The sequence below is a fragment of the Ruegeria sp. Ofav3-42 genome (assembly GCF_022347725.1).
Classification (GTDB): Bacteria; Pseudomonadota; Alphaproteobacteria; order Rhodobacterales; family Rhodobacteraceae; genus Ruegeria.
Window position 1 is genome coordinate 1 of the sequence record NZ_JAKRGB010000016.1, and the last position, 55,658, is coordinate 55,658.

The 55,658-nt window shown below is 55.5% G+C and carries 58 protein-coding genes and 5 pseudogenes (1 of these 63 running past the window's edge); 38 read left to right on the forward strand and 25 right to left on the reverse strand.

What is annotated here, in order from left to right:
- Positions 1-646: IS3 family transposase (locus tag MHN28_RS19575; RefSeq protein WP_239344263.1), on the forward strand; the 646-nt coding region annotated here is incomplete at its 5' end.
- A 407-nt stretch (positions 647-1,053) separates the two neighbouring features.
- The gene (locus MHN28_RS19580) at positions 1,054-2,709 is read left to right on the forward strand and encodes an alpha/beta-hydrolase family protein (protein WP_239344264.1); all 1,656 of its coding nucleotides are present in this window, start codon (positions 1,054-1,056) and stop codon (positions 2,707-2,709) included.
- 1,257 nt (positions 2,710-3,966) lie between these two features.
- On the opposite strand, the gene MHN28_RS19585 is transcribed toward MHN28_RS19580, so the two are convergent.
- Positions 3,967-4,881, reverse strand: coding sequence for a LysR substrate-binding domain-containing protein (locus MHN28_RS19585; protein WP_255733436.1), 915 nt, complete (start codon positions 4,879-4,881; stop codon positions 3,967-3,969).
- A 176-nt stretch (positions 4,882-5,057) separates the two neighbouring features.
- On the opposite strand from MHN28_RS19585, the gene ugpB reads away from it, so the two are divergent.
- From ugpB to MHN28_RS19615, 6 genes are all read left to right on the forward strand, one after another.
- The gene (gene ugpB / locus MHN28_RS19590; RefSeq protein ID WP_239344266.1) at positions 5,058-6,368 is read left to right on the forward strand and encodes a sn-glycerol-3-phosphate ABC transporter substrate-binding protein UgpB; all 1,311 of its coding nucleotides are present in this window, start codon (positions 5,058-5,060) and stop codon (positions 6,366-6,368) included.
- Between the two features lie 61 nt (positions 6,369-6,429).
- Positions 6,430-7,311 carry a sn-glycerol-3-phosphate ABC transporter permease UgpA gene (gene ugpA, locus MHN28_RS19595; protein WP_155150415.1) on the forward strand — a complete coding sequence of 294 codons (882 nt, stop codon included), beginning with the start codon at positions 6,430-6,432 and terminating at the stop codon, positions 7,309-7,311.
- 20 nt (positions 7,312-7,331) lie between these two features.
- A complete protein-coding gene (ugpE, locus tag MHN28_RS19600; RefSeq protein WP_170395270.1) occupies positions 7,332-8,168 on the forward strand; it encodes a sn-glycerol-3-phosphate ABC transporter permease UgpE in 837 nt (278 codons plus the stop codon).
- Positions 8,169-8,171: 3 nt separating this feature from the next.
- On the forward strand, positions 8,172-9,227 hold the full coding sequence (gene ugpC / locus MHN28_RS19605; protein WP_239344267.1) for a sn-glycerol-3-phosphate ABC transporter ATP-binding protein UgpC: 1,056 nt from the start codon (positions 8,172-8,174) through the stop codon (positions 9,225-9,227).
- Positions 9,227-10,174 carry a glycerophosphodiester phosphodiesterase family protein gene (locus MHN28_RS19610; protein ID WP_239344268.1) on the forward strand — a complete coding sequence of 316 codons (948 nt, stop codon included), beginning with the start codon at positions 9,227-9,229 and terminating at the stop codon, positions 10,172-10,174. Before ugpC ends, MHN28_RS19610 begins: the two co-directional genes overlap by 1 nt.
- A 101-nt stretch (positions 10,175-10,275) precedes the next feature.
- Positions 10,276-10,725, forward strand: coding sequence for an NUDIX hydrolase (locus tag MHN28_RS19615; protein WP_239344269.1), 450 nt, complete (start codon positions 10,276-10,278; stop codon positions 10,723-10,725).
- Positions 10,726-10,873: 148 nt separating this feature from the next.
- Here MHN28_RS19615 and MHN28_RS25100 read toward each other — a convergent pair whose 3' ends face one another.
- Positions 10,874-11,557, reverse strand: coding sequence for a histidine phosphatase family protein (locus MHN28_RS25100; protein ID WP_370645761.1), 684 nt, complete (start codon positions 11,555-11,557; stop codon positions 10,874-10,876).
- Between MHN28_RS25100 and MHN28_RS19620 the strand changes: the two genes are divergently transcribed.
- Positions 11,513-11,899 carry a hypothetical protein gene (locus tag MHN28_RS19620; protein ID WP_239344270.1) on the forward strand — a complete coding sequence of 129 codons (387 nt, stop codon included), beginning with the start codon at positions 11,513-11,515 and terminating at the stop codon, positions 11,897-11,899. The genes MHN28_RS25100 and MHN28_RS19620 overlap by 45 nt on opposite strands.
- A 357-nt stretch (positions 11,900-12,256) precedes the next feature.
- Here MHN28_RS19620 and MHN28_RS19625 read toward each other — a convergent pair whose 3' ends face one another.
- Positions 12,257-13,045: a class I SAM-dependent methyltransferase gene (locus tag MHN28_RS19625; RefSeq protein ID WP_239344271.1), complete on the reverse strand. Its 789-nt coding sequence runs from the start codon at positions 13,043-13,045 to the stop codon at positions 12,257-12,259.
- 110 nt (positions 13,046-13,155) lie between these two features.
- Here MHN28_RS19625 and MHN28_RS19630 point away from each other — a divergent pair, with 110 nt between their 5' ends.
- Together MHN28_RS19630 and MHN28_RS19635 are read left to right on the forward strand one after the other, a co-directional pair.
- Positions 13,156-14,715, forward strand: coding sequence for a class I adenylate-forming enzyme family protein (locus MHN28_RS19630; protein WP_239344272.1), 1,560 nt, complete (start codon positions 13,156-13,158; stop codon positions 14,713-14,715).
- Positions 14,716-14,842: 127 nt separating this feature from the next.
- The gene (locus MHN28_RS19635; RefSeq protein WP_239344273.1) at positions 14,843-15,733 is read left to right on the forward strand and encodes a DMT family transporter; all 891 of its coding nucleotides are present in this window, start codon (positions 14,843-14,845) and stop codon (positions 15,731-15,733) included.
- A gap of 28 nt (positions 15,734-15,761) precedes the next feature.
- Here MHN28_RS19635 and MHN28_RS19640 read toward each other — a convergent pair.
- The 3 genes and pseudogenes from MHN28_RS19640 to MHN28_RS19645 all read right to left on the reverse strand — a co-directional run.
- Positions 15,762-16,787: pseudogene (locus tag MHN28_RS19640) on the reverse strand (cupin domain-containing protein); the annotation flags it as partial.
- 33 nt (positions 16,788-16,820) lie between these two features.
- On the reverse strand, positions 16,821-16,931 hold the full coding sequence (locus MHN28_RS25105) for a twin-arginine translocation signal domain-containing protein (protein WP_370645762.1): 111 nt from the start codon (positions 16,929-16,931) through the stop codon (positions 16,821-16,823).
- Between the two features lie 554 nt (positions 16,932-17,485).
- Positions 17,486-18,562: pseudogene (locus MHN28_RS19645) on the reverse strand (IS110 family transposase).
- Positions 18,563-18,794: 232 nt separating this feature from the next.
- Here MHN28_RS19645 and MHN28_RS19650 point away from each other — a divergent pair.
- Positions 18,795-19,271 carry a DUF4279 domain-containing protein gene (locus tag MHN28_RS19650; protein WP_239344275.1) on the forward strand — a complete coding sequence of 159 codons (477 nt, stop codon included), beginning with the start codon at positions 18,795-18,797 and terminating at the stop codon, positions 19,269-19,271.
- Positions 19,272-19,763: 492 nt separating this feature from the next.
- Positions 19,764-20,081: a divalent-cation tolerance protein CutA gene (gene cutA, locus MHN28_RS19655; protein ID WP_239344276.1), complete on the forward strand. Its 318-nt coding sequence runs from the start codon at positions 19,764-19,766 to the stop codon at positions 20,079-20,081.
- A 298-nt stretch (positions 20,082-20,379) separates the two neighbouring features.
- On the opposite strand, the gene MHN28_RS19660 is transcribed toward cutA, so the two are convergent.
- The 3 genes from MHN28_RS19660 to MHN28_RS19670 all read right to left on the reverse strand — a co-directional run bounded on the left by MHN28_RS19660 (position 20,380) and on the right by MHN28_RS19670 (position 23,645).
- On the reverse strand, positions 20,380-20,970 hold the full coding sequence (locus MHN28_RS19660) for a hypothetical protein (protein WP_239344277.1): 591 nt from the start codon (positions 20,968-20,970) through the stop codon (positions 20,380-20,382).
- A gap of 172 nt (positions 20,971-21,142) precedes the next feature.
- Positions 21,143-21,622, reverse strand: coding sequence for a hypothetical protein (locus MHN28_RS19665; RefSeq protein ID WP_239344278.1), 480 nt, complete (start codon positions 21,620-21,622; stop codon positions 21,143-21,145).
- 796 nt (positions 21,623-22,418) lie between these two features.
- Positions 22,419-23,645, reverse strand: coding sequence for a hypothetical protein (locus tag MHN28_RS19670; RefSeq protein WP_239344279.1), 1,227 nt, complete (start codon positions 23,643-23,645; stop codon positions 22,419-22,421).
- A 366-nt stretch (positions 23,646-24,011) separates the two neighbouring features.
- Here MHN28_RS19670 and MHN28_RS19675 point away from each other — a divergent pair, with 366 nt between their 5' ends.
- On the forward strand, positions 24,012-24,164 hold the full coding sequence (locus tag MHN28_RS19675; RefSeq protein WP_239344280.1) for a hypothetical protein: 153 nt from the start codon (positions 24,012-24,014) through the stop codon (positions 24,162-24,164).
- A gap of 22 nt (positions 24,165-24,186) precedes the next feature.
- Positions 24,187-24,291, forward strand: a pseudogene (locus tag MHN28_RS19680) (IS6 family transposase); the annotation flags it as partial.
- Between the two features lie 54 nt (positions 24,292-24,345).
- Here the strand turns inward: MHN28_RS19680 and MHN28_RS19685 are convergent.
- On the reverse strand, positions 24,346-25,026 hold the full coding sequence (locus MHN28_RS19685; RefSeq protein WP_239344281.1) for an IS6 family transposase: 681 nt from the start codon (positions 25,024-25,026) through the stop codon (positions 24,346-24,348).
- A gap of 190 nt (positions 25,027-25,216) precedes the next feature.
- On the reverse strand, positions 25,217-25,831 hold the full coding sequence (locus MHN28_RS19690; RefSeq protein ID WP_239344282.1) for a TetR family transcriptional regulator: 615 nt from the start codon (positions 25,829-25,831) through the stop codon (positions 25,217-25,219).
- 143 nt (positions 25,832-25,974) lie between these two features.
- Here MHN28_RS19690 and MHN28_RS19695 point away from each other — a divergent pair, with 143 nt between their 5' ends.
- The 4 genes from MHN28_RS19695 to MHN28_RS19710 are packed head-to-tail and all read left to right on the forward strand — an operon-like array spanning position 25,975 to position 29,729.
- Positions 25,975-26,334, forward strand: a complete 360-nt coding sequence (locus MHN28_RS19695) for a cupin domain-containing protein (protein WP_239344283.1) — start codon at positions 25,975-25,977, stop codon at positions 26,332-26,334.
- A gap of 5 nt (positions 26,335-26,339) precedes the next feature.
- The gene (betA, locus tag MHN28_RS19700; RefSeq protein WP_239344284.1) at positions 26,340-28,076 is read left to right on the forward strand and encodes a choline dehydrogenase; all 1,737 of its coding nucleotides are present in this window, start codon (positions 26,340-26,342) and stop codon (positions 28,074-28,076) included.
- Positions 28,073-29,545 carry a sulfatase-like hydrolase/transferase gene (locus MHN28_RS19705; RefSeq protein ID WP_239344285.1) on the forward strand — a complete coding sequence of 491 codons (1,473 nt, stop codon included), beginning with the start codon at positions 28,073-28,075 and terminating at the stop codon, positions 29,543-29,545. The genes betA and MHN28_RS19705 overlap by 4 nt, the downstream gene beginning before the upstream one ends.
- A 58-nt stretch (positions 29,546-29,603) precedes the next feature.
- Positions 29,604-29,729: a transposase gene (locus MHN28_RS19710; protein WP_239344286.1), complete on the forward strand. Its 126-nt coding sequence runs from the start codon at positions 29,604-29,606 to the stop codon at positions 29,727-29,729.
- 325 nt (positions 29,730-30,054) lie between these two features.
- Here MHN28_RS19710 and MHN28_RS19715 read toward each other — a convergent pair whose 3' ends face one another.
- The 3 genes from MHN28_RS19715 to MHN28_RS19725 all read right to left on the reverse strand — a co-directional run bounded on the left by MHN28_RS19715 (position 30,055) and on the right by MHN28_RS19725 (position 32,293).
- Positions 30,055-31,089 carry an NADP-dependent oxidoreductase gene (locus tag MHN28_RS19715; protein ID WP_239344287.1) on the reverse strand — a complete coding sequence of 345 codons (1,035 nt, stop codon included), beginning with the start codon at positions 31,087-31,089 and terminating at the stop codon, positions 30,055-30,057.
- Between the two features lie 191 nt (positions 31,090-31,280).
- On the reverse strand, positions 31,281-31,559 hold the full coding sequence (locus MHN28_RS19720; RefSeq protein ID WP_239344288.1) for a DoxX family protein: 279 nt from the start codon (positions 31,557-31,559) through the stop codon (positions 31,281-31,283).
- Between the two features lie 53 nt (positions 31,560-31,612).
- Positions 31,613-32,293 carry a type 1 glutamine amidotransferase domain-containing protein gene (locus tag MHN28_RS19725; RefSeq protein WP_239344289.1) on the reverse strand — a complete coding sequence of 227 codons (681 nt, stop codon included), beginning with the start codon at positions 32,291-32,293 and terminating at the stop codon, positions 31,613-31,615.
- A gap of 247 nt (positions 32,294-32,540) precedes the next feature.
- Between MHN28_RS19725 and MHN28_RS19730 the strand changes: the two genes are divergently transcribed.
- The gene (locus tag MHN28_RS19730) at positions 32,541-33,176 is read left to right on the forward strand and encodes a TetR/AcrR family transcriptional regulator (RefSeq protein ID WP_239344290.1); all 636 of its coding nucleotides are present in this window, start codon (positions 32,541-32,543) and stop codon (positions 33,174-33,176) included.
- A gap of 169 nt (positions 33,177-33,345) precedes the next feature.
- Here the strand turns inward: MHN28_RS19730 and MHN28_RS19735 are convergent.
- The 4 genes and pseudogenes from MHN28_RS19735 to MHN28_RS19750 form a co-directional block, all read right to left on the reverse strand.
- Positions 33,346-33,966 (reverse strand): annotated as a pseudogene (locus MHN28_RS19735) (IS6 family transposase); the annotation flags it as partial.
- Positions 33,950-34,246, reverse strand: coding sequence for a helix-turn-helix domain-containing protein (locus MHN28_RS19740; RefSeq protein ID WP_370645763.1), 297 nt, complete (start codon positions 34,244-34,246; stop codon positions 33,950-33,952). The pseudogene MHN28_RS19735 and the gene MHN28_RS19740, both read right to left, overlap by 17 nt.
- Before the next feature lie 625 nt (positions 34,247-34,871).
- Entirely contained in the window at positions 34,872-35,171 is a 300-nt protein-coding gene (locus MHN28_RS19745) for a CcdB family protein (protein WP_239344292.1), read from the reverse strand.
- Positions 35,171-35,401, reverse strand: coding sequence for a type II toxin-antitoxin system CcdA family antitoxin (locus tag MHN28_RS19750; RefSeq protein ID WP_239344293.1), 231 nt, complete (start codon positions 35,399-35,401; stop codon positions 35,171-35,173). Before MHN28_RS19750 ends, MHN28_RS19745 begins: the two co-directional genes overlap by 1 nt.
- Positions 35,402-35,685: 284 nt before the next feature.
- Here MHN28_RS19750 and MHN28_RS19755 point away from each other — a divergent pair, with 284 nt between their 5' ends.
- Positions 35,686-35,880, forward strand: a complete 195-nt coding sequence (locus MHN28_RS19755) for a hypothetical protein (protein WP_239344294.1) — start codon at positions 35,686-35,688, stop codon at positions 35,878-35,880.
- Here the strand turns inward: MHN28_RS19755 and MHN28_RS19760 are convergent.
- Positions 35,874-36,452, reverse strand: coding sequence for a hypothetical protein (locus tag MHN28_RS19760; protein WP_239344295.1), 579 nt, complete (start codon positions 36,450-36,452; stop codon positions 35,874-35,876). The genes MHN28_RS19755 and MHN28_RS19760 overlap by 7 nt on opposite strands.
- A 131-nt stretch (positions 36,453-36,583) precedes the next feature.
- Here MHN28_RS19760 and MHN28_RS19765 point away from each other — a divergent pair, with 131 nt between their 5' ends.
- From MHN28_RS19765 to MHN28_RS19825, 13 genes are all read left to right on the forward strand, one after another.
- Positions 36,584-36,940: a hypothetical protein gene (locus tag MHN28_RS19765; RefSeq protein ID WP_239344296.1), complete on the forward strand. Its 357-nt coding sequence runs from the start codon at positions 36,584-36,586 to the stop codon at positions 36,938-36,940.
- An 82-nt stretch (positions 36,941-37,022) separates the two neighbouring features.
- The gene (locus MHN28_RS19770; RefSeq protein WP_239344297.1) at positions 37,023-37,583 is read left to right on the forward strand and encodes a lytic transglycosylase domain-containing protein; all 561 of its coding nucleotides are present in this window, start codon (positions 37,023-37,025) and stop codon (positions 37,581-37,583) included.
- A gap of 48 nt (positions 37,584-37,631) precedes the next feature.
- Entirely contained in the window at positions 37,632-37,913 is a 282-nt protein-coding gene (locus tag MHN28_RS19775) for a TrbC/VirB2 family protein (protein ID WP_239344298.1), read from the forward strand.
- A 17-nt stretch (positions 37,914-37,930) separates the two neighbouring features.
- Entirely contained in the window at positions 37,931-38,206 is a 276-nt protein-coding gene (locus MHN28_RS19780; RefSeq protein WP_239344299.1) for a type IV secretion system protein VirB3, read from the forward strand.
- Positions 38,196-40,577 carry a type IV secretion system protein B4 gene (locus MHN28_RS19785; RefSeq protein ID WP_370645764.1) on the forward strand — a complete coding sequence of 794 codons (2,382 nt, stop codon included), beginning with the start codon at positions 38,196-38,198 and terminating at the stop codon, positions 40,575-40,577. Before MHN28_RS19780 ends, MHN28_RS19785 begins: the two co-directional genes overlap by 11 nt.
- Complete coding sequence (locus tag MHN28_RS19790; protein WP_239344301.1) at positions 40,568-40,753, forward strand: hypothetical protein; 186 nt, start codon at positions 40,568-40,570, stop codon at positions 40,751-40,753. Before MHN28_RS19785 ends, MHN28_RS19790 begins: the two co-directional genes overlap by 10 nt.
- Positions 40,750-41,856 carry a lytic transglycosylase domain-containing protein gene (locus MHN28_RS19795; RefSeq protein ID WP_239344302.1) on the forward strand — a complete coding sequence of 369 codons (1,107 nt, stop codon included), beginning with the start codon at positions 40,750-40,752 and terminating at the stop codon, positions 41,854-41,856. Before MHN28_RS19790 ends, MHN28_RS19795 begins: the two co-directional genes overlap by 4 nt.
- Positions 41,853-42,626, forward strand: coding sequence for a type IV secretion system protein (locus tag MHN28_RS19800; protein WP_239344303.1), 774 nt, complete (start codon positions 41,853-41,855; stop codon positions 42,624-42,626). The genes MHN28_RS19795 and MHN28_RS19800 overlap by 4 nt, the downstream gene beginning before the upstream one ends.
- Positions 42,623-43,018 carry a hypothetical protein gene (locus MHN28_RS19805; RefSeq protein WP_239344304.1) on the forward strand — a complete coding sequence of 132 codons (396 nt, stop codon included), beginning with the start codon at positions 42,623-42,625 and terminating at the stop codon, positions 43,016-43,018. Before MHN28_RS19800 ends, MHN28_RS19805 begins: the two co-directional genes overlap by 4 nt.
- A complete protein-coding gene (locus MHN28_RS19810; protein ID WP_239344305.1) occupies positions 43,018-44,049 on the forward strand; it encodes a type IV secretion system protein in 1,032 nt (343 codons plus the stop codon). Before MHN28_RS19805 ends, MHN28_RS19810 begins: the two co-directional genes overlap by 1 nt.
- Positions 44,046-44,711 carry a virB8 family protein gene (locus MHN28_RS19815; RefSeq protein WP_239344306.1) on the forward strand — a complete coding sequence of 222 codons (666 nt, stop codon included), beginning with the start codon at positions 44,046-44,048 and terminating at the stop codon, positions 44,709-44,711. The genes MHN28_RS19810 and MHN28_RS19815 overlap by 4 nt, the downstream gene beginning before the upstream one ends.
- A 3-nt stretch (positions 44,712-44,714) precedes the next feature.
- Positions 44,715-45,440: a TrbG/VirB9 family P-type conjugative transfer protein gene (locus MHN28_RS19820; RefSeq protein WP_239344349.1), complete on the forward strand. Its 726-nt coding sequence runs from the start codon at positions 44,715-44,717 to the stop codon at positions 45,438-45,440.
- A gap of 3 nt (positions 45,441-45,443) precedes the next feature.
- A complete protein-coding gene (locus MHN28_RS19825) occupies positions 45,444-46,865 on the forward strand; it encodes a TrbI/VirB10 family protein (protein ID WP_239344307.1) in 1,422 nt (473 codons plus the stop codon).
- A gap of 287 nt (positions 46,866-47,152) precedes the next feature.
- On the opposite strand, the gene MHN28_RS19830 is transcribed toward MHN28_RS19825, so the two are convergent.
- A complete protein-coding gene (locus tag MHN28_RS19830; protein WP_239344308.1) occupies positions 47,153-47,524 on the reverse strand; it encodes a DUF3768 domain-containing protein in 372 nt (123 codons plus the stop codon).
- Between the two features lie 689 nt (positions 47,525-48,213).
- Here MHN28_RS19830 and MHN28_RS19835 point away from each other — a divergent pair.
- The 3 genes from MHN28_RS19835 (at position 48,214) to MHN28_RS19845 (ending at position 50,102) form a co-directional block, all read left to right on the forward strand.
- The gene (locus MHN28_RS19835; protein WP_239344309.1) at positions 48,214-48,522 is read left to right on the forward strand and encodes a hypothetical protein; all 309 of its coding nucleotides are present in this window, start codon (positions 48,214-48,216) and stop codon (positions 48,520-48,522) included.
- Entirely contained in the window at positions 48,519-48,791 is a 273-nt protein-coding gene (locus MHN28_RS19840) for a DUF6429 family protein (RefSeq protein WP_239344310.1), read from the forward strand. The genes MHN28_RS19835 and MHN28_RS19840 overlap by 4 nt, the downstream gene beginning before the upstream one ends.
- 120 nt (positions 48,792-48,911) lie before the next feature.
- Positions 48,912-50,102 carry a hypothetical protein gene (locus MHN28_RS19845; protein ID WP_239344311.1) on the forward strand — a complete coding sequence of 397 codons (1,191 nt, stop codon included), beginning with the start codon at positions 48,912-48,914 and terminating at the stop codon, positions 50,100-50,102.
- 306 nt (positions 50,103-50,408) lie between these two features.
- Here MHN28_RS19845 and MHN28_RS19850 read toward each other — a convergent pair whose 3' ends face one another.
- The 5 genes from MHN28_RS19850 to MHN28_RS19870 all read right to left on the reverse strand — a co-directional run bounded on the left by MHN28_RS19850 (position 50,409) and on the right by MHN28_RS19870 (position 54,522).
- Complete coding sequence (locus MHN28_RS19850; protein WP_239344312.1) at positions 50,409-50,726, reverse strand: polymer-forming cytoskeletal protein; 318 nt, start codon at positions 50,724-50,726, stop codon at positions 50,409-50,411.
- A gap of 290 nt (positions 50,727-51,016) precedes the next feature.
- A complete protein-coding gene (locus tag MHN28_RS19855) occupies positions 51,017-51,628 on the reverse strand; it encodes an exonuclease domain-containing protein (RefSeq protein WP_239344313.1) in 612 nt (203 codons plus the stop codon).
- A 589-nt stretch (positions 51,629-52,217) separates the two neighbouring features.
- Entirely contained in the window at positions 52,218-53,186 is a 969-nt protein-coding gene (locus tag MHN28_RS19860; protein ID WP_239344314.1) for a DUF3179 domain-containing protein, read from the reverse strand.
- A gap of 348 nt (positions 53,187-53,534) precedes the next feature.
- Positions 53,535-54,098: a recombinase family protein gene (locus MHN28_RS19865; RefSeq protein ID WP_239344315.1), complete on the reverse strand. Its 564-nt coding sequence runs from the start codon at positions 54,096-54,098 to the stop codon at positions 53,535-53,537.
- Complete coding sequence (locus tag MHN28_RS19870) at positions 54,082-54,522, reverse strand: hypothetical protein (RefSeq protein ID WP_239344316.1); 441 nt, start codon at positions 54,520-54,522, stop codon at positions 54,082-54,084. Before MHN28_RS19870 ends, MHN28_RS19865 begins: the two co-directional genes overlap by 17 nt.
- A gap of 148 nt (positions 54,523-54,670) precedes the next feature.
- On the opposite strand from MHN28_RS19870, the pseudogene MHN28_RS19875 reads away from it, so the two are divergent.
- A pseudogene (locus MHN28_RS19875) lies at positions 54,671-55,658 on the forward strand (Tn3 family transposase) (its annotated part continues 1,118 nt past the right edge of the window); the annotation flags it as partial.

Genomic DNA, 55,658 nt, shown 5'->3' on the forward strand with positions numbered 1-55,658 from the left:
CGTGCACTATGTGTTGCGCCGTGAGGGTTGGCCGGTCAACGTCAAGAAAGTCTATAGGATTTACCGCGAGATGGGGCTGCAATTGCGGAACAAATCACCAAAACGGCGGGTGAAGGCCAAACTGAGAGAGGATCGTTCGGATGCCGTGAGGCCCAATGATGTGTGGGCCATGGACTTCGTTCATGATCAGCTTGCGACTGGCCGCAAACTGCGCGTTCTGACCGTGGTCGACACATTCTCGCGCGTCTCACCCGTCATTGACCCAAGGTTCAGTTACAAGGGCGAAGACGTTGTCGCCACGCTGGATCGGGTGTGTCGGCAGATTGGCTTCCCGGCGACGATACGGGTGGACAATGGCAGCGAGCTCATCTCACGGGATATGAACTTATGGGCCTACCATAACGGTGTAACGCTCGATTTCTCACGTCCCGGCAAACCGACCGACAATGCCTTCATCGAAGCGTTCAACTCAAAGTTCAGGGCAGAATGCCTGAACACGCATTGGTTCCTGTCGCTGTCGGACGCTTGCGAAAAGATGGAGGAATGGCGTAGATACTACAACGAAGAAAGACCGCACAGCGCCATCGGGAATATCCCTCCGGCAATGCTGGCAAACTCACATGACGATACCAGCCCGTCATGCTGAGAAAATGCGGAAAACTCTATGCCCAGGTGGCAGAAGGTTGGGTTTCAGAGCAAAACAGGAACGGATTCTAAATCCAAACGGCCCGGTTTAGGGGGCTGGGTCAGTTGGTTTTGGTTTCGCCAGGTCGTTTAGCAGAGTAAGCTAGGCGTCTGCTCCGCCGACAAACCAACCGACTTCTGTATGACCGAACAGGAACAGCAGTCGAATGACGCCTCAGGTAAAAAGTCGAACATCGGAGATCACCGAACTGGTTGCGTTCAAGTCAGGAAAGTCGGGACGGCGCAGGCCACACGCCACAACTATACGCGATAAACATGGCCCATAGCCTGGCATTTTACTAAGCTGACTGAACTGCCTTTGCTCGGGGAGGGTCGATCGTGCGGTGGATAAGATCACTGATTACTGGGATGTCCCTACCATGCATACTATTGGGTCTTCTGTTCTTCGCCGCCTCGCTAACCCCATCTCTCATTCCGCGCGGGCCTTTAGTTCAGGGAATTCTAGGCGGGATCTTGGTTGCCCTAGGATACCTTTTGGGACGGGTGATTGAACTGGTTTGGCTTGCTGCAGATCTGCCGCGCATGCTTGGGCGGCCGGCGCTTGGCGGGAAGGTTATCTTTGCAGCTTTGGTCGCCGGATTTGCGATCTGGGCACTAACTTTCAGCCTCGAATGGCAGAACGAGATTCGTGCAAAGATGGGGATGGAACTTGCCGACGCAAAACACTTGGTGCAGATACTTTTGGCTGGCGCGGGTACCTTCGCAGTCTTTTTCCTAATCGGCGCGTTAGTGGCGGCCTTGTTTCGATGGATCAGGGGCCGCTTCTATCGTTTTATGCCGCCGCGAAGGGCTAACGTTCTGGGCGTCGTGACAGTTGCCTTGATTATTTTTGTCGTCACCCGCGACGGTATTTTTGATCGAGTGGTTAGGGGGCTTGATGAAAGCTACGAGGCCGCTCAAATGCTCTTTGATGTCGCGCCCGCCTTACCCGAACGGCCGGATCAAGCGGGCTCTGAAGCATCCTTGATCGACTGGGCCGCGATGGGTCAGCCGGGCCGGGATTTCGTCCTGGATGGCCCGAACGCCAAAGCGATATCCGCGTTTACTGGCAAACCTGCTATGAACCCGATCCGTGTCTATGTCGGCCGAGCCAATGGCGAGACGCCAATGGAACGGGCTGAGCTGGCGCTGGCCGAGTTGCAGCGATTGAACGCCTTTGACAGGGAAGTTCTGATTGTCACAAGTCCCACCGGGACCGGGTGGATGGACCCCGGTTCACACGACCCGGTGGAATATATGCACAACGGCGACATCGCGACAGTTAGCGTCCAATACTCCTATCTGCAATCGCCTTTGGCCCTGGTTCTAGAAACCCGAACTGGCCTCGATCAAGCGACGGTGCTTCTCGAAGTAGTGCACAAATATTGGCGAACACTGCCGAAGGACCGCCGCCCAAGGCTGTACGCGCATGGTCTAAGTCTAGGCGCGTGGTCGTCGATGTATGCTACGAACCTTTTTCGCCTAGTTGATGACCCGATCGACGGGGCATTCTGGGCTGGCCCGCCATTTCCATCGCGGTTCTGGCAGCATGTACAGCACGCTCGCGAACCCGGTAGCCCCTGGGTACTCCCAACTATCGGAAGCGGATCGTTTGTCAGGTATTCATCCCATTTCTCGGATGCCTCGCAAGCCGGTTCGGATTGGGGCGACATGAGGATCGTATTTCTGCAGTATTCCAGCGACCCGATCGTCTTCTATGACCCGCTTTCGGTATGGCGCGCGCCACCTTGGATGAACGAGCCTCCTGCCGAGGATGTCTCAAAGCACCTCGTCTTTGTCCCAGTCGTAACGCACTTCCAACTGGCGCTCGACATGGCCTTGTCCTTTGGCGCACCACCGGGCCATGGACATGCTTATTTTGCACAGGATTACATCTCACCATGGGTCGAAGTCACGGCTCCAAAAAATTGGACTGTGGTGGATACCAAACGACTGAAAGCACATTGCAATGTCGGATTCCAATTTGGTTGTCGGAACCGACGAAAAGATGCAAACCAAGTCTGATCTGCTTTCCGCAATTGGCTCGAGCGACTGCCGGATTATGGGGTATACACCCATGCGCTTTGGAAGCGGCGCCAGAAACGAGTGTGCGATTTGGGCTTGATAGTGTTGAAAAAGTCCAGATTTAGTGGAACTAGATTAAAATTATTGCACGTACAGAGCTGGTCGGAATTTCCGGCTGAGGGGTCGGCCAAAACCTAACACCGGCTGCAAGGGAGCGCCTCATCGGCTGTCGGCGATGGCAGTGGAGGACTTTTTCGGGCGGTCGCGCGTTTGCAAATTTTCGGTCTTCTCGGATTTTCGAGTTTTTAAACACAATCGGCTCAGACCAGTCATCCGGCGGTTTCAGTAGGTCATCGGGTCGGTTCAGACCGGATCAAGGTCGGCTGAGCGGACAATGCTACCTTCTGGCGATCTACGACGAATGACTGCTTCTCGAAGAACCAAATCCTGGCGTGGCCGGGAATCATGGTTACATTTTCGGCTACTGGCGGCGTGCTCGTTCAAATCATTCATACCAAGGAAGACAATGGAACTTTCCGAAGCTTGGGGGGAGAATTGGTAAGTACGCCAAATTGATCAATGATCGCGATCTAGACATCGCCATCGATAAATTGGATCTGAGTCCGGCGCAGCCACCAAACGAGTAGGAATGTTGGTTCAAACGAGGCCAAACACCTACCAGACCTTGATAGTCACCTGACGCTTTGCTTGTACAGAAAGTCGCAAGCTGCGCTAACCTGAAATCCCCGTGGCAGAGAAAGCAGCCATTCATTCGTTGAAATCGAGTGGCGGCAAAGTCTGCCCCCCGCCCATTTAGCCTGGTAAACCCAACGTCCGGTTTCTGCGGTTCACGACGTGCTGCGCTAGCAATATCAGTGGCGCGAGCGGAGGTCCGGTTAGAGCTCTAAGGTCATTCGCTGCGACAATGTTAATCAGGCGGTTTGAGCCCTTTCCGGCCATTTAACGTGGTCCAGCCCTTCGCTTGTGCGGCAGGTCACAAATTGCGGAAACTGGACGTTGGGAATTCTGGCGAGTAAAGGCAAGTGAGCGGACAAAGCGGTCGCTAAAGTGCCCTAGGATTAGGAACTAAATCATCCATGCTAAATTGAAGAACTACTCGGCTTTTCGCGGTTTTTGACTGTTAATGCGAGATCGATCTCGGGGGCTATTCCAAGTGCTCAAGAATTGGTTTCAAGCTATGAAGATCGAAAATGTACGGCTTGCTGACGGCGAACATTGGCGTTTGCCGCCCTGCAATCAGTGATGGAGTTTGCCTGCCTTGAACGGGGCTAGGCTCTCTTGGAACTGCTCGATGAACTCTAGCGTCACCAATGACGGTTGCTTCAAAATCGGACGCACAAGGGAAAGCGTATGTGACAAGAGCGGTTTGAACGGTCGGTAGCTCAATCCGGCGTTTGCATACTGGACGGCGTCCAACTCGCTGACCACGGAAATCCCAACACCCTTTACAGCTAATTCACAAGCCGCCGTGAACTGCCTGACTTCGATGTGGGAATTGAGTTTGACATTGGCGCTTTGAAACGCTTTTGAAAGCTGTCCAAAAAAATCGCTGTCGCGCCGTGTGTGAATAATCTTGGCATTTGCAAGATCCGTTGGTGTCACCTCGGAGAGTTTTTCCAATTCATGCCCGGTAGGAAACACGCAAACTGTACGGACATCGATGTCTCTACTTTCGACGGCCGGATGCCCGTTAAAACTGTCTGTGATTCCGAAATCATATTGCTCACCAATCATCCACTCGAGAATACGTTCCGGCCTGTCAGGCTCGATCGTCATTGTTACACCTGGCCGATCTTGTAAAAACGTGGCGATTACCTTGGGAAGGTGACTGGTGGCGAACCCAGGCAAACATGCGATGCGGATGTGTCCCGCTTTGCGTTGCGTTATGTCCTGACTGACATCCGATATCTGCCTCATCAGTTCAAGAACACGCTCTACGCTGGGTTGCAGGTACCGCACCTCCTGTGTCGGCACTAACCGACCTTCGCGGCGATCAAAAAGTTGAAACCCAAGCGATTTTTCAAGATCGGAAAGCAGTCTGCTGACGGCCGGCTGACTGACTCCCAGATCAGAAGCGGCTCCCGTGACCGAGCCGTTGATGGTTACCGCCATGAGCGCTTCCAGTTGTCTGATCCTCAAGGTTCGGCTCATTGTGGGTCCTTCTTTTGGCTGACAGCCTCAAATATAATATGATGTTATGTTTTTTGCCAATAATAAGGTCTTGAATTATATTCAGCCCAATGTAACGTCGGTGGGATAATAATCTCACCAGATGCGCACTGCGCTTGGTGTTAGTGACCGCATCAGTTTGATGCATGGGAGGAATCATGAATAAGCAATTTCTCGGCGCTCTCGCCGTAACTACTGCGTTGTCCCCCGTGGCGGCGATGGCCCAAACTGAAGTTCAGTTCTGGCACGCCTTCACCGGCCGACTGGGTGAGCTTGTCAAAGCGCAGGTCGAAGAGTTCAACGCCAGCCAGGATGAGTTCGTCGTGGTCGAAAGCCACAAAGGCAATTACTCGGAAACTCTGAACGCAGGTATTGCGGCTTTCCGCGCCGGTGAGCAGCCCCACATTCTAATGGTTTTCGAAGTGGGCACTGCAACGATGATGTCGGCCGAAGGTGCAATCAAACCCGTCTATGAAGTGATGGCTGAAAGCGGTGCATCGTTTGATCCTGACGCGTACATTGGCGCTGTCAAAGGGTACTATACTACAACGGACGGAGAAATGCTCTCACTGCCTTTCAACTCGTCCACACCGGTTCTGTGGGTCAATCGCGATGCCTTCGAAGCGGCGGGTGTTGATCCGGACACAGATCTATCGACCTGGGAAAAGGTTGGCGACGTACTTGAGCAGCTGAAGGCTGGCGGCGAGGACTGCCCGCTGGTGACCGCATGGCAAAGCTGGATTCACCTCGAGAACCTGTCGGCCTATCACGACGTTCCGTTCGCATCGCAGGACAACGGTTTTGCCGGTCTGGATACCGAGCTGATGCTGAACGGTCCGGCGCAGGTCGCACACCTGACAGCAATGGGTGACTGGGCCAAGGATGGCAAGTTCATCTACACGGGGCGCAGAAACGAAGGTGGTGCAAACTTCCGAGCTGGCGAATGCGCATTGTTTACCGAAAGTTCGGCCGGTTACGCTGGCATCAGCTCCGAAGCTGAGTTCGAATTCGATGTGCGCCCGCTACCCTATTGGGAAGGCGTCACAAGCGAGCCGCAGAACACCATTATCGGCGGAGCGTCTCTTTGGGTGATGGAAGGTCATGACGCCGAGGAATACAAAGGCGTCGGCGAATTCCTCAGCTTCCTGTCGTCTTCGGACGTTCAGGCGGCGTGGCACCAGAACACCGGTTATCTTCCGATCACGGCCGAAGCTGGTGAAGCCACGCGTGCCGCAGGCTTTTACGACGAAAACCCGGGAACCGATATCGCTGTGATCCAGATGACGGCGAAAGAGCCCACCGCAAACTCGAAAGGTCTGCGTTTGGGATCGTTTGATCAGATTCGCGGCATCATCGACGAAGAGCTCGAGGCTGTTTGGTCCGGTGAAAAAACGGCTCAGGAAGCGATGGACAGCGCGAAAGAACGCGGTGACGCGCTGCTGCGCCGGTTCGAATCCGCCAATCAATAAGTTGTAATTTGATGCGGGCCTATTGAGGGCCCGCATTTTCTTTATTCGGTGGTTTATCGGGATGGAAAAACGCGTCACCTTTCGCGGCTGGCTATTGCCACTGGCGCTAATCGCCCCGCAGGTCATCATTTCTGCTGTATTCTTTTTCTATCCGGCGGGGCAGGCTGTTTGGCAATCTCTGTTTATACCTGACCCCTTTGGGCTGTCGTCCCAGTTCGTGGGTCTCGGTAACTTTGAATTCCTGCTGAGCGATAAATTCTACCGAGCCTCTTTCGTGACGACGGCGGTGTTTTCAACACTTGTCACCCTGTGCTCGATGATCCCGGCGTTGTTTCTGGCGGTCATCGCGGACCGCCTGATCAAAGGATCGGGCGTTTACCGGACGCTGCTGATCTGGCCCTACGCCGTTGCACCCGCTGTTGCAGGCGTGCTGTGGCTGTTCATGTTCAACACACGCGTCGGCGTCGTCTCGTGGTACCTTGGCCAACTCGGCTATGACTGGAACCATGTCCTAAACGGAACCGAGGCCATGGGGCTGGTTGTTGTCGCCTCGGCCTGGGGGCGCATCAGCTATAACTTCCTGTTTTTCTTCGCGGCATTGCAGTCAGTTCCAAGGTCCGTGATTGAGGCCGCCGCGATCGACGGTGCGCGCTTCTGGCGCCGGTTCTTCACGATCGTGCTGCCGCTTTTGTCACCTACCGCGTTCTTTCTGTTGGTGGTCAATGTCGTCTACGCCTTCTTTGAAACCTTTGGCGTTATCCACACGATCACCGGAGGCGGGCCGCAGCAGGCGACGACCATTCTGGTCTACAAGGTCTTCTCGGATGGGTTCGTGGGACAGGATCTAGGTTCGTCCTCGGCGCAGTCAGTCATTCTGCTGATCGTTGTCGGTCTGTTGACCGTTATCCAGTTCAAATACGTGGAAAAGAGGGTGCATTACTGATGGCGACCCAACAACACGGAATGGTCGAAAAGCGCGGGATGGGGATCTGGCTGACCCATGCCATGATGATCCTTGGAGTGCTTATCATCTTTTTCCCGATCTGGCTGGCGTTTGTCGCCTCGACTGTCACTCAGCCAGAGATCGTGACGCCTCCCATGCCGTTAGTGCCGGGTGACCAGTTCTGGGAAAACTACAAGGCCGCGCTGTTTTCTGGTGTGAACGTCCCTGTCGCCACGATGCTGTTCAACAGCCTCGTGATGGCGATTGGGATTGCGGTGGGCAAAATCGTGATCTCACTGCTTTCTGCCTTTGCGATTGTCTACTTTCGCTTTCCCGGGCGGACGACGTTCTTTTGGCTGATCTTCCTGACGCTTATGCTCCCGGTCGAGGTCCGTATCGTTCCGACGTTCGAAGTTGTCGCCGGGTTCGGTATGCTCAACAGCTATTACGGATTGATCTTCCCTCTGATCGCCTCGGCCACGGCAACGTTCCTGTTCCGGCAGTTCTTTCTGACGATCCCGGATGAATTGGCCGAAGCGGCTCGAGTCGACGGTGCCCGCCCGATGCGGTTCTTCATTGATATCGTCGTGCCCATGAGCCGGACCAACATCGCGGCGTTGTTCGTGATCCTGTTCATCTATGGGTGGAACCAATATCTCTGGCCGCTTTTGATCACCACCGACCCCGAAATGAACACCATCGTGATGGGTATCAAACAGATGTTCCCCTCCGGTGATGATGTGGCCGAATGGCCTGTCATTATGGCGACGTCCATTCTGGCAATGATCCCGCCGGTCATCGTGGTTGTGTCGATGCAAAAGCTCTTTGTCCGCGGCCTTGTCGATAGCGAGAAGTAAGAAATGGCAACAGTAACCCTTGAGAATGTCAAAAAGAGCTTCGGCCCAACCGACGTCATCCATGGCATCGACATAGATATCGCGGACGGTGAGTTCATCGTGATCGTTGGCCCTTCGGGCTGCGGGAAATCCACGCTACTCCGGATGGTTGCAGGTCTGGAAACCGTAACTGCGGGCGAAATCCGGATCGGAGAGGAAAGGGCTAACGACAAGGAACCGATGGATCGCGATATCGCGATGGTGTTCCAAAACTATGCGCTCTACCCACATATGTCCGTACGACAAAACATGGGATATGGCCTGAAAATCGCCAAGTTACCCAAGGCTGAGATCGATCAAAAAGTGACCGAAGCTGCCAAGCTGTTGCAGCTGGAACCCTTACTGGATCGCAAACCCAGACAGCTATCAGGTGGCCAGCGTCAGCGCGTAGCAATGGGTCGGGCTATTGTCCGTGAGCCAGCGGTCTTCCTGTTTGATGAGCCGCTCTCGAACCTTGATGCCAAGCTGCGGGTTCAGATGCGTCTGGAAATTCGCGAACTCCAGGAAAAGCTGGGGATCACGGCGCTCTATGTGACCCACGATCAGGTCGAGGCCATGACGATGGCCGACAGGATGATCGTCATGAATGGTGGCATTGCCGAGCAGATTGGAACGCCGTTGGAGGTTTATGAAGCGCCCAGAACTCTGTTCGCGGCACAGTTCATTGGCAGCCCCGCGATGAATGTGTTTGACGCCCGTCGTGAAAAAGGAACGATCAAGATCGGTGAAATTGCGGTCGGCCGATCTGTAGGTCCTGATAGCGCGTTGAAGCTGGGGATACGCCCAGAACATCTGTTGTTGGATGATAATGGTCCGCTGGAAGCGGCGATTCAGATGGCAGAACCGCTTGGGGCAAACACTTTGTTGCACGGTCAACTCGCGGGGGTCGGCGGTGCGATCACGATAAGTCTTCCGGGCGTCCATCCGATCGAAGGCCGGCATCCGAACATGCGGTTCTCGGTCGCCCCCGAGCACATGCATTTGTTTGACCAGTCAACCGGTGAAAGGCTGGAAGGCTAATGGTGTTTCCTCAAGTCGAAGCCTTCCGGGGTGGAGAAAACCTGATCCGGGTCGTGGGCCATCGAGGGGCACGAGGGGTTTTGCCCGAGAACAGCATGATTGGCTTTGACTTTTCGCTTTCCATCAATGTCCCACTTCTTGAGTTTGATGTTGTCCTGACGGCGGATGACGTTCCGGTCATAACCCACAATCATCGTCTGCACGCACCAAGCTTTCGCGGCGCAGATGGCCTGTTTCTGACCGGCGAGGAACCGAAGGTTTCGTCACTGACTTTCGAACAGATCCAGCAATTCGATATTGGACGGTTAGACGGGCTTTCTGCCTATGGCCAACGCTTTCCAGACCAGGCCCAATTGGATGGCGTTCGTGTCCCTAGGCTAATGGACTTGCTAGATTTGGTAAGTGAACCAAAATACGGCGACGCCTATCTGATGCTCGAACTGAAGTCGGATCCTGACGTGGTCCATGATCCGCTTCATAGAGGAAACTTTGTCGGGCGAGTTCTTCAGGAAGTTCGCGCCAAAGGTCTTTCGTCGCGCGCGGTACTGCACAGTTTTGACTGGAAACTTCTGGAGGAATGTCAGCGACAAGCTCCTGATATGCCGTCTTCCTACCTGACGCAGTTTCCGGATAACGCGGATGACGTCGGCGAGGATTCCTCGAAAGCGATTTGCCCTGACTTGCGTGGTCGTCGTGATGAAATTCCAAATTTGGTCAAGCAAGCTGGCGGTTCGCTTTGGTGCCCGTACTACGCGGATGTGACAGCTGAAAATGTGGCATATGCAAAAGAGCTGGGCCTTTGCGTCGCCGTTTGGACGGTCAATCAGCACGAAGAAATAGGCAGGATGATCGACCTGCGTGTGGACGCAATAGTATCTGACTACCCCGGGCGGGTTCAAAGGCATCTATCGGATTTGGGTATCAGTTGGCGTGCCGGAAACCAGTGAGTTCTGAGTCGCAAGAACCTGACGCTTTTCTTGTTTCTTCCTGTCATAATCGAAAGGATCAATCACATCACTTTAATCTGGTCAGCTAGGCGAAAAGCATAGTGGTTCAGCGTGCTAAGCAAGTTGCAGCGTTGCCGCTGCAGTTGTTCGGTGACCGCCTCAAGGTCCTCCTGATCACGTCGCGTGACACGGGGCGTTGGATCATGCCGAAGGGTTGGCCAATGGATGGCGAGAAAGACTGGCGTGCGGCAGAAATTGAAGCGCTCGAGGAGGCCGGGGTGGAAGGCACAATTTCCCGCAAACCCATCGGTGAGTTCGAATACGCCAAAGTAATTAATGACGGTACCAGTGTCCAAGTGAAAGCCACCGTCTACCCACTTTACGTCGATAAGGTAAAGCGCCGTTGGAAGGAAAGGCACCAAAGAAAGAGGCATTGGTTCTCGCCCAAGGGTGCTGCGAAAGCACTCAAACAGCCAGAGCTGGAAGATTTGCTCCTCGACCTAAAAAGCAATCCAAGAAAGAACAAATCGATCCGCGAATTGTTACCTTGAACAGAGGCAATGCCGTTCATACCGCTTCTGGCTCGGAGCGAGTTTAACCGGAATGAGACGATTTGATTTTTTTCTCCGCAAATAGTTTTCCAGCCTCGAAGCCCGCGAAACACCGGATTCTTGCTGCGAATGTTCAAACGCCAAGGCCCTAATGTTCAATCAAGGTTGAATGTCCGTCGCGCAACTTGATGAATCCGTCTTGAGGTTCATTCAATGCGAAAACCTCTTGTGGGGACAGGCCCAGATAGATCCCTCGAAACACGCGCGATGTTAAACCGTGGCCAACAATGATCACTGGCCCATCAAATGACTTGCCCAAATACCACTCAGAAACTCGCCTATGTACGTCAGCGTAGGATTCTCCGCCGGGTGCCGGACAGTTCCAACGGTCAGCGCAACGCGCCTCCCATTCCTGGGGAAATCGCCTTTTGATCTCGTTTTCTGTCAAGCCCTCCCATTGCCCGAAACTGCATTCCATCAAACTGGTTTCATACTCGATGGTTTCCGGGGGTAGGCCAAGTTCCTCGACGACTATGGAAGCTGTCTGTGCTGCTCGACCAAGTGGGCTTGAAATTGTCGTCAGAGAGTGACAGCTGGATATGCGGTGCCTTAGTCTTTTTGCACACGTCACTGCCTGAGCGACCCCTCGCTTGGTCAAGAGCGAGTTCCGCCGACCTTGACGTCGTTTTCGCGAATTCCATTCGGTTTCACCATGGCGAAGCAAGAAAATAGTAGGGCTGACTTTTTGGTTCAACACATATCGAAGCCTTCCTGTACTGACGGGGCAGTGATCGGGACCCGGTTCTGGGCCTCGCACGAGGCGCTTGTGCATCCGCGCATTCTGGACCGCGCATTGCGGGCCACTGGGGACGACACAATCCGCACTCAAGTGGTTGATGTGGTCCGCGGTTTTAATTGGCCCGGCCGCTACAACGGCCGTGTTCTGAACAACCCGTTCATTCAGAAATGGCATGGCTCAGAAGACGCATTGAAGTTGGAAGCGGGCGTTGAAGCGGCAAAATGGGCGGCAGCACAGGAAGGCGGGGATCCTGATGTCGCAACTGCCTTTGCAGGCGAGGGCATCGGTCTGATCCGCTCTGCGGCACCTGCCGGCGACATTCTGGCGAAGCTCATCGCGGACGGGCAACGGTGTCTGGCTGGGGCGGATGCATAGCGCGGTGATCCAGGAAGAGCCAGAAACACGTGTGCTGGAGTAGGCGGTGGCATGGTTACTGCCGCCTACGCCAGTCGGGGCGGGAAACAGGCAATCTCGCTGTTCTGACCCTGCCGTGACCTCTAATTACACGGATGCAGCGAACTTCGCCTTTGAAGGGCCGCGTCGCAGCATCTATTTTGATGACAAATGTCCGGATAGGGCCGTCCTCGAAATCCCGTGGCAGAGGGTTAGGCGGCTATCGAGATGGAGTGACCGAAACTCATCCCAAAGAGACAACTATCAGCGCTTCGAGTTATCTTCGGATTTGATCGGTGAAACCTATGAAGTTTATTTGCACGCTAGCACCGGGACCATCTAAGCGCTGGGTCGTCTTGCGCTGACAACCATAAAACCAGGCCCGGCAGTCCAGGCTTCGGGATTTCGAATAATTGAAAGCGCTTCGGTCAGCAGTGTTTCAGACATAAACCCTTGCCCGATCAACTGCGGAGCCAGAGTCGCCAGTGTCAAAGACCACGTTTCGGCTTCGGCGGACCCAGCAGTGTTACCGGAGTGGTTGAGAATGGGCTGAATGTGCCGCGCATCTGTTTCAGTAAAGCCGGTTCGGGCAAGAACGCGCGGCAACGTGCCGCCAAACCCAAGGTCCCATCCTTGAGACGCCGCAAATTCGAGATAAGCAGTCCAAAACGCCGCCCAAAACCGGTCTGGACCAGATGCGATGCGACTGAAATCCATTTCGGTTGCAATAAAAACACCACCGGGTTTGAGCGACCGAAATATACCGGACAGAACCTCGATACGACTGGGCAGAAAGCACAACACGGCACGGCAATGGACAAAATCGTACACGCCTGTGCCAAGGTCGTCGCGTCGCAGGTCGATTTTCTTCAAAGTCAGGTTCGGTAGAGTATTCTCCCTGACGGATGTCAGATCCAGATCGCTGGCAGTTACGTTGGCGGCTGGAAATGTCTCTGCCAGCCAGATTGCGACACTGCCACGCCCGGTCCCGATATCAAGACAGTTTGCATTTGCTGGTAGGTTCAGACGTTCGATGGTTGAGTAAGTGTCGGGGTCATGCGCATGCGCCATTCGGTCGAGTCGTTCAGCCTCGGTAGGCAGAGTGTGAGGCAAAAGTTCTTCATACATCCGGAGCCTCCGGGATTGTTCTGGGAGTGCAAAACTTCATTCAATTTTAGCACAAAGGCGCAAATTAGCATCTTGTGCTAAGGTCGGTGCAGCAAGCAATGGAGATGCGTATGTCCCATAGCGGACCAGCACTCGGCGAACCGGTGGCTCTATCCTCGCTATTGGAAACGGGACTTTCTGAGCGGCCGGATGAGCCTGCGCTAATTTCGATGCAAGCCAGTTGGACTTGGCGCGAACTGGACCGGGATGCCGACCGACTTGCCCGCAACCTGCTGTCTCTCGGGCTCAAACCCGGGGATCGTGTCGCATCTCTTTTGCCAAACCGCTGTATTTCAGAGGTTCTATATATCGCATGTATCCGGGCGGGGTTGGTCGCAACGCCGTTGAATTACCGCTATATGGCACCTGAAATCGATCACGCCCTGTCCGTCAGTAAGGCAGCGCTGATGGTTGCGCACACCGAGCGTCAGCAGGATTTGTTGCTGAGTGCCGAAGTGCCACAACTTCCCTCAGGTACGCTTTTCTATGGGCCAAGCAAGCAAGAGGTGAACTCACTCGAGGAGTTGATTTCGCAGGAACCGGAAGCAATTGGCTTGCCGGCCCCGGACCCGGCCGCACCGGCTTTCATCTTCTTTACCTCAGGCAGCACGGGTCCGCCAAAGGGGGTTACACATACTGCCGAAACGCTTGGCTGGATCGTAGCCAGTACAGCCGCAGGATTGCGGTTGGACACAGGTGACAGGTTCCTGACAGCGTCGTCACTTTCTCACGAAGGGGGTGTTGGGTTTTCATTCGCTGCGCTCGCCGCGGGGGCAACGGTTGCAATCGCCCGTCAATTCGATCCTGGAGAGTATCTGGCCTTGTTCAGGTCGGCTCGTCCAACGGTCATCTGGATCTTGCCAGCGGCGCTTACTCATCTTGTCGAAGACAAGGGTGCGTCGCATGAAGATTTTGCATCCCTCCGATATTGCGCGACCGGAGGCGACAAACTTCCGGCCGAACTGGAGCGGGAGTTTGAAGACAAGGCAGGTTTTGAAGTTCACGAAAGCTACGGCATGACCGAAATCGGCTGCGCAACCGGAAACCCGCCCAATGGGGTAAACAAGCGGGGCTCCATCGGGCCGCTGTTTCCCGGCTACGAAGGCGAAGTTCGGGACGAAGCCGGGCACCCGCTGCCGGATAATGTTAAGGGGCGGTTGTGGATACGTTCTCCTGCGAACATGACGGGCTACTGGGATCAGCCGGACGAGACAAGGAAGGCCATTGTGGGTGATTGGCTCGACACTGGTGACGTCATGTCGTTCGATGAAGACGGGTATCTTTGGTTTGCGGGCCGCAAGAAACAGATCATCGTGCATGATGGGTCAAATATATCACCGCAGGATGTCGAAGGCTCGCTGCTTGCGCATCCGTCCGTTGCCGCGGCCGGAGCGGTTGGAATCCATGATCTGGTGCATGGAGAGAATGTGCGGGCCTACGTCGTTTTGCACCCTGAGAAACCCGTACCGTCGCCGAGCGAGCTCGTCGCGTTCTCAAGAAAGAGCATTGGGTACAAAGCGCCCGAGGACATCGTGTTCCTCGATAAAATGCCACTCAGCCCAGCCGGAAAAACGGATCGGACGGCGCTGAAGAAGATGGCCGAGGAACAGATTAATGGTCTCTGTCACTGAACTGTCGGCCTGAACAATATTGCGTTCGGGGTCTATCGAACGAATTCGAAAGTGGCATCGATTGGTGTTAGGATCGGACTAATTCATGGTCGAGCGGTGACCCGGTTGACCCAAAAAAGGGATTGTCATGAACAGGCCGGTTGCACTCGACTATCTGCTGCTGGTTGGGATCAGCCTGATTTGGGGGTCGCAGTTTGTCCTGAACGAACTGGCAATCCACAGCTTTACGCCGTTGATTGTCGCCACCGGGCGGGTGCTGATTGGTTTTGTTACACTCACGCTCATTGCCGCTGTGATGTACGATCGTTCACCGCGCACTTTGACGAAACCCGATCGGCATCCATGGACATTGTATTGTGCAATCGCGGTTGCCGAAGCGATATTGCCTTGCTTTCTGATCCCTTGGGGGCAGCAGCATGTCGACAGTAGTATTGCCGCGATCCTGCTGGCAACCGTACCGATCTTTACGCTTATCCTGGCCCCGTTTTTTGTGAAAGACGAGCACTGGAGCCTGATTGCAGCCCTCAGCGTCATCGTCGGCTTTGTCGGGATTCTTGTGTTGATCGTTCCGGGTATAAAGGGCAGTTGGCTGCACAATATCATTGGCGAATTGGCAATTCTTGGCGGCGCACTGAGCTTCTCGTTGAGCCTGATTATGATGAAGCATCTGTCAAATATTCCCCCGGTTTTGGCGATGCGAAACGTCTTCATGATTGCGTCAGCCGTGCTCATAATCCTTGTGTTGGCGTTGAACACACAGTGGAATCTGCGGCCAAGCTGGCAAAGCACTACCGCCTTGTTGGGACTGGGGGTTTTTTGCGGTGGTATCGCCTATGTTCTATTCATCACCATGGTGGGGCGAACCGGTCCGACCTTTACTGCACTCACCGGATATCTGATTACCCTTGTCGGCGTATTCATCGGCATTGCCTTTTTGGGCGAACGGTTGCAGGCAAATGACATTTTCGCACTAGTACTGATCGTAGCCGCGTTGATTATCGGCAAGTTCAAGCCTTGAAAAATTCGCTCCGTTCAACATCACCCGGTCAGTTCGGAGCAATGAAAACATCCCGTTTCGGGAACTTTTCGATCACGTCCAGCTTCTGAATGAAATGCGCAGCCAGCAGGTAATTGGGGTTGCCTGCGATCCATTCAGAGACGTCAATGGCCAGATATTCGCCGGAGTTGAAAGCGATCAGGATACGAGCCACCTCATCCCCAACATTTTCAATCGAGTGACCGTAGCCCTGAGGGATATATCCCACATCGCCTTTGTTCAGTGTTTCTACGGCGAAACGACCATTTGCGCCAAACAGGGCAATACTGATATCGTCGCTCATCACATACTGCCACTCGTCGGCGTCCGGGTGCCAGTGAAACCCTCGCATACCGTTTGGTCCCAGCTCCAGCACGACACCAGTGATAGTCTTCGAAATAGGAAATTCCGCCTGGCTGACCAGCCACTCGCGGCCACCAGCAAATGAAGAGGTTGGCCCTTGATCAAGCAGCTTGTAGTGATGCGTCTTCGGCGGTGTCTCAAGATGCCCCTGATGTGGCATTGCCGGTGTTTCCGGGGGCGAGTCACCATGTACGAAATACACCTCGCTTTTGGGAAAAGTGTCAAACGCTGTCGCGGGTAGTCCCAAGCTCTTTGAAAGCAGATCCTTTGGTGCGTGGCCTATCCAGTCGGTTATGCTGAACGTACCAAACTCGGAAAAATACCCATTGTCGAAAATCAGGATGAAGTGGCTGGGTTGGTCGCCCAAGCATTGTATAGAATGCCAGTAACCCCTTGGAAAGTAACACACATCACCCGGTTCGAAGCCATTGGTCTCGGACTTTCCTGCCGGATTTAAGACAGTGGTCCGGCAGCGACCTTCGATAACATACGCCCATTCCGCTGCTGTCGCATGCCAATGCAATTCACGGGCTACGCCGGGCTCAAGTTTCATCGAAATACCCGCAATTCCGGTAGAAACTGGCAGTTGCTTTACCGTGGCTTTCTTGCCAAAACTGCCGCCGTCCTCGCGCCCTTTGGACTTATCCAATTCAAAACTGAAGTTTGGGAGTTCTTGCTTGGAAAGCTCCGGATCAGGAACATTGCTTCAAAACGGACCGGACGGATACTCTGCCGCCGATACGTGGGTGGCAGCAGCTCCGCCCAAACCTGCAGCAGCTGCCGTTTTGAAGAAATCTCGCCTGGTTGAACTCACCATGGTGGCCCCCAAACTCTAAAAAAACACCGCAAGAATAGCATGCCCTCACTTGTTCGAAAAATTCGGTTTTTAGAGGTATTGGAAGGTGGCCATCTGCTCCAGTAGGCAGTCCAAATGCAATCATATGATTAAACAGGGCCACGTATTGTTGCGATGCACTACACTTCAAATGATTGCAAATTAACTGCTACAACCCGCTTTGTTGCGCGATCTGTGAGTTCGGCGAACCTGAGATTTTGCGTTCGCAGCGAACGGCAGCAATGCGGGCGCAAACGCAGCATTCGAACATAGCGCTCAATGTCGTGTGTGGGTGGCGCCTGCATTGCAAGTGTTTTCTGCAGTGAATGCGGCGGTCCGTCAGTACCGTCGTGTGTTCGGCCTGTTCGCGCAGCCAGTTGTTGGCTGCTGGCCTTGATGAGTTTCGCAAGGAAGGTTCCTATCGGCTAAACGACCTCGATTGGGGCCGCGACATTGGTCGGAGTGCCCTGACTTTTGGTTGACTTAAGTCCGCATCATCACACCAAACGTCTTGCATTTCTGGCAGGTCGATCCGATCAGGCGACCGGCTGCCGGTATTCCTGCTGCCTCGTCAGTATCGCCCAGATGATCCGGGCGCTCCTGTTGGCCATCGCGACCTTCGCCAACCGAAACGGTTTCTCACTGAGGATTCTGGCGCTCCAGATATCTATGCGCTCCGGATGCTTCCTGCCCATCAGCGCACGGGACGTCATGCCGGTGATCAGGAGCTTTCGGATGTAACGGTCGCCCTTCTTGGTGGTCTTGCCGAGCTTTTCCTTTCCACCACTGGACTTGTTAAGTGGTGTCAGGCCTAGCCACGCCGCAAGATCGCGCCCAGTCCGAAATTGCTTAGCATCTCCGATGGTCGCCACGATGGCGGAGGCGGTAATCGGGCCGACCCCAGGCATGCGCATCAGGCGCCGGGCATTGGCATCAAGTTGCGCGTATTTTTCGATCATCTTCGAATAACCTTCAACGCGCTCGTGAACGCCAAGAAACTGGTAGCAGACCGTGCCGAGAATGCCGCTTGCCAGATCCGGCATATCGGGTCGTTCCCCTTCAAGGTGGTGTTTGGCGAAGGCGATCACAGCCTCGATCCCGCTCCGCAATACATGGCCGAATTCGCGCAGTAGACTTCGGATCATATTCGCCAGCTGCGTGCGCTGCCGGACCGCGAGATTCCGCGTGCGGTGCAGCGCCAGGATTGCTTGCTGGTCTTCGGATTTCACTTCGACGAACCGCGTTCTGCGCCTTTGAACGATCCCCAGGATCGTTCAATCCGCTAGCGCGGACCAGCTTAAACTTGGCCGACGGACGGCCTCGCAGATTGCCTCGGCATCAGCGGCGTCGGTCTTGCCGCGCTTTACATAGGGTTTGACATAGGCCGCTGGCATCAGGCGCACATCATGGCCCAACCTGCTGAGCTCACGGCCCCAATAGTGGGCGGAGCCGCAGGCTTCCATGCCGACAACACAGCGTGGAAGAGTCTCGAAGAACGTAAGCAGTTTCGCGCGTTTGACATTCTTATTGAAAATCTTGCGGCCGGTAGCCGAAATCCCGTGAACCTGGAAAACGTCCTTGGCCAGATCCAGTCCAACTGTTCTAACTGTCATTGGGTGGCTCCTTTCCTAGCAGTCCAAGACAACTGCAGTATGGCGCATTGCGACGCCGGTGGAGCAGGAGCCACCCACTCCATCCGGTAAGGGCTCATTCGGCCAGTTGGGCCATGTCGCAGAGGAAGGCGGCAGTGAGCCCAGAGGAACCGATGCTGCGTGATGTTTGAATGTCTGCTAAGTGCTATAGGCAGGGACAATCAACTTACCAATTTAGAAGTATCTGACGCTCATGCCATTGGAACCACAAACCTATCGACAATATGCCTACCTTGGAATTCAAGGCAAAGGCCCGTCCAATCAGATCACAAACGCTCTTGGCATCGAACCTGATGAGGAATGGTCTGAGGGTGATGATTGGCAGACGAAAGGGCCGCACAAGAAAAGGTGGTTCACGAACTGGAAACTGAACAGCGGGGTTCTGGAGACCGAAGACCTGAACACCCATGTGGACGCCATTTTGCGACGCCTTCGCACCCGTGAGCTGGCGTTACAAAGCTTGACTGGAGACTACGATGTCCGCATCGTTTTGGTGAGTTACAACCTCCAGTGCTTTAGTTTTGAGTTAGATTTTCAGCACCAAAGACGCCTCACCCAACTCGGCATCCGTACTTGGTTCGACGCCTATATTGACGAAGACGTCCACAAACTGATGTTTGATATACGCACCCAGTATGGACGCGACGCCTTCGACAACGAAGAAAGCTGACGAAGCGCTCTTTTGCTGCGTCTGTGCCAATGGCGGCTTACTCAACCAAGTGCACGCTTTCTCTGTGAGAACAGGCGCTCAGGTGGCAATAGAATAGCGCGCGGCGTGAACGGCCACTCTGGCGAAACCTGCTGTGGCCGCAAAATAGCCGTGCTGCACTAGCCCGGATTCAGCGTGAGATTTTGTGCTGCGTGAGTCGGCGCGCACAAAGAGTGGATCATCTAAGGCGTCACGCAAGCGGCCCAAAGCCAAGCCTCACGACGATCTCGCTTCAGAGTTCACGCGTGGGCTCGACCGCAATCGCGGGTACGATGGATTGATGAACTTGAAGGAGCCTTCGCCGCAAAGATCTGCAATACCAATCGCGACTTCGGCCGCGAACCGCTGCAGAAACGGCACGACCAGGTGGCGATACGTTGTAGGAGTAACAATGGCGTCGGAATGGTCCCGTGTTAGACTAAGAACCCAAGTTTAGCGTTTGTGAGATTGCAGATGATAGTCAAAATTTGGGCCAACTACCCATCCGAGAAAGTTGCTGACCAGATCGCGGACAGGCTTCTTGAAGAGCGTTTGATTTCCTCATCGAACCGCTACACTGCGACTAGCAGTAAATATCTCTGGAAGGGAAAAATCGTAACCGCGCGGGAGGTCCCACTTCTGCTGAAGACCCGAAAGGACCTTTTTGGCGTAGTCGTTGAAGCGATCCGCAGGATGCACCCTTATGAGACGCCCAGTATTCTCTCGATTGATGTTGACCAAGCCAACGGTGAATATCTTGAGTGGATGATTGAAAGCACGCGCGAGATCTAACCAAAGCTCAAAAAAACGGCCTATAGCCGCTGTATCTTTGGGCTCTCAGCGGTCTTTCTCTGCGGGGCGCCTCGACCGGCGGTAAGAGCCCCTTGCGGCCATTGCAGCTCAGCGTAGGCGCTGCGGATGCATTCGGCAGCTTTCGATCGTATTGCAGACCATGTTTCTCAAGGTGATGAAAACGAACACTGCGGGTCAAAACAAGCTTTCGCCGCGATTGCGCCAATGGCCGCTGTCGCGAAAACCTACGGCCAAAACAGCGGATATCGTCTGTTACAGAAACGTATGGATGCTCTCCTTAGTCGATCTTGGTGGAAGCTCCGTTCTCATCTTTTTCCACTGTCTCGCGCAGCCATTTTGACGCTTTCCTAGCATCTTGTAGGATCGGTATTAACAAGAACGCCGCGACGCCTCCCACCAGTACTGATTGAAGTATGCCCAAGTGTAGAGGCAGAACGCGCAGGGCGTAGTTCAGCAACGTTAGGATGATCCATGCAACGACGAAGTCGACAACAATCAGGAGCGGACCACTTAGCCTTGGGTCAGTGACAACACTGATGACATTTCTGTCACCCACGATTTCGATGCGCGTACCATCCTCGCTTGCGGAAGCATCGGTCGTTCCAAAGGACTGAAGTTCGCTTCTAAGTTTTTGCGCCTCTAGTTCGGTCTTGTTGATTGTTGCCCTGGTCTTTCGGATGTTCATCCACGCTACAGGAACACCGATCAACGCCACAACTAATGCGACGACGCCGGACAGAACGGCTAGCGTCAAATCCACCTGTTCTAGCAAGTGTCGATCTTCAAATGCTGTCTCTGCCTGAACTGGTCTGACCACCCAAAGTGCTAACACAATTCCCCAAAAGTTCTTCATCTCAAATACGCCCATTCGACAATCCTTGCTATAGAGTGGAGAAGGAACAGTGATATGTCGACTTGCTTGCTGAGTATGGCCAGAAACCTAGTGCTAGAACCTTTTGGTCAAAAATGGTCGTTTCCGCCGGTGAAAGAAACGGTTGAGTTTTGGCACATCCTGCGGTTCAGATTAGTTGTGTTACGATCTAATCCTCTTTGCGATTACCGAATATCCCATATGTAGCACATGAAATCGCCGCAACCTTGAACTCATGGCGAAACTCGTCTTTATCATTAGCCATCCCTTCGACTGTCGCGGTTAAGGCTTCTTGAGCGGATGAATCCGGATGCATCTCCTTCCATAGATCATAGGTTTTGACGGCTTTCCGGATTGTGAAAAGGCCAGAACGTGCTGCAAAACAAGCTCCAAATCGACCAGCTTCATAAAGAACGAATCCAACTTCAATTGGGTTCGAAATACTACCAGATACCTCCCAGACACTGTTAAAACTCAAATCGCTATCGACATCGGTGTGATCATCTAAGTCCGTTCGCACCCTAAACGTTGTTCTTTCCTCAAGAGCTAAAGGCATGTAAACTGATGAAATCAAGGAAAGCTTGCGGCCATCCTCCAACTCAATGTCTTCGTCAGCTAGGAAATATTGTTCTTCTGATGTGTCGACCATGGCGTAGAGCCCTTTGAGTGTTCAATGAAATGATGCGTGGACAAGTTAGCATATCGATTCGTGCTTGTAAGGTTTTCAAGGACATAGACGTAACGTTGGGAACGGCACGATTCCGGAACATCGGCTGTTTCCGCACATCGGACATAAACCCCTGACAGAACCTATGCTCCAAAAACGGTCGCTTTTGTCACGAGCCGCCTAGTCACCAAAACCAATGAAAATTCTTCCGACACAAACCATTGGCAGAACCTAGTTTGATTTTGTCACGTTTTTGGCCAGACCTAAGATAGCTGACATTCGTTCAAAGTGCAGCATCAGTCAAAGAGGGCTCGCAGCGGCCGTTCTCTGCGACAATCCCGAATTGGTCGAACCGAGCCCAAAGCCGCCTTTGATCACGCATCGGTCTGTCGCGAGTGCAGCAAGTCGCGAACCGCAGATTCCGGACGTCCATCGTCAGGTGGCAAAGACAGGTGAGCGGGACAGAGCGGGCCTTTGCTGCCTCTGCTCTAACGGCGGCTTTTTACAGTCGCACGTTCCTTTTTGGAAGCGAGCACACTGTGTAACATGATCACCGCAACTGAAGATTTACGACTGTCGCCGGTAGTCGTTCAGTTGGATGAAAAAAGTGGGAGACATGCTGACAGACTACAACCCCAAGAGGCGACGGCAGAATTGTAGATTGTGTTGTTGGTGGACAACTGACTGGCATGTAACAAGGAGATGACCTCGTTCTCAACAGTCACCGGCAGGCTCTTATCGGCCAAGTTGGTTACGTCTCCTACCAAGTCTCGGCATTCTAATCCGTAATAGGGCAAGGTTGTTCATCTGGTCTTGTTGCCGAGGGGAAAAACCTCGAGTTTTTAGCGGCGGTTGGCTCGGCAAGAATCCGACATAGTGTGGCGTTTTCCACCTCAAATTCTATCCCGGCGTGATCGATAAACGATGTCCAGTCTGCAACAATATTTAGCTCAAATTGGTTTTTTTCACCAACACCGAATGGACCCTCGTGAGCGTCAAGCATGCTGCGTACCAACACAAGGTAGCCAGCGCGTTTTAGCGTATCATTGGGTGCCGTCAACGGCCACGAGAAACCTGAAGATCCCGACATGGAAAATCCCAGCGATGAAAGGTCGGTGTTGATATCAATCGCCGGTGCAATGGCGTTGCGAAACCGCTCGTTGCCCAACCCCATTGGTGGGAGGTGCGAATTCTTAGGCCGGTAGATGATTTGTTGACGCCGGAACAGTAGCATTCCCGAGGCGTCATATGCGTCGGTCACACGCAAGTGGGTTCGGCCGAAATTGGACAAACGACTGTTGGCGCTACTGCTAATTGGATTCTCCTCGACACGTTGCGACACCACGAGGTCGGCGTTCGCGCCAGTATCGCGGCGAATGATGAGGCAGCCCTCGCCAGTGGGATAGGTTGGATGGAACTTGCGACACTCTGCAGTTTCGCCCCAAGCGAAAACAATCCGGTTGGGTGTCTCGTCCAACCCAAGCGGGTTGGGACCTACCGGCGCAATCAACCGGACCCATTCGGCCCCGCCGGAGCGTAAAAGGTCGAAACAATAGACGTTACACTTGTTGCTTTCCAAAAGTTCGATTGTGTTCTCCACATAGGGGATGGGACGAGAGCTGAGCCAATTCATTTCGATACCGGAAATGCCTGTGGAGTCGATCGGTTTGGGCTCAATCTGCTCGAGTTGCGCAACGTGCTTGGCAACAAGGTATTTGGTTCTAATCCCGGGTGCAGCGAAATAGACTGTAACGATGATCGCGGCGACTACGACGATCGCCCCACCGGCGCGTGGAGAGACGAGGATTACCAGTCGCAGCCCCATAACCGCCAACACGAAAAGCAAAAGCCACAGGATCGGAAGGATCAGCCCGACAGTGCCGAAATAGAGCATTTCGGCAGAGCCCGGTGTCGAGAGAGCAATGACCAACGCGATCACAACCGCGAGCAATACCAGAAACCAGATTAAACTCCTGCGAATTCGTTTCTTTCGGTTGGCCGTCATCAACACATCCTCATAAACCGCGCTCGCAATCGCCGAAAACCTTGGCATAATAATGGCTCGACAGTGGTTCATATGTAACCGGGCTGCTTCACCCGAAGTATTCTCGTCAACGCCACGTAAAGGTTGTTCATCAGCACCGGTTGTTGGTGAGCCTTTGGCTGATCCGGTCGAACCTATCTCAGTCTCTAGCGGTCATTGGTTGAGCGTGCAGCATTTAACAATAAGGGCTCGCAGCTGCCGTTCTCCGCGGCGAGCATAGACGGGTAAGACGAGCCCTTACCGGATGGAGTGGGTGGCTCCTGCTCCACCGGCGTCGCAATGCGCCATACTGCAGTTGTCTTGGACTGCTAGGAAAGGAGCCACCCAATGACAATTAGAACAGTTGGACTGGATCTGGCCAAGGACGTTTTCCAGGTTCACGGGATTTCGGCTACCGGCCGCAAGATTTTCAATAAGAAGGTCAAACGCGCGAAACTGCTTACGTTCTTCGAGACGGTATTGCCAAGTTGTTCAGGTTGAGTGATCCAGATATGTGGCGCTAATGAACATCCCAACGATTATTCCGCGCCTGAGGGGTTTTCGCTTTCCACGTGAGGTCATTGCTTATGCGGTTTGGGCTTACCATCGCTTTGCCTTGAGCACAGCTGGGTTCTGTTGCGAAGTTTTGGTTGGATAACAAGAACGCGCTGTGGTGGCGGGTTTAAAAGGCGAGTTCCGCGAACTGGCGAAATGGACAGAGTCCGGGCGTGATTTGACCCTTGCGGATCATGTGCGCCACTTCAATTCCGTCCAACGTTGCCGCTGCTGAAGCGAAGGCTTTGAACCCCAACATCGGACGGGTTCGCCTTTTGATGAACCTGTGATCTTGTTCCACAATATTATTGAGGTATTTGCGCCTGACCATCTCGATCGGTATCGGGCAGCCAAACCCCTTTAACATCTTGTTGATGGCCTTGATGCCAGCGGTGTTCGCACCGCTTTTGTCGATGACAATCTTTCGCGGAAGGCCGTTGACCTCCAGCATCCGGGCAAAGAACTTCGTAGCAGCTGGTTTGTTGCGCCGCGCAGACAGCATGAAATCAAGTGTTTTTCCGTGTTTGTCGACGGCGCGGTAGAGATAGACCCACGTGCCCTTCACTTTGATATATGTCTCGTCCATTCTCCAGGAGCGGTCGCATGGTCCTTTGCGTCTGCGCGCGGCTTCTGCAATGGCGCTTGAGTATCGCGTTACCCAACGATTCAGCGTGGTGTGATCCACGGAAACACCTCGCTCTCCCATAATTTCTTCCAGATCGCGATATGAAACGCCGTATCGAACATAAAAGAAAACCGCGAACAGGATTACGGTCTCCGGATATTGCGCGCCTTTGAAAGAGATCATGAGCTGGCTTTCGACTTGATATGACCGGTGGTCATTCACGCGCTAACTCTACCAGCGTCAATGGTCAAATCTTTGCAACGGAACCGTACCGCCGAGATTGATTTGTGAAGGTCAAAGTCGCTGCCTTACCGGATGTGCAGAGCTCATTTTCAGTTGTGACAGACGCTCGTGATGCAAAAGAGGCAGAAATCTATTGGTTCGGGTGGGTTCGGCCCGTGTCCACGCGCTGAACGGACAACGCGTGTTCCGTCAGGCTGACTGCCAGATTTTGTGCGGCTGTCAGATCGACGGGTTCGGCGCGTGCCGCGTGTTGCAGCCAGATGCCGTCGATCAAAGCCACGATCAGGCGTGATGTATGTGCGGCCTCATCAGCGGAAAACAGGGACGAAACAGCCGACAGTGTAACATCCAGATTTTGCTGCTGATACCTCAACAGCTCTGCATGATAGTCCTCGTTCGATCCGGCCAGATAATAAAGCGTCAACCAGACCGATGACAGGCGTTTGTTCGATTGCTCCGGTGCCAGAGCCATGCGTACCAGCGCCAACACTTTGTCCCGCGCGGGCATATCCTGCGCGGAAATTCGGTTTAGCTGCTTTCCAAATGTCGTCACCGCGTGGCGCATCACCGCCAGCAACAGCCCGTGCTTGGTTTCAAAGTGATGGCATACCAGCCCGGCTGAGACATCTGCGCGACGCGCCACATCGCGAATCTTGAGCGCGCAAAACCCGCGCTCGCTCAACTCGTCCATCGCGGCGTCAATGATTTGGGCTTTGCGGATTTCCGTGTCCGACGCACGCGACATGGTTTCTGTCTCCTGACTTTAGGCATTGTTAGCTTTCGGTCGCGGCAAGCGCCAGCGTATTCACTGAACCGCCGTTCAAATTTATATTGAACGGCGGTTCAGTGAATGCTAGCCAAATGAAAACCGACCAACCGGAGGCCCCTATGATCCGCGCCGTAAACCTGACCGATGCCAATGCTCATGCCCTGATGGCTGACCCGCGCCAAATGGTGATGAGCGCACCCGAGATTGCGTCTCCTACAGAATGGGAAAACCTCGTGATCGACCGCGCCTCGGACGAGGTGCGGGTGGGGACGTGGAAATGCGAGCCCTACACGGATGAGATCGTCGATTACGAATACGATGAGTTCATGTACATGATCAGCGGCACGGTCGAACTGATTTACTCTGACGGGACCTCGGACAGCTTTGGCCCGGGTCAGGCGTTCCTGCTGCCAAAGGGATTTACCGGCACCTGGAAGCAACCTGAAACCGTAGTCAAATTCATGGCGATGATCCGCTGAACCGGATGGAACGCTACGATTACATCATCGTTGGTGCGGGATCGGCGGGCTGCGTTTTGGCCTTTCGGCTGGGCGAGGACGCCAGCAAGCGAATTCTGGTGATCGAGGCCGGAGGCGACGACCGGGCAACAATTGTGCGGATGCCATCGGCCTTGTCCATTCCGATGAACACGCGACGGTTCAATTGGGGTTTCGTGACCGAACCCGAGCCGCATCTGGACGGGCGTGTAATGAACCTGCCGCGCGGCAAGGGGCTTGGCGGGTCCAGTTCGATCAACGGCATGTGCTATGTGCGCGGTAACCCGATGGATTATGAGCTGTGGGCCGATCACGGGGCGACGGGCTGGGACTGGGCCAATGTGCTGCCCTATTTCCAGCGGCTGGAAACCGCCTCGGATGCAGGGGCGTTTCGGGGTCGCTGCGGACCCATTCATGTGACACGCGGGGCTGAGACCAACCCGCTCTACCACGCCTTCATCGAGGCTGGCACCCAAGCCGGATACGCCCGCAGCGCGAATATGAACGATCTCCAGCACGAAGGCTTTGGCCCCATGGAGATGAACGTCAAGGACGGCGAGCGGTGTGGCGCCGCCGTGGCCTATCTGCGCCCGGCCATTGCACGCGGCAATGTCCGGGTCGTGACCCATGCCCACACCACACGCATCCTGACCGATGGCCGCAAGGCGATTGGGGTCGAATATGAGCATAAGGGCAAGCTGGTGCAGGCACATGCCGCCGAGGTGATCCTGTCCGCCGGTTCGATTATGTCGCCAGTTGTCCTGCAACGGTCCGGCATCGGCCCCGGCGATGAATTGCGCAAGGCCGGAATTGAGGTGATCCATGATTTGCCCGGCGTCGGCGGCAATCTGATGGATCATCTGGAACTTTACGTGCAGCAGGAATGCACCCAGCCGGTGTCGCTCTATCCGCATATGAGCCTTTTGGGCAAAGCACGGATAGGCCTGCGTTGGCTGCTGCGCCGGGATGGTCTGGGGGCCACCAATCATTTTGAGGCCGGCGCACATATCCGCAGCCGCGCTGGGGTCAGCTATCCTGACATTCAGTTCCACTTCCTGCCTTTGGCAATCTCCTATGATGGCAAATCCCTGGCCAAAGGCCACGGGTTTCAGGTTCACGTGGGAACGAAACGATCAAAGAGCCGCGGCCGGGTGCGGCTTGACGCTGCGGACCCCCGCAACGCCCCGCGCGTTCGGTTCAACTATATGAGTCACGAGGATGACTGGCTGGAAATGCGCGCCTGCGTTCGGCTAACGCGCGAGATTTTCCGGCACCCCGCCATGGCCGAATTTGCCGGACGCGAACTTGCCCCGGGGCCGGATTGTACCAGTGATGAACAAATCGATCAGTTCATCAAGGACAAGGTCGAAAGCGCCTATCACCCCTGCGGCACATGTCGGATGGGCGAGGACGCTCAGGCCGTTGTCGACCCCAAAACCATGCGGGTGCACGGGATGGAGGGGTTACGCGTCGTGGATGCCTCTCTCATGCCGCAGGCTACGGCCGGGGATCTCAACGTGCCCACGCTGATGCTGGCAGAGCGGGCGGCAGATCTGATCCGGGGCACAAGCCTGCCCGCCGCAGACCCCGCGCCGCTGATGGTCGATGCCGATTGGCAAACCTGCCAGCGTTCGGGTGCGATTACACGTAACCTAAGCGGCACAGACACCCGTGACCTCTTTGCCGCCGAACGCGGCCTGACTGGTGGAAAGACTTACCGATGAGCAAAAAGCCCAATGTCCTGCTGATCTTCGTGGACAACCAGCCCGCCAAGATGATGGGCTGCGCCGGAAATGCTGAGGTGCATACTCCGAACCTCGACCGGCTCGCCACGAAAGGCGTTCGGTTTTCCGAGGCGTTTTGCCCCAACGCCATGTGCTCACCTTGCCGCGCCTCGGTCCTGACCGGGCTGATGCCGTCGCAGCACGGCATTCACACCTGGCTGGACGATGCGGTGATCGACACATGGCCCGAGAACTGGAACGCGGTGGAGGAGTTCCATACCCTGCCGGAACGGCTGAAGGATAACGGCTACCACACCTCGCTTGTGGGCAAGTTCCACCTTGGGATCGCGGATACCCCCAAGAACGGGTTCGACAATTGGGTGACGCTACAGATCGGGCATGTGCTGTCATTCTATGACAACAAGATGATCGACAATGGCAGACACTTCACCCATCCCGGTCATTCGGTCGACTTCTTCACTCAACGGGCGGTCGATACTTTGGCCGAACGGGCCGAAGATCCCGAAACGCCCTTCTTCATGTTCCTGACCTATCCTGCGCCATACGGGTTCTGGCCATCAATCGAGGGCGAGCCCACCAACCGCCATGGTCCTCGCTACAAGGATACGCCCTTCAACTCGGTTCCGCGCGAGGCCGTGGCCAAACAACTTGTGGACTGGATGCTGATCCGCCACGACAAGCTGCCCGAGGATGAACCGGACTATTTCGAAGGACTGGTTCGGATGCCGAACGATCTGCCGACCTTGCGCAATTACTATTCGCAAATGTCGATGGTCGATGAAGGGGTCGGACAGGTGCTGGACGCGCTGGACGCCCACGGGCTGAGTGACGATACGTTGGTCATTTATACTTCGGACCACGGTATGGCCTTGGGCGAACATGGGTTCTGGGGTCATGGCGAAGACAGTTGGCCATCGAACACCCACCGCGAGGCCAACCACATTCCGATGATCGTCAAACCGCCCAAACCACCCAGACAAGGCGTGGTCTGTGACAATCTGGTGGGTACAACGGATATCTTTGCAACGGTGCTGGACTATACCGGAACCGGCGCGGTTGATCCGGCTGACAGCCATGCACGATCCATGCGCCCGCTGCTGGAAAGTGCCGATGCCGATTGGGCGGACGAAGTGTTCATGGAACAGGAAGAAACCCGCTCAATCCGGACCCGTCGCTGGAATTTCATGCGAAGGTTCCAGCCAACGTCCTATGGCTTTGGCCACGTGCTCTATGATCTCGAAACAGACCCCGACGAGCGCGTGAATGTGGCCGACGATCCGGGCTACGCCCCCATAGTGGCCAAGCTTTGCGCCCGACTCGACAAGCAGTGGGGCACCTATTCTGACCCGAAATGGGATCTGTGGAACGGTGGCCGCGTCAAATCCAACTCAACCCGCCCATTCCTGTGGCAAGAGGTCTGGGGCCAGGATTGGAGCCCGACGTTCTGAGTCATATGCACGAGATAGCGCGAATTGCGACCGAACTTTTTAAAGATTGCTGCCATTAGTGTATTGGGGGCGTCGGTTTTGGGGCAGGGGGTATTTCTCGACCACCAACGAAGCCATTACCGAGGAAATCGTCATGCAATACCTCGAAAATCACATCGCCGATCCTACCTTCGCCAGTCGGTAGTGGTTCAGTCTCTTTAGATCTGGCACCTGAGATGTGGTCCTGGATTTCGGACATGGCTGCTTCGTTGATGAGTGGGCTGGCGGTCTAACAACTATCAAACAGACACTGAAAACCTGTCTCGCATCTGAAAAAATCCGCGCCTCAATCGGCTCGACATTCCGCGTTCGCCCCTTCCACGTTTCGGGCGGGATTGCGCCTTTAGGGGGCACCCCCATCGACTCAAGCCACAGATTTCAAGAATCTGCGCTTTCCTCATTTTTTGGTAGTGCCACCGTCGCAAGCTAAAAGGGCTCCAATCTTCGGATGCAGCTGGAGCCCTGTGTTCTCAGGCACCGACGTTCACTACCATCTTGCCAAAGTTTTCACCTCTCAGCAGCTGGTTTAGCGCTTCTGGTGCGGCCTCAAGTCCCTCGATCATATGTTCGCGGTACTTGATCTTGCCTTCCATGATCCAGCCGGTCATGTCGCGGCTGAATTCCTGATAGAGCTCGATCGGGAAGCTGTCGAAGATGATAAAGCCCTGCGCCTTCACCTTCATAGTCAGCAGTGTGCCAAGGATGGCAGGGCCCATATCCGGGCCTTCGGGCAAACCGGTCAGATTGTACCACGCAATCATGCCGCAGATCGGCATCCGGGCAAAGGGGTTCAGCAGCGGCAGCACGCCGTACAGAACTTTGCCGCCGACGTTTTCGAAATAGACGTCGATACCATTCGGACAAGACGTTGCCAATTGGGCGGCAAAATCATCCGCCTTGTGGTCTATACAGGCGTCAAAGCCAAGATTTTCAACCACATGGGCACATTTCTCGGGGCCGCCAGCAATGCCAACAACGCGGCAGCCTTTGATTTTAGCGATCTGACCCACTGTGGCACCAACCGGGCCAGAAGCCGAGGCGACAACAACGGTTTCACCAGGTTTTGGTTCACCGATTTTCAATAGTCCCGCATACGCAGTGTAGCCCGGCATGCCAAGAATGCCCAAAGCCCATGCCGGGTTTTCCGGGGATTTGCCCAGATTGATAATTTCGGTCCCGTCCGAGATCGCATAGTCCTGCCAGCCACTGCCAGACAGCACAAAATCACCTGGCTCATATCCATCGAGGTTTGATTTTATCACCTCTCCGACCACTTGACCCGTCATTACTTCGCCAATCGCAACCGGATCGGCGTAGGATTTGGCGTCATTCATGCGGCCACGCATATAAGGATCAAGCGACAGGTAAGCGGTGCGTATCAGCATTTCTCCGGCACCGGGAGTTGGAATCTCTGCGGCTTCCAAGCGCAGCGTATTGCTGTCTGGTTCACCTACGGGGCGCTGATTCAGAACAATGCGGCGGTTGGTTTCGGGTGTTTGTGGCATGGGATAGTCCTTCTGGATACGTATGTGATTATGGGTCCGCGAAATGCGCTGTCGGATTTTGCGAAGTCGGACATTAACAGGGAATGTTTTACGCTGGTCCCAGCCAGGATCAGGGTGCCGGCTAGAATACCCATGTTCTTGATGAAGTTCTGCATTTCGTGTTGGCCCTCAATGCCGTCAAAATTCCAGAATTAATGCAGCATGACATTGACCAGCAGAATATAGAGAGCAAAGCCAAAGGCGACCAGACGCACATGGCGGTTTGCAATCAACAGAAACGCCCCAATGATCGCGGCCGTTCCGGCGAGTACCAAAAGAGGTTTGGCCATCGGGACGCCGTGATGTTCCATCATGGCGATGTGCATGTCAAAGGCCGCGAATTTCATCAGGCCAGGAACGAGGAAATACAAGGCCAAAAGGGTGCGACCAACGACAAAATGCCAGCTGAGGGCCGTGGTGTCAGAAGTCATGATGTTTCCGATCAACAAATAGATACCGGGCGGCTGAGCCGCCGGGTGGTGTTTTAGCGGTCCAGCGCACGCAGAAGATAGGTTGCAGTCTCAGCAGATGAGGCAGGGTTCTGACCTGTGATCAGCAGCCCGTCCTGAACAACATGGGACGCCCAGTCGTTACCTTTGGAGTAGGTTGCGCCGTTGTCTTTCAACATGTTTTCGACCAGAAAAGGAACGATATCGGTCAGTTGAACCGCATCTTCTTCCGAGTTCGAAAAGCCGGTGACGGTTTTGCCTGCAACAATCGATTTGCCGTCTAGGGCTTTGACCTGACGCAGAACGCCAGGTGCATGGCAGACCAGACCGCTCGGCTTTTCAGCTTTTGCAAAGGCTTCCAGCAAAGCAATCGAACGCGCGTCTTCTGCCAGATCCCATAGCGGACCGTGGCCACCGGGGTAGAAGACGGCGTCGAATTCATCAGCAGAGACGTCGCTCAGTTTCCTGGTGTTTGCCAGCTGTGCGCGGGCGGCTTCATCTGCGTCAAATCGGCGGGTGTCGTCGGTCTGGAAACCTTCGTCGGCGCTTTTTGGGTCGAGCGGCGGCTGGCCACCTGCGGGTGAAGCCAGAGTGATTTCTGCTCCGGCATCTTTGAAGACATAATAGGGTGCTGCCAGCTCTTCGAGCCAAAAGCCGGTTTTTTCGCCGGTATTGCCCAGATCTTCGTGTGAGGTCAGAACCATCAGGATTTTCATGAGCATCGTTCCTTCTTAAGGGTGTTATTTGGTCGGGCGACAAGACGTCTTTGTTGCTGATTTGCATTGCAGGTGGGTAGTTAGCGTCTAATAGACCAGTCGTCTAGTAGTAGTTTGAAAATTTCTTCGAACTTTTCAAATGCAAATTTGCGCATTGCCTAGGGTCGTTAGTATGGGCGTATTGAAGATTGCGTGGAGCAGATTAAAATAATAGACTGACTGACTATAACAAATCAGAGAACATGTGATGGCAGCCGAAATACAAGCGCCGGATACCAGAACCAGCATTCTGAAGGCCGGAGGCGAATTGCTGAGCCAGAGAGGATTTAGCGCTGTTGGCCTTGCCGAAATCCTTCGGACTGCCGGTGTCCCCAAGGGATCTTTCTATCACTATTTCGGCTCTAAAGATGAATTCGGCGTGGCGCTTCTGGTGTCCTATTTCGAAGATTATCATACGTGGATGGACCAGATGTTTCGGCAGTCAGGGCTGCGTGCCGTCGAAAAGCTGATATTCTACTTTTCGCAGTGGCGCGAAACCCAGGCGGCAAACGCCTGTCAGGGGCGATGTCTTGTGGTGAAATTGGGCGCAGAGGTTTCAGATTTATCAGATCCTATGCGCCGTGCCCTAAACGAAGGAACCAACGGAATTGTCGCGCGGGTTTCCGATGTCCTGGAGAAGGGGCTTGAAGACCAGTCCATTCATTTGCAAGCTAACACGAGCGAGGTGGCCGCAACGCTATATCAGCTGTGGATTGGAGCTAGTATTCTGGCAAAAATATCGCGGCAGTCGCAGCCCCTTGAAACTGCGATGCGCACAACCCGCCAGATGCTGGGCCAAGACGCCATACACCGCCCTGTCAGCAACCTCGGCCAAGGCGGCTGACGAGGGCAACATAGCAAACCGGAGATACAGAAGGGTGAGGTTTCAAAACCAATACATGACGGCTCGCTGTGCCAGCCGTATCCGACGCCTCCTGATCATCGCTGCTATGTCAGTGATTGGTATTGGCAAGTTGTTAACGTGAGCTTGTGAGGCATTGGCCAAGGCAGGATCAAGTCGTCATTTCCGCATTGTAATCGTCCCAGAGATTGAATGCGTCGGAACGCGCGTGGCGGTAAGAGTTTGCGGTGAGTAGATATCGGCGGGGACGGAAAATCAGGTTGATTTGGTCATGCGCAGACGGAAATCTCTGAGCCTGTAAGTGAGACTTAAACTTGCCGAATAGCTTCTCTCTTTTGCGAGTCGGTCGGTGCGAGACTTCGATCGCGTTGTTGAGGCCTTTGTGGGCGCGGTGGTCAGCGTCCGGTGCCAGTATTTTGATCGGCTTGATATAGCTGCGCAAATTGTCGGTTACGAGGACCCTAAGTTCGCCAAATTTGACAACCAGCCCTTTGAAAAAGCGCTTTGCAGCTTTGGCGTTTCGGCGAGTTTGCACGAGAATGTCGAGCACGTCGCCATTTGCGGCGATCGCGCGCCACAACCAGTGCTTCTTGCCACGAATTGCGATCACGACTTCGTCCATGTGCCACTTGTCATTCGGCCATGGACGATCGCGCCTGATGCAATCTGCAAAGTGTCGACCAAAGCGATTGACCCACAGCCGAACTGCTTCCCGGGTGACGATCACGCCCCTCACAGCCATAAGATCCTCGACGTCAGCTGTACTCAACGCGACCCCCGACAACACGCTGACCTATGGCTATGACCTTCCCGTACTGCTTCCGATGGATGGCCCGGCGGCGTTCATACATGCTCTGCACTGCTATCGCGTGATACCCGTTCAGCTGCGGCAACTCATTGTCTCTAAAGAAATTGCGTTTAAGTTCACGATAGATCGTCGACGAAGCGCGACCCATCCGATCCGCGATCTCTGGCACCGGCATTTTGGCTTCGCGCCACTTGGCAATCTTCCGGCGTTCTTCCAAACTCAGGTGAGGGCAGCAGCTTCCCATTCAGTATCCTCCATGCAAATATCTGTTTTGATACAGAATTTGCACTTCGTTTGTGAATCCACCCGGGTACAGGTTCAAGCGGTGTAAATTGCAATTATGTTAAATATACATGAGTCCCGCTGTCAGATCAGCGAATTTCATTCCCATACGCATCACCGGCGACACCACAGCGGGCACATTGATGAACAGATGAACCTCCGGCGAAACGAACGAGCCATCTATGTCCAAGAAGTCGGCAATAAACTCGCCTCATGCCGTGCATCCTGTTCCTGATTCAATTTTTGCGACGATCACGTAACCCCTGCAATACTCCAGGCGTGCTGACTGTGGTTTTCTGGGAGTTCGTTGGGCGGCAAGTCACACTCAATACCCCCTCTGAAATCCGGTTGGGAAAACCAGTACGTGCTAAAATAGACATGCCGCCCACAATCTCAAAATTACATCAGGAGATTATTGAGTCCATTTTTTCTCGGAAACTCACCGTAGCCAAAGACCTGAAAACCGCAAATGCGGTACCGTCCTTTACCGAGTATGAGGCGTTTGAATCTGGTGCTATTCGCCGCAACCATCTTCGAATTTGAACGGCGGCGATCAGAGAACCAGACCAACATTGAGGTCCGCCGTGCTAGAATCCTTGCATCAGCATGTCGACCGCGACGGTGATCTGATCGAACTCGTCACTCAAGTTGCAAATCTGGGATTTTAAGATTCCAACCGGAACTGCGGCCATGAACTGTGTGACCATGACGACCGGTTCACCATCAATGTCAAAAACCGGATTGAGACGCGCCGCCGGTTTTGGTGCCCTTGACTTGGGCAGCAGCGGTACAACAACGCGAGTATTCAGGTCGCTCAGGAGATCCGTTTGGACATCCAAAAGGAAGCCATCGCCGGATGGATTTGGGAAGACATCGAATTTTGGCATCAGAACTGCCTGAAACGTTCCAGCGGAAGACCATGCCGCTCAACATATGAATTGGAGCTTCTGAGTGCTGCGGCGTTTTCGGCTTTCCAGCGCTCAGACTTTGCCGCGGTTACTGCGGCGCGCACGCCCTCCTCTGCCGCGCGGGACAGATTCACCTTCAGCGCCTTGGCTTCGGACAGCAATGCGCTATCGAGCGACAAGTTCGTGGGTTTTCGCGTTTGAGCGTTCATTGTAATGCTCTCCTTATGCACGCATAATATCGCCATAGTATATGCGTGTCAAAAATGCGCATGACTGCAACTGCCTTGTAGCGTATGTTTCACTTGATCCAGCTAACTGAAAAGCTTCATCAGCGATAATATTCTCCGGTCGACGCAATGAAACGGAAATTTTCGCAGCGTATGACGGCGAGAACTCGCCAGACACCGGCCCGTCGCTCAGAGGTGCGAGCCTGCGCGCCAATTTTCTCCTATAAGTAGAATACCGCCTCCAACCCATCACCTGGGGTGCGCCAATGCGCAACCGCCTGACTATTGCTTATCCCGTCCGTGAGGGCTTCGTCGAAACCGACGAAACCATCCGCGTCGTCTGGCAAGAGCATCTCTGGAACACAGGCCTGGTAACACGCTGCTGGTTCATGGACCCTGCCTCCATTTGCCCTGCACAAGTCAAAGAACGCGACATCGATCATCCGGGCTCCGATCAGTAGTGAACCCAACCTGTGAAATCCAATCCACCATCATAGTCACTGTATTCCATCATCACGGCCCGGCTGGAATAGGACCAGACGCCGCCCTGTCGTGGGGTTGGAACGGTTTGGCCGTTTTCTGACGTGAATGAACCGGGCCATGGACGATATGCACCCCTGACTTGGACTATGAAGTGGCAGTTCTGGTTTTCATGGTCACAGGATTTGACCGACCAATCCCATTGGCGAGGTTCGTCTTTTCGCGTGTAGGACCGCCCGCGCCACCAGAGAACCCGCGTTCGATGCAACCAGGCGTAGTCCTGAGTGGAAACATCCAGCGCCTCCAGGCCACCCGGCCCGCCTTGGGAAACAGGCATGGCTGCATAAGTACAAACGCCAAAAGGCGGCAGGCTCGGCCAGGGGGTGATCCGGCGGATCATCTCTGCATAAGCTGCAGAACACACCGTGCTGGATGGGAAGCCCCCTGCCAAGCACAGCATGATGGCACAATCCATGTCATAGGCGCGTACAGGCTTGGGGTTGAGCAACACACTTATGACAAGAATGGCAGCAGATATTCGATGGTAAGTCATGATGTCCTCCACCATGTGACTCGGCCAGTTTCCGCCTATTTGATGTATTGCGCAATATTCCATATTGATTACTAGTGCCTTTGCGCGCAATCCTGCCAATTGTTAGAAGGACTCCCAGAGGGGGAGTCCAGGTGCCGATAGCAAGAGATCAGATTTTGATTACTATTGATGGGGTAAAAGACCTCATCGAGTCTGGAGTCGACTTCCGCTGTCGGTATGAGCTTGTCGAGTTCGCGGACGATGGGAAACCCCGCTACCAATGCGTCTATCTCCGTGAGGGAGAACCGGAAGCCATTCTGGTGGCGACAAGGTTCGGTCCCTACGGACCGGATGCGCGGCTCTTCAACATCTGGCCGGGTCTCTTCAAACATCACGTTGAATTCGGCGATGGTCGTCCTTTGTGTTTTGGGCTGGATTACTCTATTGCCTTCGACCCTCCCGGCGGAGGCGATGATCTTCCGACAGGACGGAAGCGTCCGGACAACTGACGGCTGGACGTTTCATGAACTGAGCAACGAGGGAAAACAATCGCCCCAACGCGTGCGATCGCGCGCCAGAGCGTCAGCAGACGTGTTGGTCGCAATCAGTGATACTGCGGATCGCCATGCACATAACACTGCGCTGAAGCAAATAGACCTGACCTCCAAAGACTGGCACGCCTTGTTTCGGGCTCTGATTGAAGCCGAAAGTGCCTATCATCCACATGCCATCAGCCCAAAGGGCGCTTACGGGCTGGGTCAGTTGATGCCGGCTACCGCCCGTGACCTGGGCGTAGACAGAACGGATATTGCCGAAAATCTGGACGGGTCGGCGCGCTATCTTCTGGCTCAGCTTGCCGCGTTCCGGGACATTGATCTCGCGCTGGCGGCATACAATGCAGGCCCGCATCGCGTCATTGAATATGGCGGCGTCCCGCCCTTCAAAGAAACTCAAACCTACATCGCGCGCGTGCATCACATCCGCGCGCGGCTTTCGAACACGGCAGCCCGGACCAGAACCAACGGAAGCGCGCGCGCAGACACGCGATCCGCGGTTGTGCCTGGGCAACACCCGGTCGGTTCACCTCGACCCACTCACAGCACGGAACCGAAGTCACATGCATTTGCCGCTATGCCGCCAGAGCGGCCGTGATTTCAACGTAATGAGGTGAGCCGACCATAATCGGAACGAGGGAGCTCTATGCAACACCAACCCTCAAGACATCTGCCTCTGCTGATTGGCTTAGTCCTCATGACGGCCACCCCGGCTCTCGCGCAGGATCTCTCTCCCATCCAATCCATGTTGGAAACCGTCGAAGCTGCGCTGACCGGTCCGATCGGCATTGCCGTGGCAACCCTCGCCGTCATTGGCACGGGCTTCATGTGCATGATGGGTCGGCTCAACTGGGGCTGGTTTGCCTCAGTGGTCATCGGAATCGTGTTGATTTTTTCTGCCGGCACCATTGTGGCGGGATTCACGTGATGCCGGAAACCCATGACATGATACGGTCCCCGCTCTTTCTTGGCCTTGCCCGCCCGCCCAAATATCTCGGTCTTCCTGTTGGGTATCTCGTCGCCTTATCTTTGGCGATTGTCCTTCCCTTCATCTGGACCAAATCGCTGATCTTCTTTCTGATGGGTGCTCTGGCCTATCCGGTTCTTTGGTTTGTCGCGGATAAAGAACCGCATTTCTTCGAAGTGCTGCGCGTCTCATTCGGGGCCGTGCGCGGCACGCGCAACCGCGCCCTTCATGGCGGGGACAGCTATGGCATTTGACGGGTTGCGATACGCCAAACTCGGCACGGCGGTGTTTGAGGCCAGCGGGCCAGCACTGACACGCGAACGCTATCTGTCGGAGCATCTGCCCTATTTCACCTTTGCCAAACCGGATGTGATGATACTGCGCGAAGGCGACCTGATGGCCACGCTGCGTCTTGACGGTCTGGCGGCCTCCACGACGCCTGACGCAGACCTGGATGCGATGAAACGTGCTGTTGCTGCTGTGATCGCGCAGACGGGCAATCTCTACGGCTTTTATGTGCATCGAATCTTTGTGCCGCAGAACCTGACACTCAAGCCAGTCTCCGGCAATGTCTTTGCGGCCGAGATCGACCGCTGCTGGCAGACACATATTGCAAGTCTCAACTGCAAAAAGCCGCAGCTTTATCTCAGCATTCTCCGACGCCCGGACATCGGCGCTCGGGTGCCGTTGTTGAGTACGATCGCCAAACACACATGGATGAAGTCCCGGGATGCCCGGGTCCGCGAGCTGGACGAGGTCACCGGCTTTTTTGAAACCGCGCTCTCTGGTGCCAAGCCAAAGCGATTGGACAATACTACAGGCGAATGGCTGGGCTATCTCGGAGCACTGCTCACCGGTCAGTTTGCGCCAATCGCGCCACCCTGTTCCCCCCTGCCCCTCTCCTACGCACTAGGATCCTGCCGCGCCACCTTTGATGGCAACACGGCGCGCCTCATCTGTGGAAACACGGGCTTGGCCCGCGTTGGCGCGCTCTTCAGCATCAAGAACTATCCGCCCCAGACCGATGTCTCACTTTTTGACGGGCTCGACCTGCCGCTTGATGTGGTCCTGACAAATTCCTTCACACCGATCCCCACAAACATCATGGGAGAGCGCATCCAGAGGATCATCCGGCAAATGCGGGCGGCTGATGATGCCGCGGTGTCATTGCGCGAACAGCTGTTAGAGGCTGCTGATGATCAGGAGGCCGGGCGCATTGCTTTCGGGGATCATCACCTGTCGATCGCGGTCTACGCACCAAATCAGGCAACGCTGGAACAGGCCGCTGCGGAGGTAAAACGTCTGGGGCAGGACATGATGGCGGTGATCGTCCGGGAGAGCATGGCACTCAAGGCCACCTATTTTGCGCAAGCCCCGGGCAATTTTGGATACCGTGCCCGCAAGACGCCGATCTCCACGATCAATTTTGCGGACTTCTCGGCCCTGCATGGCAGTGTCGAAGGCCGATCTGACATAGAGACGCCATGGGGCCATCGACTGACGGTGTTCCCTACATCCACCGCCTCCGGCTACAGCTTCAATTTTCATGAACCGGGATCACCCGAACGCGAGCCCACGGTGGGTCATACACTCATTCTGGGCCGCACCGGCAGCGGCAAGACCCTCACTTCCGCTTTCCTGGCGGCGCAATCGCAGCGCATTGGAACGCGTCTTTTCTTTTTCGACAAGGATCGCGGGTTGGAAATGGCCGTGCGTGCCCTGGGCGGGTGCTACAATACCATCCTGGCTGGCATGCCGACGGGTCTGAACCCGCTACAGACCGAGATTGATGAGCGCGGACAGGCCTGGCTCACCGATTGGCTTGCCACATTGCTGTCGCGCGCCGGGGATCTGTCCGGGGAACAATCGCGCCAGATCCAGAGTGCCGTGTCTCAGAATGCCAAAGCGGGTGTCTCCCTGCAGCACTTCGCATCGTTTCAGACGCTTTTTCAGGCACTGGATGATGAGGGCGAGCTAAAGGCCCGCGTTGGTGAATGGGCTCTCGGAGGACGTTTTGGCTGGGTGTTCGATAAGCCCGAGAGCAGAGACGCCCTGGAGATGGTGGGTGACATCATTGCCTTCGACATGACCGAAATTCTCGACATGTCGACGGAGCGCATGGCGGTTCTGTCCTACATACTGCGCCGGATCGAACGGATCGTGGAAGATCGTCGTCCCACCTTGATTGTTCTGGATGAGGCCTGGAAACTGCTCGATGATCCCTATTTTGCGGCCCGTCTGGAAAACTGGCTGGTCACCTTGCGCAAGATGAATTGCGCCGTGGTCATGCTGACGCAATATCCCAGACAGCTGCGCGCGGCGCGGGTCGGCAAAACAATCGTTGAGACAGTGCCGACCCAGATCCTGTTTCCCAATGATCGCGCCACAGCCGCCGATTATGAGCTGCTGCGCGTGAATGAAAAAGAAGCGGCACTGCTCTCCCAGCCAACAACCGGTCAACGCGTCGCGTTGGTGCGATCCGCAGGCGACTCCGTTCTTGTCGATGCGGATCTTTCGGCCCTCGGCCCCCTGTTACCCATTCTGGGCGGAGGCTGCTCCGGCGCGGCCCGTGTCGGTGCGGATTGGCGCAGCACGCCTGAATTCTGGAGGGCAGCATGCAGCTGAAACCTGTCCTCCTGATCCTCTCATTGGCGGCTTGTGAGAAATACACCGATGCGACATCGCCCTGTTTCGGCAAGGATGGCAAACCAGCCGTGACGCGCGGCAGCACCTCATACCTGTCCTTCGCCGCCTTCCCTGCAAAAGATTGCAGCTTCGTAGAGATTGAGGGGCTCCAATGAAATCCGCCGTCGTCCTTATTGTACTCGCCACCCATTCCGCCTCTCCGGTGCAGGGGCAAGGTGTGCCGGTTCAGGACAATGCGGGCCTGGGTCAGCTCTCCCTGTTGCTCTCTGGCCTTGGCAAAGACCTGCAAGCTCAGCGAGATCAATTGGGCACCGGCCGGACTCTTTCATCCGTTCAGGCGGATCAGCTGCGGGCGCTTGATGGGATCTCTGCCACCCTGACCGGACCGGGGCTCGACATTCGCGCATTGGAAGGTAATGCCGATTTCCCCGCCGATGAAATCTATCCCGCCGTCTCCACTCACCCGATGGATAATCGCCTTTTTGGCGAGACCCGGGAGACCATTGAGATGATGATTGTCCGGGTTGCCGGCGAATACGCAGATGCGCCAGGAGTGCGCCGCGCCAGCCTTTCCGCAACCCAGTGGCGTTGCCTGTTCCAGGCGCTGGTCAAACAGGAAAGCCGGTTCAGTGTTTCCGCGCAAAGCCCGGTCGGGGCCTATGGCCTGACTCAGCTCATGCCGGGAACGGCTGATGATCTGGGTGTGGATCGCTATGATGTGATGGGCAATCTGCGGGGCGGCGCGCATTACATTACAACCCAGCTCAACACGTTCGGCACCATTCCGCATGCACTGGCGGCCTACAATGCCGGACCCGGGCGGGTGCAGGACTACGGTGGCGTTCCACCCTTCCCCGAAACCCAGGGCTACGTCCGCAATATCTCGCGCTACTACAATGAGTACCTCGCCGTGATTGGCGGGGCGGACGCGCTTGGCACATTGTCCCCCTCCGATATGGCACTGGCGGAATACAGCAGTGTTTCCGAAGCCAGCGTTTACTATGCAGCGGACAACCATGCCACAACCGAGCAGGTAATCAACCGGCTGGCGGCTATCATTCGTCAGATCGATTCAACGCCTGACGTCAAACGCGCATTAGAACTCAACACCTACGCCAAGGCCGAGATCGGTCGCATTCTCAATCTGCGGGCCCGCTTGATGGCAGCCAACCAACAGCGCGTGGCAGCCCATGGTCAGCACCTGGCAGTAGACCGATTGGCCGAGCGGGAATTCATGAGGATGGAGGTGGTTCGATGAACTGGAATTCTCTGAGTCTGGTGGTTGCAGTGATGGTATTGGGTATGTCTCCAAAACCCGCAACTCCGCAGGGTGTTCCGACGTTCGACAATTCGAACCTGCGCCAATTGGTGCTGCAGCTTGAACACATGGCCGAGGATCTGAACGTCCAGCTTCAGCAGCTGGCCACCATGCGGCAAGAGGTGGAAACCCAGCTCAGTCAGCTTTTGAACCTCGAAGCGCAGCTGGCCTCTTTAAGCGAGGGTAATGAGCTGGGTGAGCTGTTCGCTTCGGCCCGGGAGTTCGAGCGGGTGCGCGGCAAGCTGACCGCGCCGCTGGCCACCGTAGAAGCTCTGTCCAGCGGGGATTTTCTGAGTGGGTTTCGACCTGATGCGGAACTGGATGCGGCGGTGGAACGTGTTCTGTCGGGAAGCGGGTTCACGCAGGAGCGCCTGTCCGTTCTGGCAACAAGCGAAGAACCCGCCGACAATCGGCTGGCGACCCGTGCCGGGTCCAGCGCGATGTTGTCAATGGCCGCCCAGGAAAGTCACGCTGAGGCTGGCGAAAGTCTGGGGCGGCTCGAAACTATGGTGGGGCTGATTGACGACCAGCAGGGCCTGAAAGCCGCCGTCGATCTCAACACCCGTGTGACCGCGGAGCTGGGGATCATCCTCACGCAAATCTGGCGGCTCGAAGCTGCCGCGGGCGTCAATGGCGGTCAGCTAGGATTGGTTGACGCTGCTACATTGGCTGAAGAACGAAAATTCCGCTCCATGGAGGTTCCGAAATGATCCAGTTTCCGACAATCGTATGGGCTGGTGCAGCTCTCATCTGCCTCCCCGCTCACGCTAACCCCCAATCTTCGGAGCGGACTTTCGAGACCATGGCGCAGCCTCAAGGCGCACACGTCGAATGCAAGGCGCCGCGGCCACCGAAGGATCTGGCTGAGACGGCCTATATTCGAAACGGCTATCGCGCGATCCTACGGATAATGGCCGCTGAGAAATGGAAAGAGACTGGTTCATGCGACTGCTATCTATCTGCGATCAAATGGGAAGAGGTTTTGCAAGCAGGCCTCAAATTTCATACCTCAAACGACCCCAGACGACCTTTCGATACATCTGACCTGAGAGAAAAAGCCGACGATTTGCTTGCTCAACGCGATGAGGCTTGTGAGCGCTGATGGGAATAATCTCTGACATACTTGAGCAAGTTGACGACGCTATAGCCACAGTATCTCAAGAAGGGTTTGTTGCTTCTGCTGGAGCGGTGGGCGATGTCCTTTCCGTTGGTGCGACTGTTCTGTTGATCCTGATGGGGATCAATGTGGTCATGCAGCTTCGACCAATGACCTTTGGTAGCACCTTTGCCTTTGGAATCAAGGTCGCGCTCATAGGTATCTTTGCTCAAAGCTGGGACAACTTTGCGGTTGTCTATGGTATCGCCGTAGAAGTCCCTGAAAGTATTGGAGCTTCGATACTCGACCTAACAGATTCCGGCGACGAAGCTGGCGTCTATGAAAGCCTCGACAGCATGGTCATCCGGATTACCGCCTATGGCGATGCCATCGGGGACCGGGCCGGTTGGGTCTTCGGAGCTGTTCTTGGAGCGATATTCTTTGTTTTATCGGCTGTCTTTGCCGCGATCGCCGCAGGCATCATCGCCTACGCACGGATAGTCTTTACCCTGATGATCGTGATCGCGCCGTTCATGATCCTCACTTCGCTCTTCAAACCCACCCAATCCCTCTTCGAAGCCTGGACCCGCGCCACGATCGGCTACGCCTTGATGCCGGTCGCGGCGGCCGGTGCAGCCGGAATAATCGTCGCTATTGCCGAAGCTGTCGGTGAAGCCTCCGTTGATCCAGACAATGTCGAGACCATCAGCCTGATCCTGCCTTTCCTCGTGATCCTGCTGCTCTCGGCCGGGATCATGGCCGCCGTGCCCTTTATTGCGTCCAACCTGACTGGTGTTATGGGGATTGCCTCGAATGCCATCGGTCTGACCGGACTGGCACGGCAAGGCGTCGTCAATGCAAGCGCGTACGGTATGGGCGGTGCAGGCCGTGTACTGACGGGCCGCACGCCTTTCGAGATCCGCCGGGATATCAGTGCTGCAGCAACGGCGAGTAACCAAATCATCCGACGCACCCCCGCTCAGTCACTCGCGCGCATAAAAGCCTTCCGCGCCTTCATGGCCTCCCAGAAGACATGACCCGGGCGCCGTTCGATCAAGATGCCTTCGAGGCAGATTTCATCTTCGGACCCCGACGCAGAGAACGCTTTGCCTATTTCATAGCCGCAGCGGGCGTCATTGTCGGCCTCACCGGCTTTGTGGGCGCCATTACCCTGTTCCCACTCAAGACAATCGAAACCTTCGTGGTTGTCGTCGACAAAGACACCGGTGAGATGGACCGCGTTGCCGCTGTTGAGGCGCTCAGCCTTGATGAAAGTGATGCGATCATCCAGGCCAATCTCGTCGCCTATGTCGATGACCGGGAAACCTATGACCTGACCGATGGAGAACAGCGGATCAATTCCGTACTGCAACGTTCGGATGAGGACGCTGAACGAACCCTGCGTGATCTCTGGTCCTCGACCAACCCGGACTACCCGATCACAATCTATGGGCGGGAGGCCAGGATCGATGTGGTGATCCGTTCGGTCAATCAGATCGAGCCCGGTGTGGCACAGGTGCGTTTCACCAGGACCCTGCGCAATCCCCGCGACACAAGGACAGTTACACGGCCTTACGTCGCCACGCTCGCCTACGCTTTCAAACCGGAAACCCGCCAGCGGTTGCAGCAGGTCTGGTCCAACCCGCTGGGCTTCGTCGTAACATCCTATCGCGTCGATGCAGAAACGCTGGAGAATTGAGTGATGCGCTTCACCCTTCCTGTTCTCCTTTTCGCACTCATTCCGGGCATCGCCCTGTCAGAGGCCACACCGCAGGGTGGACCAAAAGACACACGCATCCGTTATGCGGTCTATGACATCAATCAGGTCTTTCGCATCGAGACCGATCTGCGCCACTCCACCACAATCCAGTTTGGTCAGGGCGAGCGTTTTGAAGCGGTCATTGTCGGGGATACGGAGAGCTTTCAGGTCGATCCCATTCCCGAACTCGGCAACATCTTGACCATCAAACCTCATGTCCGGAACGCCTCCACAAACATGACAGTCATCACCAATCGCCGCAGCTATGTCTTCCATCTGCGCGAAGGGTCCTTGCCTGGGCGCGGCGGCATGTTCTTCGAGGTGCGATTTCGCTATCCGGGGGAGGCAAGGCGCGCGAGCTCTGCCAGCGCAAGGGTCAAAGGTTTCGCAGCACCGCGCAACTTCAATTACAAGCTCGCAGGCAGAAGCGATTTCCAGCCCGTCGGCGTTTATGATGACGGGCGCTTTACCTTTTTCACCTTCCCGGAAAATGCGCGCCAGCCAGCCATCTTCAAGGCGGACAATCAGGGGCGCGAGCGCACAGTGAACTGGACCCAACAGGGCAACACGGTCCGCGTCACCGGGACAAGTTCCTTCTGGACCCTGCGCCTCGGCGAAGCTGCGCTTTGCATCTATCGCGATACATCCGCCGTATCGGTGGGGAACTGAACCATGTCTGATGATCCCAACCTCCAAAAGCGTCTTGAGACCTTCAGCACGTCACACAGTGCGGGCGCACGGCGCAGGTTTGGCATTCCCGCCTTGGCCTTCGCCATGGGTCTGGGTGGTGCAGGCATTGCTTATCTTCTGGCACAGGACTGGACTGATGACGTTGACCGGCTGCAGACCTCGGATGTGGACGTGTTTCAGAATGATCGCCTGCGGACAGGCGGTCGTTTGGAGTTTCCCAAAGAAGACACTGATCGGCGTGTGGACGAGGCTTTGATCGCGGTCGAAGAGGCGCTGGACCTCCCTGCTACGGATGTATCTTCCGCAGATCCGGGCGCGGAATTGCTTGCTGAACTGGCGGAGCTGCGCAACGCGCTGGCTGCGGCACAATCAGAACGCAATGCCGAAATCCAATCCGCCGTCAGTGATCTGCGAGAGGCCTTTGGTGAGCAGACCAAGGCGTTAGAAGCCGCAGTCGCTGATAGGGACGCAAAGCTCTCCGCGCTGGAACGGGAAAGCGCAGCACGGTTGAATACCTTACAAAGCCAGGTTGAGGCGGAACGGGCACAAAGGGAAGCGCTCGAAGCAGACCGCGCCAGCGACGCGCTGATCCGGGATCAGAAGTTACTCGACGAACGGCGCAGACAGGAAGAAGAACAAAAGCGCCATGAAGCGGAGCTACAAGCGCACCAGCTCCTGACAGCGCAGGTCACCTCTCCAGCGGTGGTGTATTCTACCGGGGCCACAGCCAGAGCGGCTGCGGCACGCGGCGGGACTGGCCCAGTGACTGGTGGTGAGCTCCCGCTGAACGAAAACGAAACCTATCTGCGCCGGGCGGCGCGGGCACTGGAGGTTGAAGAAGCTGCCCGGATGGAAGATCCCGATCACACGCTGGCGCAAGGTTCTGTTATTCAGGCCGCACTGCAAACAGCGATCAACAGCGATCTGCCAGGCAATGTCGTGGCCGTTGTCGCCGAACCCGTTTATGCGTTTTCCGGCAATCGGGTCCTGATCCCGCGTGGTTCGCGTCTCTTTGGCCAGTATCGGTCGGGCGTAGAAGTGAACCAGAAACGGATTCTTATCCTCTGGACCCGCATCCTCACCCCTGACGGGACATCGATGCAGATCGCTTCCGTGGGTGGCGATCCGCTTGGCCGTTCCGGTCTGACCGGGCTTGTCGACACCAAGTTCGATGAACGCTTTGGCGGTGCAGCGCTGATTTCCATCATTGGGGCAGCCCCCGCAGTCGCGGCAGACCAGATCGAGGACGACCTGGCACGCGACGTGGCTCGAGAAGTCACCGGAGATCTGGAAGACGCCACAAATTCCGTCATTGCAGATCAGGTTTCCATTGCACCGACCATTTATGTCGATCAGGGCGCCATGGTGACTGTTCTCGTGGACCGGGATGTCGTCGTCTATTGAAAACAGGGAAAATCATCCGATGAGCCAGCTCTTCGATCAGCGCGCATCCGGTCTTTCAGCGACAGCATTGCAGATGAGCCCGCAAGCGGCGTCCAATGCCAAAGGTGTCGCCCTTCCTGAGAAGCGCCCAAGCCTCGACGACGCGGCGCTTCTTCGTCTCATGGTCTATGTGTCTCACCTTCCTTTCCGTTGTGGTGATGGTGCGGGAAGGGCGTTCATCGCCCCCCCTTGGGCCTGCTCGACAGGCCAGCCTCGGCGCGGGGCAGGGAGAAAACCCGCTGCCGAATTCAGTAGTCGCTGGGAAACAGGAAGGTCAGGACGCGGCGGGTCTTGCTCAGATCGGTGGGGGCTGGCGTCCCGCACTGATAATTCTCGTCATAGAGATCGATCTTGAACCAGACGGTTTTGCCCATGACCTCCATGAAACCCATCTCGTGGGTGCCGTAGGGGTCGTTGTCTTCGGTGAACCCGTCATAAGTTGTAACCGCCGCCAGACAGGCCGCGACAAAGCCGGGGCCCATATTGTCGATGGCATTTGTCTGGACGAACATCCCTTCGCCGCCCTCGGGCAAACGTTTGCGAAACGCGTCATTCTGCTGGGCGATGAGCGCGTAATCGACGGGGTCTGTTTCTTCGGTCTCAATTGCGTTTGCAGCCATGGGTGACCTCTCTTTCGTGGCGGAGCGATGGCCGATCTGCGCCCGGCCCCGCCGCCCTCGGTTCGGTTTGGTCCAATGGGTCAAGGGAACGACCCATTGGCTTTGACATCGCCCCCCACACCCCTCCGCGTTTTTCCCCGGAAAGGAAGGGGGCCGATGGAAAAGATCCGCTTCTGATCTGAGGACTGGGGGTCAGGCTGAAATCGGGCAAATTTGGGAGGGACCCGCGCGCGCCGCGTGGGAGGAACCGGGATTTGTACGATTTCTGCTTGAAGCGCATTGGAAAGAGAAATGCGAGCCGCGCCCCGGCGCGGGTCTCTCCCTGCGCCCTCCCCTGGGCCGGATCAGATACGAGAGCTTTTCGGCCCCCTGACGCTCGGGAAAACCAAGCGCAGCAGACCGCCACGCAGTCTGCTCAGCCAATCATGACAATGCCAGGGCTGGGGTGAGCGCGCACGGCGCGCCGATCCCTTGCCCTGTCCATTGATCCATGCGAGCCGCGCAGCGTGCGCGGATCTCAACCCATCATTTGACTGATATTATCAGCAGTGAGGTGCTCTGAATTGCTTTCAACTCGCTAGAAACATACTAGCACTACATATTGTGTAATATGCGCCTCTATCTACAACATACTTGCTTTTACCCCTCTTTTGTTCTACAATTCATGGTGCCGCCAAAGGGGGAAGCAGATGTCCGAAACTGCCATTTCAGAGACACAAACCGCACTGCCAGCCACGGCCAAACAACTTGCTTACGCACGTAAGATCGCAGAGCAGCAAAACGTCGTTCTACCTTGGGATATCCAGCAGGACCGTCGGGCTTTGAGTCAGTGGATTGATACGCAGAGATCAGCACCTCGCGTTCGTGATACCCGGCCAAGCTCCAAACAGGTGGCGTTCGCAGAGCGGATCGCGCGGATCAAACGCAGCGCTGTTCCGGACGAGTGCTTTCGGGATCGCTCACTGATGTCCCGCTGGATCGACAGCAATAAGCCTTGACGGACCCGGCCCTGATGGCGTCCGCTGTGGTCATGGACGTTGATGAAGACAAGGTAGATGACGTGGTTCTGGCATTGCTTTGGCTGACGCTGCATGACGAGCGGCTTGCCTGGAAAGGTTTTGACTGGGGCGCGCTCAACCGCTTGCACCACAAAGGAATGATCCTGGACCCTAAAGGTAAGGTGAAGTCAGTTGTACTGACCGAGGACGGGCTGCGCCGATCGGAAGCGCTCTTTACGGAGCTCTTTGTGCAGAAGCCCGGGCAATAACTATTCCACTGCGTGACCACCAAGGCAATCTGCGCCAACGCAGGTCTGACCTCTGGCTGACGGCCGCAATCTGCGCTTGGTCGCAGCTGTTTGGTAATTGATGAAGAAAGGCGCAGGTCGATGGGACATGATCTTGACAGGCTCATAAGATGCATCACCCGCGACGACATTTGGCCCGAGCGGCTTGCGGATGTTCCGGCAGAGCATTTTTTGCCGGCCCTCGAAACATTCGATCTCGATTTTGAGGAATTGGGCGAAGTGCTTGGCGACGACTGGCCAATGGTCCTGTGGGGCGGTGGTCTGGAAGATCTGCTGGGCAGGACATTCGGGCCAGACAAGGAAAACGCCGCGGATGTCTATCTGAAGCGGCAGGGATCGAAGGAGAGCCCCCAGACTCGATCCTATATCGCGGGATTGCGGATTGCCCCAATCAGCCTTTACGAGGTCAGCAATATAGTACCAGGAAAAACCATGGTTCTTCGGGACCTGCTCTCCGACGCGGGCCCGGTCACTGTTCGTGAACAAAGCGCCACGCAGATGTTGCAACAATGGGATCGCATTGCTGTTCGGATTGTCCCGCAAGGTGACCACAATGTAATCTCAGGGGCGCTGCTTCCGTTCAACGCCGATGCCGTCGTGATGTTCGAAGATGTGCTTCAGACCGTCCTGAAACTGAACGCCGAAGATGACCTGAGACTGACGCAGGAACAGTTACGGCGCTCGGCACCACTGTTCGCCAATGCCTGGCTCTTTGCACATCTGCCAAACCTGCTGGACCCGGAACTGCCGCAGATCACCAACAGTGATGGTGATGACCTGGTTTTTCATGAGCTGCGCTTCCCTTTCGCCACCGGGGTTACACAAAACCGAGTTTCAGAGAGATTGTTGCAGGCCGCTGAACTTGTGGCTTCGGGTCAGAAAGAATGGACATGGCTGGCTTTGGACAACGCAAGCGGCCCGCGACGCGGGACCGGCCTGGTTCTGGACAAGTCGATGTCTGGCGCTGCTGTCCTCGGATCTCTGTCTCTGAAAGGCAAGGCGCTGACACTGTCTGTAGATTCAGTCGCGCGTGCGAGACGCGGCGAAGCATTTATCCTTGAGCTGCTGGGTGATCTGGTGAAGCCGCCGTTGACAGAGATCCAGACCGTCGAACAGATGATGGCAAAGGATAATCCCGAGAGCGGACCCGCTGTGAACGAAGACATCCCCCCTGCCCTAGCCCGGCAGCTCGCCCAGGAGTATCTCGATCGGCATTACCGTGAGACGCTCGACCAGCCGATCCCGGCGCTGGGAGACAAGACCCCACGCTAGGCCGTTCGCAGCGCCAAGGGCAAGAAAGCGGTGATTGACTGGCTGAAGACAATCGAAAACCGCAGTGCCCGACAGACAGGCTCGCCCGTCGCAGGTTATGATTTCAGCTGGATGTGGGACGAGCTTGGCCTCTCTGAATACCGGAAATGATCCGGCTCGCCGATGAGATCCGAATTGTGTTTGGGCAATCGGTTTTCCAGCTCGTGATCATCACAGCGTGGTGCAGGCCGACCAAAGGTTCTCCAAGTACTGGGCGATCGCAGTGACTCATGTTCGTCCTGGCCACAGAACCCGGCCAGAACGGCCCTATTGTACACCGGTGATTTCGACCTTGCCCACAACCCTGGCACCGCTCTCGGTTTCCATCGTCCTGGCCACGACATCAGCCTGAACCCTTGAAGTCGACGTAAGTTTCAGATTGTCGCAACTCAAGCAGCCATTGTGTTTGCCTTCTATCGTGATCTTTTTGGCCGACAATGCGCCAGCGACAGATCCGCTCAATTGAACAGTAATCGAGTCAGAACTGACATCCCCAACCACATTGCCTTTGACGTCAACACTTCCTCCGTTTGACTTGACGTTGCCTTCGATTGTCAGGTCTTCTTCAACTATTGAGCTGGCCACACTAAGATCCTCTGCTTGAGACAACCGCGACCCTAAGACGGAAGCCGCGATTTGACCACCTGCATGGAAATTGACTTGGTCACAGGGCGAAGATCCGCTGCTACCCGGCGATAGCCCAAGCATAACCAACTTCGTAAAGCATGAAGATCACGGGCAAAATCGATTGATCGGGGAGTGGCATCCAAGGTCTGGAATACGGCCTGGCCGTCGTCAGTGCGTTGAAAACGAAAGGGCTAGTTCAGCCCTTTCCACACGTTTGAGTAAAGCAGAATTTCAGGGATTTTAACCGGTTATCTCTTAGATCGATTTTCGAAAGCAAAGGTCAACTGGCGGTTTGTCCTGAGATAGGGCAACGGCGCGCCAAAAATCTCTTCTGCCTTTAAGATCACAGAGGCCGAAGCTCGGGCGTCCTCACCTGCATCATGGTGAGAAAACTCAAGGCCAAGGTGTTTCTTAAGATTTGCCAGCCCGTGCCCACCGGCACCCTTCAATGATGGCCATGCTTGACGGGCAATCGCGACACTGTTCGTCCAATGCGACGTGATCATTGGCAAGCCATACCGGGCGCAAGCAGCCGTCATTGCCTTTTCATCAAACCTACTGTGTTGCACAAGGCAGTGCGTGTTGAGGACCTCAAACAAGGACGCATAGACCGTCGGGAATGTCTCAGCCTCCTTCACGGTTTCAGCGGAAATCCCGTGCAGCTCAGTATTGAATGCATCAAACGGTCCTTCTGGGTCAACCAAGACGGAATAGGTCTGCATGGAACCTGTGTCGCTGACAAAACAAAGCCCGATCTGGCAGATGCTGCTGATCGATTTTCCCGCTGTTTCAACGTCCAACGCAATAAAACGAAAAGGTCCGACGGGCGGTGTACTAAGGTGTCCAAATCTGTTCAACATGTCCACCGTTTTGGGCGCCCTACATCAATCGGATTTCCTCAACCCTCGCTGCAATGTCAATAATTGAGCACCATACTGTTCAGGCGTCAAATTGATCTTGGCAAGCCATTCTCGCATTCGAAGATTGTAGCTTGTCTCTATGACACTTCACTCAGCGGCCCTTTCCCGCCGTTACTCACTTCACACAGTTTCTGCGGTTGCAGCCCGCTTTCCTGCCGTTCACTGCAATACCAAATATGCTGATGGATCGGCACGATGAACTCGGACATAATGGACCTTTTTCGCCAAATACAACGGCTACACAAGGCTCAAAGAATTCGCCCGACGCTTTAGCTGCACAAAGTGTGGAACGACTCGAATTTTGCCTCTTGCGGCGGCGAAAACCACCGAAAAAGGGCGGATTTGAGTCCTCATCCTCGCCCGACTGCTACGTATAGATCCTAAACTCTTTGGTTTTATTGACTTTTGCCAAGCTAATGAAGGCGGCTGGTTCTGAAACTCCCTCTCAATTGGTATCAGATCGATTTATCTAACAATCCCCCAGCAATGGGTGACCGGGAAGTCGCTGGCGATGCAGGGCCCGGCACGTTCACCCCCCGTCGGCCAGCATCCATCTGCCTTCCGGCCAGAAGGCGTGGAATGCAAAGGCGAACATGACATCATGGGCGATATTTTGTCCCGATGCGTTACGCACCCGGACTGAGCCTACATCGCGCCCCTTGGCGATGCGCCCGGTGTCGAGGGCCGAGGCCTGCCCCGCGCGCCAGGAGAGCGTTATCCCGGCCTCAGAGATCTCGCCCTCTGCGCTCAGCCTCTCCAGAGTCCAGGCTCTGTCGCCGACGCGGACTATGCGCGCCAGTGGGCTGATGCCATGGGGCGGGTTTTCTCCGGAATAGAGAAAGGGCCGCGACAGGGTGTCGTAGCCGCGATAAGGGTTGCGCCCATAGTCGCGATTATAGGTCGGTTCGTTCATCACCAGCCCATCCGGGTTACGGCTGCTGAACTCCTCCCAGCTTTCCATCCAAGTGGGCAGGGTCTTCAGTTCCGTGCCTGTCAGATCGCCGACGATGGCCCGGCCGATGGCCTGCTGCCACCAGCTTTCAGTTTCGCGGTCATACATCACCATGTCGGAATGGCGCAGCTTGCCTGAGACGCCGAAGGTGAGCGTGCCCGCAGCGGTGCGCCGATCGAAGCTCATGCCGGAATTGCACAATGGGCAATAGGTGACGGCCACCGGGATTTCGCCGACCCTGTCATTCACAATCTCGTGCCATATCAGATAGCGTATTGGATAGGCTCGAGGCTCGGCCCCGTCGACCTCAAGCGTGATCACCGGCTCGCGTTTGCCCAGCCTCGTTTCGTCAGAAACGCGCAGGAATTTGGGATCGCTGATCGCAGGGATTCCGTCCTTGGGCGGGCCGCCGGACTGAATCTCGGACCAATCCGTGACCGCACTGCGGCTGAAATTGGTCTGCGGCCACTCAAGTTCCCAGCGGTCGGGGCTGGCGAGCGCTGTACCGGCGACGAAGAGAAAGGCGAACAGGACAAGACGGCGCATTGGAATTTCCGGTCGGTGGATGCGCAATCCTGACGGCTGGACACCTGTCTGCATAGGGCTGGCACAGGAATGTGAAGAGAATTCATGCCTCCGGTATCAGGTTGCTCCCTCGGGGCGTCGGCAAACCAGGGTGGCGGCGAGGGCCGGGATTCCGGCGAGGGCCTGCCCCACATGGTTCACTGCACCCCGAAACCGGCAAAGCGCCAGCACCGCAAGGCCCGACCAGGTCGTAAAAACTACGCTGCCCGTCCGCACCATGGGCCACGTTTGGAACTACCACCTCCGCCTCGTAATAGGGGTCTGTTCCGGCTCGGGGCAGAATGACACCGTAAGACCTGATGGTTGCGGTTATCCCTCTTCCTTGACCAGTCTGTAAGCTGTTGATCTTGCGATGCCGATTTGTTTGGCGGCTTGTCCGGCGGTCATTCCGGCTTGGACGAGGTTTTGCAGCGCCAAGACCGTTTCAGGTTCGAGGGGAGGTCGCCCAGGCTTTCGGCCCTGTGCTCTGGCGGCTTCAATGCCGTCTTTGGTGCGTTCAGAAATCAACCGGCGCTCGAAATGGGCGATGGCTCCAAAAACGTGGAAGATCAGTTCACCAGCGGCGGATGTGGTGTCGATCCGTTCTTCGAGGCTGATCAACCCGATGTTTTGCTCTTTCAGGTTTTCGACAGTTTCCAGGAGCTCTTTGAGCGAGCGCCCGAGCCGGTCTAGGCGGGTAACGGCCAAGCTGTCGCCGGGGCGGGTATGATCCATCAGCGCAGACAAGCCGGGGCGGTCGAACTGTTTGCCCGAAACGACATCCTCGAAGACGCGGATGGCCCCCGCATCCTTGAGTCGCGTGATCTGGCCAGACAGGTCCTGTTCAGACGTTGATACCCGCGCATAACCGAGGATGTCACCGCTTCTTGGCATAGTATTTTTCTTTGAGGAGAGCCAAATAGTCTTCAGAAAAATCCACCCTGATACCGCATTGCGCGTTTCGGGGTATTTTTGCGGTTTCGTCGTCCTGTCCCGTCGCTGTCAGAACTTGGACAAGGTGATGGCCACTCAGTTGAACATAAATTGGGTGTTCTCCGGCCATTTTATTGTACCAACGACCCCACCATCGTTTAGAGCGGTCAAAGGCGCGTCGTGTTGTAACGGTTCTCAGGTGGAGAAATTGAATGAGCCCCTCCGCAGTATGATTGGAGGTCTCTACTTGTTTTGACAACATACGGCCAATTGAAGCCATACCACCAGTTGCCCCCATCCCTAGCGCCTCTCCAACACTATTGGTGGACAATGAAAACGGTTTTCCCGCAACAACAATAATCGGGAAACAAGAGAGATCGTACATTGGAAATACTGTCCTTTAACCGTTCGTTTTAGAGACAGGTTTCCGGGCAACCCAGACAACCGGGTTTTTCCAACCAAAACTGTCTCATTATTCGTCTTTATATTATGCGCTGTCTCAGAATGATCAACACCATTTTGAGGACACTCCCATGCCAAGACGATCCGTACTTACTGAGCGCCAGCGTTCGGCACTCTTCGACCTGCCGACCGACGACGCGTCAATGCTGCGCCACTACACCCTCGCTGATGACGATCTTGAGCATGTCAATGACCGAAGGCGATCAGAAAACCGGATCGGCTTTGCCTTGCAGCTCTGTGCGTTGCGATATCCTGGACGCCTTCTTTCATCTGACGAACTCATCCCGGAGAAGGTGCTGCGTTTCATCGCGGCTCAGCTTGGCCTGACCGGTGATGATATCTTGCCCTATGCCGCGCGCCGCCAAACCCGTCAGCAGCATTTGCACGCCATTCGCCAGATTTACGGTTTCAAGATGTTCTCGGGCCAGGGTGCGCGGTGTCTCAAGGCTTGGCTTGAACAAGAGGCCGAAACAACCCGGTCCAACGACGACCTGGCGCGCAGGTTTGTCGAAGAATGCCGCCAGACGCAGACGATCTTGCCCGGCGTCACCGTCATCGAGCGTTTGTGCGCCGACGCGCTTGTCGCGGCGGAGCGCAGAATAGAAAGCCGGATTGCCGACAGACTTGACGACGAAACGAAGGAACGGCTGGACGCACTGCTGACCGAGATTGTCGATGGAAAGTTCAGCCGGTTCGTATGGTTGCGTCAGTTCGAGGTGGGCAGCAACTCAGCGGGAGCATCCCGGCTGTTAGATCGGCTGGAAATCCTTCAGGGATTGGGACTGTCGCCTGATATCCTGGACGACATTCCACCACACCGGATCACGCGCCTGCGCCGACAGGGCGAAAGGTACTTCGCAGATGGTCTGCGCGACATCACCAGTGATCGGCGTATGGCGATCCTGGCCGTCTGCGCCATCGAATGGACCGCAGCCGTTGCTGATACTGTGATCGAGACCCATGACCGGATCGTCGGCAAAACCTGGCGGGATGCCAAGAAACTGTGCGATGCGCGGATCGCGGATGCCAGATCATCCCTGCAGGAAACGTTACGGTCCT

Coding starts and splice junctions, on each gene's coding strand:
- MHN28_RS19580 (WP_239344264.1), top strand. CDS start 1,054: ATGTCCCTACCATGCATACTATTGGGTCTTCTGTTCTTCGCCGCCTCG.
- MHN28_RS19585 (WP_255733436.1), bottom strand. CDS start 4,881: ATGAGCCGAACCTTGAGGATCAGACAACTGGAAGCGCTCATGGCGGTA.
- ugpB (WP_239344266.1), top strand. CDS start 5,058: ATGAATAAGCAATTTCTCGGCGCTCTCGCCGTAACTACTGCGTTGTCC.
- ugpA (WP_155150415.1), top strand. CDS start 6,430: ATGGAAAAACGCGTCACCTTTCGCGGCTGGCTATTGCCACTGGCGCTA.
- ugpE (WP_170395270.1), top strand. CDS start 7,332: ATGGTCGAAAAGCGCGGGATGGGGATCTGGCTGACCCATGCCATGATG.
- ugpC (WP_239344267.1), top strand. CDS start 8,172: ATGGCAACAGTAACCCTTGAGAATGTCAAAAAGAGCTTCGGCCCAACC.
- MHN28_RS19610 (WP_239344268.1), top strand. CDS start 9,227: ATGGTGTTTCCTCAAGTCGAAGCCTTCCGGGGTGGAGAAAACCTGATC.
- MHN28_RS25100 (WP_370645761.1), bottom strand. CDS start 11,557: ATGCACAAGCGCCTCGTGCGAGGCCCAGAACCGGGTCCCGATCACTGC.
- MHN28_RS19625 (WP_239344271.1), bottom strand. CDS start 13,045: ATGTATGAAGAACTTTTGCCTCACACTCTGCCTACCGAGGCTGAACGA.
- MHN28_RS19630 (WP_239344272.1), top strand. CDS start 13,156: ATGTCCCATAGCGGACCAGCACTCGGCGAACCGGTGGCTCTATCCTCG.
- MHN28_RS19635 (WP_239344273.1), top strand. CDS start 14,843: ATGAACAGGCCGGTTGCACTCGACTATCTGCTGCTGGTTGGGATCAGC.
- MHN28_RS25105 (WP_370645762.1), bottom strand. CDS start 16,931: ATGGTGAGTTCAACCAGGCGAGATTTCTTCAAAACGGCAGCTGCTGCA.
- MHN28_RS19650 (WP_239344275.1), top strand. CDS start 18,795: ATGCCATTGGAACCACAAACCTATCGACAATATGCCTACCTTGGAATT.
- cutA (WP_239344276.1), top strand. CDS start 19,764: ATGATAGTCAAAATTTGGGCCAACTACCCATCCGAGAAAGTTGCTGAC.
- MHN28_RS19660 (WP_239344277.1), bottom strand. CDS start 20,970: ATGGGCGTATTTGAGATGAAGAACTTTTGGGGAATTGTGTTAGCACTT.
- MHN28_RS19665 (WP_239344278.1), bottom strand. CDS start 21,622: ATGGTCGACACATCAGAAGAACAATATTTCCTAGCTGACGAAGACATT.
- MHN28_RS19670 (WP_239344279.1), bottom strand. CDS start 23,645: ATGACGGCCAACCGAAAGAAACGAATTCGCAGGAGTTTAATCTGGTTT.
- MHN28_RS19675 (WP_239344280.1), top strand. CDS start 24,012: ATGACAATTAGAACAGTTGGACTGGATCTGGCCAAGGACGTTTTCCAG.
- MHN28_RS19685 (WP_239344281.1), bottom strand. CDS start 25,026: ATGATCTCTTTCAAAGGCGCGCAATATCCGGAGACCGTAATCCTGTTC.
- MHN28_RS19690 (WP_239344282.1), bottom strand. CDS start 25,831: ATGTCGCGTGCGTCGGACACGGAAATCCGCAAAGCCCAAATCATTGAC.
- MHN28_RS19695 (WP_239344283.1), top strand. CDS start 25,975: ATGATCCGCGCCGTAAACCTGACCGATGCCAATGCTCATGCCCTGATG.
- betA (WP_239344284.1), top strand. CDS start 26,340: ATGGAACGCTACGATTACATCATCGTTGGTGCGGGATCGGCGGGCTGC.
- MHN28_RS19705 (WP_239344285.1), top strand. CDS start 28,073: ATGAGCAAAAAGCCCAATGTCCTGCTGATCTTCGTGGACAACCAGCCC.
- MHN28_RS19715 (WP_239344287.1), bottom strand. CDS start 31,089: ATGCCACAAACACCCGAAACCAACCGCCGCATTGTTCTGAATCAGCGC.
- MHN28_RS19720 (WP_239344288.1), bottom strand. CDS start 31,559: ATGACTTCTGACACCACGGCCCTCAGCTGGCATTTTGTCGTTGGTCGC.
- MHN28_RS19725 (WP_239344289.1), bottom strand. CDS start 32,293: ATGAAAATCCTGATGGTTCTGACCTCACACGAAGATCTGGGCAATACC.
- MHN28_RS19730 (WP_239344290.1), top strand. CDS start 32,541: ATGGCAGCCGAAATACAAGCGCCGGATACCAGAACCAGCATTCTGAAG.
- MHN28_RS19740 (WP_370645763.1), bottom strand. CDS start 34,246: ATGGGAAGCTGCTGCCCTCACCTGAGTTTGGAAGAACGCCGGAAGATT.
- MHN28_RS19745 (WP_239344292.1), bottom strand. CDS start 35,171: ATGCCAAAATTCGATGTCTTCCCAAATCCATCCGGCGATGGCTTCCTT.
- MHN28_RS19750 (WP_239344293.1), bottom strand. CDS start 35,401: ATGAACGCTCAAACGCGAAAACCCACGAACTTGTCGCTCGATAGCGCA.
- MHN28_RS19755 (WP_239344294.1), top strand. CDS start 35,686: ATGCGCAACCGCCTGACTATTGCTTATCCCGTCCGTGAGGGCTTCGTC.
- MHN28_RS19760 (WP_239344295.1), bottom strand. CDS start 36,452: ATGACTTACCATCGAATATCTGCTGCCATTCTTGTCATAAGTGTGTTG.
- MHN28_RS19775 (WP_239344298.1), top strand. CDS start 37,632: ATGCAACACCAACCCTCAAGACATCTGCCTCTGCTGATTGGCTTAGTC.
- MHN28_RS19780 (WP_239344299.1), top strand. CDS start 37,931: ATGATACGGTCCCCGCTCTTTCTTGGCCTTGCCCGCCCGCCCAAATAT.
- MHN28_RS19785 (WP_370645764.1), top strand. CDS start 38,196: ATGGCATTTGACGGGTTGCGATACGCCAAACTCGGCACGGCGGTGTTT.
- MHN28_RS19790 (WP_239344301.1), top strand. CDS start 40,568: ATGCAGCTGAAACCTGTCCTCCTGATCCTCTCATTGGCGGCTTGTGAG.
- MHN28_RS19795 (WP_239344302.1), top strand. CDS start 40,750: ATGAAATCCGCCGTCGTCCTTATTGTACTCGCCACCCATTCCGCCTCT.
- MHN28_RS19800 (WP_239344303.1), top strand. CDS start 41,853: ATGAACTGGAATTCTCTGAGTCTGGTGGTTGCAGTGATGGTATTGGGT.
- MHN28_RS19805 (WP_239344304.1), top strand. CDS start 42,623: ATGATCCAGTTTCCGACAATCGTATGGGCTGGTGCAGCTCTCATCTGC.
- MHN28_RS19810 (WP_239344305.1), top strand. CDS start 43,018: ATGGGAATAATCTCTGACATACTTGAGCAAGTTGACGACGCTATAGCC.
- MHN28_RS19815 (WP_239344306.1), top strand. CDS start 44,046: ATGACCCGGGCGCCGTTCGATCAAGATGCCTTCGAGGCAGATTTCATC.
- MHN28_RS19820 (WP_239344349.1), top strand. CDS start 44,715: ATGCGCTTCACCCTTCCTGTTCTCCTTTTCGCACTCATTCCGGGCATC.
- MHN28_RS19825 (WP_239344307.1), top strand. CDS start 45,444: ATGTCTGATGATCCCAACCTCCAAAAGCGTCTTGAGACCTTCAGCACG.
- MHN28_RS19830 (WP_239344308.1), bottom strand. CDS start 47,524: ATGGCTGCAAACGCAATTGAGACCGAAGAAACAGACCCCGTCGATTAC.
- MHN28_RS19835 (WP_239344309.1), top strand. CDS start 48,214: ATGTCCGAAACTGCCATTTCAGAGACACAAACCGCACTGCCAGCCACG.
- MHN28_RS19845 (WP_239344311.1), top strand. CDS start 48,912: ATGGGACATGATCTTGACAGGCTCATAAGATGCATCACCCGCGACGAC.
- MHN28_RS19855 (WP_239344313.1), bottom strand. CDS start 51,628: ATGTTGAACAGATTTGGACACCTTAGTACACCGCCCGTCGGACCTTTT.
- MHN28_RS19860 (WP_239344314.1), bottom strand. CDS start 53,186: ATGCGCCGTCTTGTCCTGTTCGCCTTTCTCTTCGTCGCCGGTACAGCG.
- MHN28_RS19865 (WP_239344315.1), bottom strand. CDS start 54,098: ATGCCAAGAAGCGGTGACATCCTCGGTTATGCGCGGGTATCAACGTCT.
- MHN28_RS19870 (WP_239344316.1), bottom strand. CDS start 54,522: ATGTACGATCTCTCTTGTTTCCCGATTATTGTTGTTGCGGGAAAACCG.